General features: G+C 37.2%; 52 protein-coding genes (2 of these 52 running past the window's edge). 17 read left to right on the top strand and 35 right to left on the bottom strand.

Annotated features, from left to right (window positions below; genetic code table 11):
- The 3 genes from IM793_RS09625 to IM793_RS09615 all read right to left on the bottom strand — a co-directional run.
- On the bottom strand, nucleotides 1-1,175 hold the 5' portion of the coding sequence (locus IM793_RS09625; RefSeq protein ID WP_193420800.1) for a PepSY domain-containing protein. It extends 346 nt beyond the left edge of the window; the window shows 1,175 of its 1,521 coding nt (coding positions 1-1,175); the start codon lies at nucleotides 1,173-1,175; its stop codon lies off the left edge, out of view.
- A 75-nt stretch (nucleotides 1,176-1,250) separates the two neighbouring features.
- A complete protein-coding gene (locus IM793_RS09620) occupies nucleotides 1,251-3,578 on the bottom strand; it encodes a TonB-dependent receptor (RefSeq protein ID WP_193420798.1) in 2,328 nt (775 codons plus the stop codon).
- 144 nt (nucleotides 3,579-3,722) lie between these two features.
- Nucleotides 3,723-4,007, bottom strand: a complete 285-nt coding sequence (locus IM793_RS09615) for a hypothetical protein (protein ID WP_193420796.1) — start codon at nucleotides 4,005-4,007, stop codon at nucleotides 3,723-3,725.
- A 450-nt stretch (nucleotides 4,008-4,457) separates the two neighbouring features.
- Here IM793_RS09615 and IM793_RS09610 point away from each other — a divergent pair, with 450 nt between their 5' ends.
- Complete coding sequence (locus tag IM793_RS09610) at nucleotides 4,458-4,712, top strand: hypothetical protein (RefSeq protein ID WP_193420794.1); 255 nt, start codon at nucleotides 4,458-4,460, stop codon at nucleotides 4,710-4,712.
- Nucleotides 4,713-5,131: 419 nt separating this feature from the next.
- On the opposite strand, the gene IM793_RS09605 is transcribed toward IM793_RS09610, so the two are convergent.
- Nucleotides 5,132-6,868, bottom strand: a complete 1,737-nt coding sequence (locus IM793_RS09605) for a phospho-sugar mutase (RefSeq protein ID WP_193420792.1) — start codon at nucleotides 6,866-6,868, stop codon at nucleotides 5,132-5,134.
- Between the two features lie 262 nt (nucleotides 6,869-7,130).
- On the opposite strand from IM793_RS09605, the gene IM793_RS09600 reads away from it, so the two are divergent.
- A complete protein-coding gene (locus tag IM793_RS09600) occupies nucleotides 7,131-8,444 on the top strand; it encodes an aspartate kinase (protein ID WP_193420790.1) in 1,314 nt (437 codons plus the stop codon).
- Here IM793_RS09600 and IM793_RS09595 read toward each other — a convergent pair.
- Complete coding sequence (locus IM793_RS09595) at nucleotides 8,433-8,597, bottom strand: hypothetical protein (protein ID WP_193420788.1); 165 nt, start codon at nucleotides 8,595-8,597, stop codon at nucleotides 8,433-8,435. The genes IM793_RS09600 and IM793_RS09595 overlap by 12 nt on opposite strands.
- A gap of 165 nt (nucleotides 8,598-8,762) precedes the next feature.
- Here IM793_RS09595 and lysA point away from each other — a divergent pair, with 165 nt between their 5' ends.
- Nucleotides 8,763-9,932 (top strand): diaminopimelate decarboxylase, encoded by a 1,170-nt coding sequence (gene lysA / locus IM793_RS09590; protein WP_193420787.1) that lies wholly within the window; start codon nucleotides 8,763-8,765, stop codon nucleotides 9,930-9,932.
- A 69-nt stretch (nucleotides 9,933-10,001) separates the two neighbouring features.
- Here lysA and IM793_RS09585 read toward each other — a convergent pair whose 3' ends face one another.
- From IM793_RS09585 to IM793_RS09575, 3 genes are read right to left on the bottom strand one after another with little or no spacing between them, the layout of a single operon-like run.
- Nucleotides 10,002-12,254 carry a TonB-dependent siderophore receptor gene (locus IM793_RS09585; protein ID WP_193420785.1) on the bottom strand — a complete coding sequence of 751 codons (2,253 nt, stop codon included), beginning with the start codon at nucleotides 12,252-12,254 and terminating at the stop codon, nucleotides 10,002-10,004.
- A gap of 33 nt (nucleotides 12,255-12,287) precedes the next feature.
- Entirely contained in the window at nucleotides 12,288-13,712 is a 1,425-nt protein-coding gene (locus IM793_RS09580) for an ABC transporter permease (protein WP_193420783.1), read from the bottom strand.
- On the bottom strand, nucleotides 13,699-15,144 hold the full coding sequence (locus IM793_RS09575; protein ID WP_193420781.1) for an ABC transporter permease subunit: 1,446 nt from the start codon (nucleotides 15,142-15,144) through the stop codon (nucleotides 13,699-13,701). The genes IM793_RS09580 and IM793_RS09575 overlap by 14 nt, the downstream gene beginning before the upstream one ends.
- An 87-nt stretch (nucleotides 15,145-15,231) precedes the next feature.
- On the opposite strand from IM793_RS09575, the gene IM793_RS09570 reads away from it, so the two are divergent.
- Genes IM793_RS09570 through IM793_RS09555 form a run of 4 tightly spaced genes read left to right on the top strand, consistent with a single transcriptional unit; the run spans nucleotide 15,232 to nucleotide 22,909 of the window.
- Nucleotides 15,232-17,433 carry a peptidase domain-containing ABC transporter gene (locus IM793_RS09570; RefSeq protein WP_193420779.1) on the top strand — a complete coding sequence of 734 codons (2,202 nt, stop codon included), beginning with the start codon at nucleotides 15,232-15,234 and terminating at the stop codon, nucleotides 17,431-17,433.
- A 25-nt stretch (nucleotides 17,434-17,458) separates the two neighbouring features.
- Nucleotides 17,459-20,131 carry a lantibiotic dehydratase gene (locus IM793_RS09565; protein ID WP_193420777.1) on the top strand — a complete coding sequence of 891 codons (2,673 nt, stop codon included), beginning with the start codon at nucleotides 17,459-17,461 and terminating at the stop codon, nucleotides 20,129-20,131.
- Nucleotides 20,124-21,008: a thiopeptide-type bacteriocin biosynthesis protein gene (locus IM793_RS09560; RefSeq protein WP_193420775.1), complete on the top strand. Its 885-nt coding sequence runs from the start codon at nucleotides 20,124-20,126 to the stop codon at nucleotides 21,006-21,008. Before IM793_RS09565 ends, IM793_RS09560 begins: the two co-directional genes overlap by 8 nt.
- Before the next feature lie 5 nt (nucleotides 21,009-21,013).
- Nucleotides 21,014-22,909, top strand: coding sequence for a lanthionine synthetase LanC family protein (locus IM793_RS09555; RefSeq protein WP_193420773.1), 1,896 nt, complete (start codon nucleotides 21,014-21,016; stop codon nucleotides 22,907-22,909).
- Between the two features lie 39 nt (nucleotides 22,910-22,948).
- Here the strand turns inward: IM793_RS09555 and IM793_RS09550 are convergent, their stop codons facing one another.
- The 5 genes from IM793_RS09550 to IM793_RS09530 form a co-directional block, all read right to left on the bottom strand.
- Complete coding sequence (locus IM793_RS09550) at nucleotides 22,949-23,140, bottom strand: pinensin family lanthipeptide (protein WP_088302624.1); 192 nt, start codon at nucleotides 23,138-23,140, stop codon at nucleotides 22,949-22,951.
- Nucleotides 23,141-23,363: 223 nt separating this feature from the next.
- On the bottom strand, nucleotides 23,364-23,579 hold the full coding sequence (locus IM793_RS09545; protein ID WP_121284879.1) for a hypothetical protein: 216 nt from the start codon (nucleotides 23,577-23,579) through the stop codon (nucleotides 23,364-23,366).
- Between the two features lie 46 nt (nucleotides 23,580-23,625).
- Nucleotides 23,626-24,441, bottom strand: coding sequence for a hypothetical protein (locus IM793_RS09540; protein ID WP_193420770.1), 816 nt, complete (start codon nucleotides 24,439-24,441; stop codon nucleotides 23,626-23,628).
- Between the two features lie 6 nt (nucleotides 24,442-24,447).
- Nucleotides 24,448-24,828, bottom strand: a complete 381-nt coding sequence (locus tag IM793_RS09535) for an SRPBCC domain-containing protein (protein WP_132397801.1) — start codon at nucleotides 24,826-24,828, stop codon at nucleotides 24,448-24,450.
- Nucleotides 24,829-24,851: 23 nt separating this feature from the next.
- Nucleotides 24,852-26,042, bottom strand: coding sequence for an acyl-CoA dehydrogenase family protein (locus IM793_RS09530; protein WP_121284875.1), 1,191 nt, complete (start codon nucleotides 26,040-26,042; stop codon nucleotides 24,852-24,854).
- Between the two features lie 113 nt (nucleotides 26,043-26,155).
- On the opposite strand from IM793_RS09530, the gene folB reads away from it, so the two are divergent.
- Together folB and IM793_RS09520 are read left to right on the top strand one after the other, a co-directional pair.
- Nucleotides 26,156-26,524, top strand: a complete 369-nt coding sequence (gene folB / locus IM793_RS09525; protein ID WP_193420768.1) for a dihydroneopterin aldolase — start codon at nucleotides 26,156-26,158, stop codon at nucleotides 26,522-26,524.
- A 1-nt stretch (nucleotide 26,525) separates the two neighbouring features.
- Nucleotides 26,526-27,941 carry an FAD-binding oxidoreductase gene (locus IM793_RS09520; protein ID WP_193420765.1) on the top strand — a complete coding sequence of 472 codons (1,416 nt, stop codon included), beginning with the start codon at nucleotides 26,526-26,528 and terminating at the stop codon, nucleotides 27,939-27,941.
- A gap of 128 nt (nucleotides 27,942-28,069) precedes the next feature.
- Here the strand turns inward: IM793_RS09520 and IM793_RS09515 are convergent, their stop codons facing one another.
- The gene (locus IM793_RS09515) at nucleotides 28,070-28,552 is read right to left on the bottom strand and encodes a thioesterase family protein (RefSeq protein WP_193420763.1); all 483 of its coding nucleotides are present in this window, start codon (nucleotides 28,550-28,552) and stop codon (nucleotides 28,070-28,072) included.
- Between the two features lie 76 nt (nucleotides 28,553-28,628).
- Here IM793_RS09515 and IM793_RS09510 point away from each other — a divergent pair, with 76 nt between their 5' ends.
- Nucleotides 28,629-29,063 (top strand): Hsp20/alpha crystallin family protein, encoded by a 435-nt coding sequence (locus tag IM793_RS09510; RefSeq protein WP_193420761.1) that lies wholly within the window; start codon nucleotides 28,629-28,631, stop codon nucleotides 29,061-29,063.
- A 364-nt stretch (nucleotides 29,064-29,427) separates the two neighbouring features.
- Nucleotides 29,428-30,744: a nicotinamide mononucleotide adenylyltransferase gene (locus IM793_RS09505; protein ID WP_193420759.1), complete on the top strand. Its 1,317-nt coding sequence runs from the start codon at nucleotides 29,428-29,430 to the stop codon at nucleotides 30,742-30,744.
- A gap of 222 nt (nucleotides 30,745-30,966) precedes the next feature.
- Here IM793_RS09505 and IM793_RS09500 read toward each other — a convergent pair whose 3' ends face one another.
- From IM793_RS09500 to IM793_RS09450, 11 genes are all read right to left on the bottom strand, one after another.
- Nucleotides 30,967-31,341 carry a Txe/YoeB family addiction module toxin gene (locus tag IM793_RS09500; protein ID WP_193420757.1) on the bottom strand — a complete coding sequence of 125 codons (375 nt, stop codon included), beginning with the start codon at nucleotides 31,339-31,341 and terminating at the stop codon, nucleotides 30,967-30,969.
- Nucleotides 31,323-31,532 (bottom strand): DUF2683 family protein, encoded by a 210-nt coding sequence (locus IM793_RS09495; RefSeq protein WP_193420755.1) that lies wholly within the window; start codon nucleotides 31,530-31,532, stop codon nucleotides 31,323-31,325. Before IM793_RS09495 ends, IM793_RS09500 begins: the two co-directional genes overlap by 19 nt.
- 107 nt (nucleotides 31,533-31,639) lie before the next feature.
- The gene (locus IM793_RS09490; protein ID WP_193420753.1) at nucleotides 31,640-33,289 is read right to left on the bottom strand and encodes a MutS family DNA mismatch repair protein; all 1,650 of its coding nucleotides are present in this window, start codon (nucleotides 33,287-33,289) and stop codon (nucleotides 31,640-31,642) included.
- A 40-nt stretch (nucleotides 33,290-33,329) separates the two neighbouring features.
- Entirely contained in the window at nucleotides 33,330-34,028 is a 699-nt protein-coding gene (locus IM793_RS09485) for a LytTR family DNA-binding domain-containing protein (RefSeq protein ID WP_193420751.1), read from the bottom strand.
- The gene (locus IM793_RS09480; RefSeq protein WP_193420750.1) at nucleotides 34,025-35,068 is read right to left on the bottom strand and encodes a sensor histidine kinase; all 1,044 of its coding nucleotides are present in this window, start codon (nucleotides 35,066-35,068) and stop codon (nucleotides 34,025-34,027) included. The genes IM793_RS09485 and IM793_RS09480 overlap by 4 nt, the downstream gene beginning before the upstream one ends.
- 152 nt (nucleotides 35,069-35,220) lie before the next feature.
- Complete coding sequence (locus IM793_RS09475; protein ID WP_187594660.1) at nucleotides 35,221-36,444, bottom strand: ABC transporter permease; 1,224 nt, start codon at nucleotides 36,442-36,444, stop codon at nucleotides 35,221-35,223.
- 12 nt (nucleotides 36,445-36,456) lie between these two features.
- Nucleotides 36,457-37,203 carry an ABC transporter ATP-binding protein gene (locus IM793_RS09470; RefSeq protein WP_057933063.1) on the bottom strand — a complete coding sequence of 249 codons (747 nt, stop codon included), beginning with the start codon at nucleotides 37,201-37,203 and terminating at the stop codon, nucleotides 36,457-36,459.
- On the bottom strand, nucleotides 37,203-38,396 hold the full coding sequence (locus IM793_RS09465) for an efflux RND transporter periplasmic adaptor subunit (protein WP_193420748.1): 1,194 nt from the start codon (nucleotides 38,394-38,396) through the stop codon (nucleotides 37,203-37,205). Before IM793_RS09465 ends, IM793_RS09470 begins: the two co-directional genes overlap by 1 nt.
- Nucleotides 38,397-38,441: 45 nt before the next feature.
- Entirely contained in the window at nucleotides 38,442-39,737 is a 1,296-nt protein-coding gene (locus IM793_RS09460) for a TolC family protein (RefSeq protein ID WP_193420747.1), read from the bottom strand.
- A gap of 369 nt (nucleotides 39,738-40,106) precedes the next feature.
- Nucleotides 40,107-41,129, bottom strand: coding sequence for an LD-carboxypeptidase (locus IM793_RS09455; RefSeq protein WP_193420746.1), 1,023 nt, complete (start codon nucleotides 41,127-41,129; stop codon nucleotides 40,107-40,109).
- 653 nt (nucleotides 41,130-41,782) lie between these two features.
- The gene (locus IM793_RS09450; protein WP_193420745.1) at nucleotides 41,783-41,944 is read right to left on the bottom strand and encodes a hypothetical protein; all 162 of its coding nucleotides are present in this window, start codon (nucleotides 41,942-41,944) and stop codon (nucleotides 41,783-41,785) included.
- Nucleotides 41,945-42,248: 304 nt separating this feature from the next.
- Between IM793_RS09450 and IM793_RS09445 the strand changes: the two genes are divergently transcribed.
- On the top strand, nucleotides 42,249-43,547 hold the full coding sequence (locus IM793_RS09445) for a DEAD/DEAH box helicase (RefSeq protein ID WP_193420744.1): 1,299 nt from the start codon (nucleotides 42,249-42,251) through the stop codon (nucleotides 43,545-43,547).
- Nucleotides 43,548-43,705: 158 nt separating this feature from the next.
- On the opposite strand, the gene IM793_RS09440 is transcribed toward IM793_RS09445, so the two are convergent.
- The 3 genes from IM793_RS09440 to IM793_RS09430 all read right to left on the bottom strand — a co-directional run bounded on the left by IM793_RS09440 (nucleotide 43,706) and on the right by IM793_RS09430 (nucleotide 47,113).
- Nucleotides 43,706-45,046 carry an OmpA family protein gene (locus IM793_RS09440; protein ID WP_193420743.1) on the bottom strand — a complete coding sequence of 447 codons (1,341 nt, stop codon included), beginning with the start codon at nucleotides 45,044-45,046 and terminating at the stop codon, nucleotides 43,706-43,708.
- 308 nt (nucleotides 45,047-45,354) lie between these two features.
- Nucleotides 45,355-45,885: an RNA methyltransferase gene (locus IM793_RS09435; RefSeq protein ID WP_193420742.1), complete on the bottom strand. Its 531-nt coding sequence runs from the start codon at nucleotides 45,883-45,885 to the stop codon at nucleotides 45,355-45,357.
- A gap of 76 nt (nucleotides 45,886-45,961) precedes the next feature.
- Nucleotides 45,962-47,113 (bottom strand): galactokinase, encoded by a 1,152-nt coding sequence (locus IM793_RS09430; protein WP_193420741.1) that lies wholly within the window; start codon nucleotides 47,111-47,113, stop codon nucleotides 45,962-45,964.
- 76 nt (nucleotides 47,114-47,189) lie between these two features.
- Between IM793_RS09430 and IM793_RS09425 the strand changes: the two genes are divergently transcribed.
- Nucleotides 47,190-48,239: an aldose epimerase family protein gene (locus IM793_RS09425; protein ID WP_193420740.1), complete on the top strand. Its 1,050-nt coding sequence runs from the start codon at nucleotides 47,190-47,192 to the stop codon at nucleotides 48,237-48,239.
- Between the two features lie 3 nt (nucleotides 48,240-48,242).
- Nucleotides 48,243-48,638 carry a DUF1398 domain-containing protein gene (locus IM793_RS09420; RefSeq protein ID WP_193420739.1) on the top strand — a complete coding sequence of 132 codons (396 nt, stop codon included), beginning with the start codon at nucleotides 48,243-48,245 and terminating at the stop codon, nucleotides 48,636-48,638.
- A 241-nt stretch (nucleotides 48,639-48,879) separates the two neighbouring features.
- Here the strand turns inward: IM793_RS09420 and IM793_RS09415 are convergent, their stop codons facing one another.
- The 4 genes from IM793_RS09415 to ribD all read right to left on the bottom strand — a co-directional run bounded on the left by IM793_RS09415 (nucleotide 48,880) and on the right by ribD (nucleotide 52,421).
- The gene (locus IM793_RS09415) at nucleotides 48,880-49,740 is read right to left on the bottom strand and encodes a nucleoside phosphorylase (RefSeq protein WP_193420738.1); all 861 of its coding nucleotides are present in this window, start codon (nucleotides 49,738-49,740) and stop codon (nucleotides 48,880-48,882) included.
- Nucleotides 49,741-49,897: 157 nt separating this feature from the next.
- Nucleotides 49,898-50,512: a YigZ family protein gene (locus IM793_RS09410; protein ID WP_193420737.1), complete on the bottom strand. Its 615-nt coding sequence runs from the start codon at nucleotides 50,510-50,512 to the stop codon at nucleotides 49,898-49,900.
- The gene (locus tag IM793_RS09405) at nucleotides 50,499-51,368 is read right to left on the bottom strand and encodes a DMT family transporter (protein WP_193420736.1); all 870 of its coding nucleotides are present in this window, start codon (nucleotides 51,366-51,368) and stop codon (nucleotides 50,499-50,501) included. The genes IM793_RS09410 and IM793_RS09405 overlap by 14 nt, the downstream gene beginning before the upstream one ends.
- Nucleotides 51,369-52,421, bottom strand: coding sequence for a bifunctional diaminohydroxyphosphoribosylaminopyrimidine deaminase/5-amino-6-(5-phosphoribosylamino)uracil reductase RibD (gene ribD, locus IM793_RS09400; protein WP_193420735.1), 1,053 nt, complete (start codon nucleotides 52,419-52,421; stop codon nucleotides 51,369-51,371). It abuts the gene before it with no gap.
- A gap of 81 nt (nucleotides 52,422-52,502) precedes the next feature.
- Here ribD and prmC point away from each other — a divergent pair, with 81 nt between their 5' ends.
- Nucleotides 52,503-53,387 (top strand): peptide chain release factor N(5)-glutamine methyltransferase, encoded by an 885-nt coding sequence (gene prmC / locus IM793_RS09395; protein ID WP_193420734.1) that lies wholly within the window; start codon nucleotides 52,503-52,505, stop codon nucleotides 53,385-53,387.
- 278 nt (nucleotides 53,388-53,665) lie between these two features.
- Here prmC and xerD read toward each other — a convergent pair whose 3' ends face one another.
- On the bottom strand, nucleotides 53,666-54,565 hold the full coding sequence (gene xerD, locus IM793_RS09390) for a site-specific tyrosine recombinase XerD (protein ID WP_193420733.1): 900 nt from the start codon (nucleotides 54,563-54,565) through the stop codon (nucleotides 53,666-53,668).
- Nucleotides 54,566-54,614: 49 nt separating this feature from the next.
- On the opposite strand from xerD, the gene aroQ reads away from it, so the two are divergent.
- Nucleotides 54,615-55,031, top strand: a complete 417-nt coding sequence (gene aroQ / locus IM793_RS09385) for a type II 3-dehydroquinate dehydratase (RefSeq protein ID WP_025144771.1) — start codon at nucleotides 54,615-54,617, stop codon at nucleotides 55,029-55,031.
- A 133-nt stretch (nucleotides 55,032-55,164) separates the two neighbouring features.
- On the opposite strand, the gene IM793_RS09380 is transcribed toward aroQ, so the two are convergent.
- Together IM793_RS09380 and IM793_RS09375 are read right to left on the bottom strand one after the other, a co-directional pair.
- Entirely contained in the window at nucleotides 55,165-56,178 is a 1,014-nt protein-coding gene (locus tag IM793_RS09380) for a glycosyltransferase family 2 protein (RefSeq protein WP_193420732.1), read from the bottom strand.
- Nucleotides 56,179-56,183: 5 nt separating this feature from the next.
- Nucleotides 56,184-57,056, bottom strand: a complete 873-nt coding sequence (locus tag IM793_RS09375) for a lysophospholipid acyltransferase family protein (protein ID WP_193420731.1) — start codon at nucleotides 57,054-57,056, stop codon at nucleotides 56,184-56,186.
- Nucleotides 57,057-57,095: 39 nt separating this feature from the next.
- On the opposite strand from IM793_RS09375, the gene IM793_RS09370 reads away from it, so the two are divergent.
- Nucleotides 57,096-57,671, top strand: partial view of a WbqC family protein gene (locus tag IM793_RS09370; RefSeq protein ID WP_193420730.1) — the 5' portion only. Its footprint extends 36 nt past the window's final position; the window shows 576 of its 612 coding nt (coding positions 1-576); the start codon lies at nucleotides 57,096-57,098; the stop codon falls past the right edge of the window.

Genomic DNA, 57,671 nt, shown 5'->3' with positions numbered 1-57,671 from the left:
GAAGTACAACATTCCATTTCGGGCTCGTCTGTATCTTCTGATTTGTTTTCAAACTTATTCGCTAAGAATTTAGCATATTCGAGATTACCGTTGTTGAGTTTCGAACTATCTTTTGCATTGATATAAATCGTTTCTTCCGGCAGATCTTCGGTCTTATTGTAGAATAATTGAAAATATACCTGTTTTTTAAACTTTACAAGGGAAATATTGTTCAGCCGGTCCAAATCTAAATTTAAAATGTTATTGGGTATTTTAAGTTCACTAAGATTGATGTTTGGCTGGTAAATTACATTCTGAACGGTATTTGAGTTAAGCTTATTCATAACATGGTAAGCTCCGCTAAATGCAAAGGTTAATGTTAATAAAGAAATGCAAATTCCAATCTGACGGTGGTAAAGCCTTAAAAAACCAATTTTGCTTCCCTGTTTTGGTTTTTTAAATTTTTTCCAGAGCACACCATAAATTAAAATACCACTTAAAGCAGATAAAGTAATAATGGACAATAAAGCCACCATAACACAGGTTTTAACCGTATTATTACTGATTGCTTCTAAAAATGACCAGCTATGGAAATTATCAAACAGCCATAAAAAGGTTTTTCTTGCGTCAGTATTAAAAGTAGCCAATTGAGAAGAGGCTGTTTCTACATAAACATCCATGGCGTCTTTTCGGTTAAAACTTACTTTCCAAACCGGAAGATATCTGTTTACATATTTATATTGCTGACTAAAACCTGTTTGAACAGTAATTGATTTAATTTTACTCGAACGGTCTGCAATAAAATAACGGGCCAGATATTCAGCATAACGTTCGTCTCCATTGCTTAATGCTATTCCGGTTGTTGTATTAAAGTAGTGTAAATCTCCCTTGATACTTTTAAGCTGATAATAGGTTTGCTGATCGAAATTTACTATCCTGAAGTTTTTAAATTCCTGGATATTATTTTTAAGCAAAACATCCTGAAGTGTGAGTTTAATCTGCCCCTTATTGATGGGTTTTGGTACTAAAATCTGATGGGCAATTTGAGGCTTAAACCAATTGGATAAAAAAGGATGCATCAATCCGGATAATGTCCAGAAAATCACAGGGATAACTGTAATAAGCCCAATAGTACGATGCCATTTGTACATATTACGCTTGATGCTTTGTTTAAAATTTGATGTTTTATTATTCATCTTTAAAATTTTTTATTTTAAATGAAAGAGGTAAAATGAAAACCTGATGCGATCTGATGACATCTTTTGGTACTTCTATTTTTTCCCTGCAAAATTATATTGGATTCCGAACACGAATGTTCTTGGTGCCGCAGGAGTAAAGGTGCTTGTATCTGTTGCATTATTTCCTCTGGTAACATTTGTAGCATAAAGTGTATTTCCTAAATTCATTACATTACTATATACTTCCACACCTTTAATTTTATACCCAATCCGGTAGTTTAGTAGTGTATAACCATCATATTTAACTGTGTTTATCTGATCCTGGTAGTAAGAAGATAAATGTTGCAACTCTATAGACATCCGCAGATTTGGCAATTGTTTTGGATAATAGTTAAACTCTGTATTGTATACCCAGCGTGGAGCAGATGGCATTTCGTAATTGTTCAGATTCTGTAGGGCATCTTTAGGATTATCACTTACCTGAAAACTGATGAATTTGTGTATGGCAACTGTGCCGCCAAAACGGAAAGAAAATTGCGGATCAGGATTAGCGGTAATACCAAATTCAATTCCACGATGTAAAGTTTTTCCTGCCGATTGATAATCGGTTGAATTATCTGGTTGACGGATACTTAGCAATTCATTAGTGCCATTCATTTGGTAAATAGCAATATCAGCATAAACTTTATGGTTAACGAATGTTGCCCAACCACCAAGCTCATAATTCTGGAAAGTTGCAGGCTCCAGGTTATAATAAAACTGGGCAGGACTGGTGTTAGGCTTTGCTCTAAAAATTGCAGTTAAAGCGGTTGGCGAAAAACCTTGTGCGTAATTGGCATATAGTCCTTTCTCCTGATCGATCTGATAAGTTAAACCAATTTTAGGCGTTAACTTACTATATGCTTTTTCTCCGGAACTATTATCTAAGTTATTTATATAGGTAAAACTCATCCTGTCATATCGGAGACCTGTAGAAAATCTTATTTTTTTTACCAGCTCGAAATCATATTGCAGATAACTTGCGGCATTGCGGATTTTGGCATTGTAATCAGACAATTCAATATCCGGACGTTCTTCTTTAAGGCTATATTTTTCAACCGATTTTCCATCAGGACGAAGTTGTGCAATTAAATCAGTTTGATAAGCCCAATAATCGTTTGGAGAATAATCAAACATGGCTCCGGCAATTAATTTTGAATTTAAGAAATTGAAATGTTGACTGTGCTGCGCAATAACACCATAGCTGCTGAAATTGTTAGCATTAATTTGGCCAGTTGCAGTAGTTTGGCCTGTTTTCCATCTGATACCATAGGAAGGATTTTGTCCTAATTTATCGTTCCTGTTAAAAATGGTAACAAATGATTTAGCATTTTCATTCCATTCATGTTCAAGGGTTAACCGTGTTCTGTTCGCGTCCGATTTGCGGTAAGCGAAATCGGATGTGCTCAGGTAATTTCTACTATAAAAAGCAATACTATCTACGCTACCACTCATTTGGGAGTTGTATTTGCCGTAAATAAAATTACCAATTAAGCGTGTTTTAGGAGTGAAATTATATTCTAAACGGGCATTTATTGTTTGTTTATCATAGTCAGAAGTGGTCATCCATGAATTGGTTTGTTTACTGGTTAAGCCTCCAATGTAGAATCCAAATTTTCCAATTGTAGCACCAGTACCAAACTGAAACCGCTTATATCCCCAGTTATCAAATTGAAATCCTGCTTTAGCAGTAGGAACTGTTGTTGGTCTTTGCATGATAAAATTAACTGCACCACCAATAGCTTCTGGTCCGTAGATGGATGAAACCGGACCTTTTACAACTTCGATAGAACTAACCGTATATTGATTAATTTGTAACAGGGCATTGTGATTAAAAACACCCATCGGACGAATAGGAACACCATCTTCCATATATAAATAATACGGGTTGGTTGTAATTGGCTGTCGGATAGACATCATGTGTTGTTCATTGCCTAAATCGACCATCAAAACACCAGGCGTCTTATTTACCACCTCGAATAAAGTGGTAGCTTTCGTTTCGTCGATTAATTTCGCACTAAGTTTCGTTATTGCAATGGGCGTTTCGCTACGTAACGAAGCTTCTCTATTTGCCGTAACCATAACACTCTGCAAAGTTCTGGAATCGGTTGTTAATTCTATATTTTGATTGTTGTAAGCTTTAATTTCTACATTTTTATAACTGATGCAGCTAATTAAAAGATCTGGTGAAGCTTGGCTGCAAGCTAGTTCGAAATAACCTTCGTTGTTGGTTTTTGTAATGTTAACGCTATTTTTTTCCTTAACCAGCGCGGCAACAACAGGTTCTTTTGTTTGCGCATCGTATATTTTTCCTTTGATTGTTTGTGCGTACGCAGCAATATTAAGGCATAACAAAATGCCTGTTAGTATTTTGAATTTCATTCTTTACAAATTGGGTAGTAATTAATTGTTTAAACTAACCAGCGTGATAACATTTGTGTTTAATAGATAAACATGCCAGCATTGACGCCTGATTGGCATAAACTGGTGCTTTCTATTTGATGTTATTTTGGTTATAATTAAAAATTAACCCAATTTTGGAGGATGGAATATGGATATGGAAAGATCTTTAACCGGTTTTTCGATGTAAAGATTTTCTGAAGTGATGATAAAATAAGGAATATGATGGTTTAATGTAACAGTCTGAAATCTGGGTTCAGCCTCTATAACTCTTTTAAGGTTTTCCTGAGCCTGTTTGTTTTTACCATCAAGGTCTTTCAGTTTTTTTGCCAGGAAACACTGTCCATCGCAATGTAATTCAGGATGCTCTTTATTAATACAGAATACACTGGTAATGTATTCTTTGTTCATTTTATAACCAGAATAAATCACCAATTGCATGAAACCGTTGCTAACGGTGCATATAATGATAAGATATATTAAGATTTTTTTGAACATGGTCTTGCGCTGCAAAAGTATTAAAGAAATTGGTTGCAGCAAAGGAAAAATACGAAAGGTACAGATTTCTTATTTTTTCTTTTTTATTCCGAGAATATCTCCGAGCCTTGCCTCGGCGTTCTTTATTTTTAAACTTACATACATTACTTAACTGAAGACAAATTTCAATATAAAATACTAGGCGTATGCTAACAAATTAGCTAAACGTAGTTTTAATGCGATAATAGCTTTAAATATTAGAAGATAAAAGTGATTAGATAACTTTATAGGTTCTTGGTTTTAAAATTATTTTTTTGAGAGTGCTGTGATTAAAAAAAGTATTTTTATATTTAAATAAATTTATTAAACTTATAACTAACTAATATGAAAGACTTTGTAAAATTATCAAGAAAGGAACTGAAAATGATATTTGGAGGCGGTGGATATAGCTTTTCTCCCGCCTTAGGCTCGTGCGTTGAGAATGATACTGGAAAGCTTGTGTCGATGGGATTTTGTTCATCAAACAACTCGGCTCTTATAAATTGTGGTTCTGGTAGTGTAGCCCAGTGCATATATGATGAGAACGCTAATTTAATAGCTGCAGTTCCTCAATCATGCCAACAGTTTTGTCCAAATTAATCTTCCAGAACAGAAAGAAGGCAATAATCTATTTATAAATCACAATACTCATTTAATCGGAATAATTCAATTAGTATTGTGATTTATGAAAAGTTTCAAGACACCTGTCTTTCTAAGCATTATCCTGAGGTTTACTGCATTAATATCATAAATGTCCTAAATCCTTTCATACTGTAATTCTACAGATTAGTTACTTTCTTTAGATCGGTTATCCTTAATTCCGTATCAATATTGCTTGATTTAGAGAAGCCAACGATTCATCACCTTATCCTTTCCACGGAAGCTTGGGAAGATTATGAATAAATTGAAAAGCCTTTAGCAAGACGCTAAGATTATCGAAGATAGTACTAAATAAAAAACACAGATGAAAGGCATTCATCTGTGTTTATCCTTTTTATCTGTGGTATAAATGGTAAAAATTATGCCTGCAAATCGGCCATTACCGCTTTAATTTTTTCTCCAAGCTGTGCATTAACCGAATCAAAATCTTTCCTGTCGGCTAAAGGTGCATTTACACTGCAATAGAATTTAATTTTAGGCTCCGTACCACTCGGACGAGCCGAAACAATACTTCCATCTTCAGTAATAAACTGTAAAACATCCGAACTTGGATAATCCAATTTGGTTACTTTTCCGGTTACTAAATCAGTTTCCTGGCTTAATTCGTAGTCTTTCAGTACCGAAACTTTAGAGCCGCCTAATGTTGCTGGAGGGTTTTCCCTGAATTTAACCATCATGGCTTTAATTTCTTCAGCACCTGATTTACCTTTTTTAGTCAACGAAACCAGATCTTCTTTATAAAGGCCATATTCTACATACATATCCAATAAGGCATTGTATAAACTTGCACCTTTATCTTTGTAATAAGCAGTCATTTCAGAGATAAAAGCTGCAGAAACTACTGCATCTTTATCGCGTACTAAATCGCCTATTAAATAGCCGTAACTCTCTTCGCCTCCTCCAATAAAGTATTTTTTGCCTTCCAGCTCCGTCATTAACTGACCGATGTATTTAAATCCTGTTAAGGTATTGTAATAGGTTACATTTTTCTTTTTGGCAATCTCTTCGATCAGGTTAGAGGTTACAATGGTTTTCACGATAAACTGGTTACCATCTAATTTGCCGCTATCTTGCCAGGCTGATAATAAATAGTTAATTAATAGACTACCTGTTTGGTTACCATTAAGGAGCACCCATTCGCCATCATTATCTTTTACGGCAATCCCCACACGATCCGCATCTGGATCAGTTGCCAAAACTAAATCAGCATCAATCTCTTTTGCTTTGTTCATCGCTAGAGTTAATGCTTCTTTTTCCTCTGGATTTGGATAAACCACAGTTGGGAAATTTCCGTCTGGTGTGCTTTGCTCTTCAACTAAGGTTACGTTGGTAAAACCAAATTGAGCTAGCGCTTTAGGCACCAATGTGATTCCCGTTCCATGGATAGGTGAGTAAACAATTTTTAAATCGTGCTGTCTTTTAATGGCTTCCGGAGAAATTGAAAGTGCTGCAATACCATCCAAATAAAGTTTATCTACATCTTCACCAATTAATTCAATATTTGAATCTACACGATCAAATTTTACTTCATCAATGCTTTTAATCTTGTTTACTTCATCAATTACCAATTTATCATCAGGAGAAGTAAACTGGCCACCGTCTGCACCATAAGCTTTATAACCGTTATATTCTTTAGGATTATGCGATGCGGTTAACATAACTCCACTTTTACAACCAAAATGGCGCACAGCAAAAGAAAGCTCTGGCGTTGGTCTTAATGCAGAGAAGAAATATACATGGATCCCGTTTGCTGAAAAAACGTCAGCTGTAATTTTGGCGAAATAATCAGAGTTGTTGCGACTATCATGCGCAATGGCCACTTTGATTTTCTCGTTCGGATATTTGTTGTTTAAGTAGTTGGCCAATCCCTGTGTAGCGGTTCCAATGGTGTATTTGTTTATCCGGTTGGAACCTGCACCCATTATACCGCGTAAACCGCCTGTTCCAAACTCTAAACTTCTATAAAATGCATCTGTTAATTCGGTAGTCGCATCTTTGTTTACAAGAGCCTGAATTTCTGCCTTTGTATTTTCATCATAATTCCCACTTAACCACTGATTAATTGTGGCTTGCGTTGATTGGTCAATTGCCTGCATTGAGCTGTTTTTTAAATTTAATATCTGGTGTTGAACAAATTTAAATGAATGATGTTTGGTTGAAACCTATTTATTTCAACTCATCCAAATTTTATTTTGTTGAGGTTGTTGCTTTTAAGCTTGTTTTGCTTATTTTCACGCCCCGATACAATAATAAAGAAATTCCGGTATTAAAGTAAAATCATCTTAACTTTTTCACAATCCGAAAGGGATTATGTAAAGTTTTGGCAGTTTTTATCACAGTTAATAATAATTTGAGTAGATGAAAATATTAAAATTTGGGGGTACATCTGTTGGTAGCCCCGAGCGCATGACGAAGTTATTGGATATCATAGATCCAAATGAAGAACAGATTGTAGTGTTATCAGCCGTTTCTGGAACTACAAATAGTTTAGTAGAGATTTCTAATTATTTTTTAGCCGGAGATAAGAAGAACGGAAGTACCGCCGTAGAAAATTTATATCAAAAATATAAGGATTTCGTAATTGAACTTTTGCCCGCTGCTGATTTTCAGGAAATGGGAAATGAAGTGATTGATTACCATTTCAGCTTTTTAGCCGTTTTAACCAATGATATTTTTACTTCAGTTGAGGAAAAAGTAGTATTGGCACAAGGTGAGCTATTATCTACCACTTTATATCACATCTATTTGAAGTCAATTGGAATCGAATCCGTATTGTTACCCGCATTGGATTTCATGAAAACGGATGAAGATAACGAGCCTGATATTCCATTTACCACAAAGCACTTAACACCTTTGTTGGAAGAGCATAAAGACAATAAGTTATTTATTACGCAAGGGTACATCTGTCGCAACAGTTTTGGCGAAGTAGATAACCTGCGTCGTGGTGGTAGTGACTACACGGCCTCATTGTTAGGCGCGGCAATTCTGGCCGAAGAAGTTCAGATCTGGACGGATATAGACGGCATGCATAACAATGATCCACGTATTGTTAAAGGCACCAGGCCAATTGCCCGGTTATCATTTGATGAAGCAGCTGAGTTGGCTTATTTTGGTGCAAAGATTTTGCATCCTCAATCGGTTTTCCCAGCACAGAAATATAAAATTCCGGTTCGTTTATTAAATACGATGGAGCCTTCTGCGGCGGGTACTTTGATTACGCATGATAGCGAAAAAGGAAAGATTAAATCTATCGCTGCTAAAGATGGCATTACTGCAATCCGCATTCAATCTAGCCGCATGTTATTGGCTTATGGTTTCTTACGCCGTGTTTTTGAAGTTTTTGAGCGTTACAAAACACCAATCGATATGATTACTACTTCTGAGGTAGCCGTATCATTAACCATCGATGAAACAGCTCATTTACCACAGATTATCGAAGAACTGGAAAGTTTCGGAACAGTTGAAGTAGATACCAACCACAGTATTGTTTGTGTGGTTGGCGATTTCGGATCAGAGAAACATGGTTTCGCCAGCAGGGTTTTGGAAGGTTTAAAACACATTCCAATCCGTATGATTTCTTACGGAGGAAGCAATTATAACGTATCGCTTTTAATTTTAAGCGAGTATAAAACTGAGGCTTTAAGAAGCTTACACAATAGATTATTCGAATAAGAGAAAAAAGGCGCCAATTACTACCATTAATCCGATAAGGAAGTGAAAAGCCAAAAAGCTTGATGGTAGTAATCCGTTTTTATATTTTTTGTAGGAGTTATACAATCCCGCAGAAAGAATAAGAATGATAAATATGGCAGCTGCTATCTTCATTTTTTGATAAATAAAAGGAACAGTACAATAAAAAGTAACACGATAAAAAATCGGATTTTTCCATTGTATTGTTTCCGGGTAATTCTTCCATGTTTTAAATCCAGGTGGTTACCCAAATAAACTAACCCGAAGAATAAAATTAAAATTATAATAAGGAATTTGAACATGTTCGCCGATAAAGATATATCAAAGTTTAACAATATTGAAACGCCTTTTTACTACTATGATACCGATCTGTTGCAAAAAACCTTGCATATCTGTGCAGATGCAGCGGCTCCATACCATTTCCATATCCATTATGCATTAAAAGCGAACTTCAATAGTGTGCTGTTAAACCAGATCAAAGAAATTGGTTTCGGTGCAGATTGTGTAAGTGCAGGAGAAGTGAGAAGAGCTGTTGAAGTAGGTTTCGATCATAAAAAAATCGTTTTTGCCGGAGTAGGCAAATCGGATAAAGAAATCAACGAAGCTCTTGATCTTGATATTTTCTGCTTTAATGTAGAATCTATCCAGGAATTAGAAGTGCTAAATGAACTTGCCGGTAAAAAAGGTAAAACCGCTCAGGTGGCTATTCGCATCAATCCTAATGTTGATGCCCATACCCACCACAACATTACCACGGGTTTAGATGAAAATAAATTCGGAATTAATTCCTGGGATTTGCCAGAGTGTGCGGATACCTTAAAAGCTTCGCCAAACCTTAAATTTATCGGCATTCATTTCCATATTGGTTCACAAATTACCAATCTGGATGTGTACAAAAACCTTTGCGTGCGTGTAAATGAATTTGCAGCATGGTTTGAAGATAAAGGGTTTAACCTTAAAGTCTTAAATGTTGGTGGCGGCTTGGGGATCGATTATTACAATCCTAATCACCAGATTCCTGACTTTGAATCTTATTTTAAGATTTTTAATGAATTTTTGACTGTTAAACTTGGTCAGGAAGTACATTTTGAATTGGGTAGGGCTTTAGTTGGACAATCAGCTTCATTAATTACAAGAGCACTTTACATTAAAAAAGGAAAGAAGAAAAATTTCGTGGTTTTAGATGCAGGGATGACCGAATTGATGCGCCCGGCTTTATATCAAGCCTACCATAAAATCGAAAATCTTAGTCAGTCCGGAGTCGTAAGTCCGAAGTCGGAAGTGGTTAAATACGATATTGTAGGACCGATTTGCGAAAGTACCGATTGTTTTGGTAAAGAAGTTGAGCAGCCAGAATCTTTCAGAGGTGATATTTTTGCCATCCGTAGTGCAGGTGCTTACGGTGAGGTAATGGCTTCCAAATATAACCTTAGGGATGCCATAAGATCGGTTTACAGTAACGAAATTTAATATCAATCGCCGATACGTGTAGCAAATGCTGCAAACGTATCGGCGATCTTTTTTTTAGGCAATAAGGTGTTAAAACCTGAGGCCAACAGAAAATCTGATATTAAAGGGTTCACCTTCAACAAAGAAATAGTTATTCCCGGCATATGGGAAATCAGTTGTAATATCTCCGGAAGAAATATAACGTTTATTCGCCAGGTTATCTGCGATTACCCTAACCCAATATCTCGGATTTGTAAAGCTCACCCCAGCATCAAACTTGGTGTAATTAGGCAAGAAAACATCCCGCTGACTAATTGCAGAGAGTTTTGCAATGCTGGTTTGGCCGGCACTCAGTGAAATTTTATTATATCCCTTTAATGGAATGCTGTACTGAATCCAGGTATTAAAAATTTGTTGTGGCACATCAGGCATTTTTTGTCCTACAATAGAAGGATTGTCAGGTGTAGGATCAAGGTTATTGTCTTTGGTGATTTTAGCATCTACATAGGTGTAATTCGCCACTAATGAAAGGCGATCGGTGATGTTTCCAATCACATCTACTTCAATCCCGTTACTCACTACTTCGCCCAATTGCAGGTAATAAGCTACAGCGCCTGCAGCAGCTGTGTAACTTCTAAAATCCCTGGCAGATACATTTTGTTTTGCCGAGTGGAAACCATTTATGGTGGTTAGCAACTTGCCATTAAACCATTTTTTCTTAAAACCAAGATCGAAGCTATTTCCGAATTGAGGGTCTATAGGTCTTGTTCCGGTAACTGTCCGCTGTCCTGCCGTTGCACTGGCAGTTGTTTCAGTTACTACCTGACCCGTTTGCGGAACAAATGATTGATCATACAAAAAGTAGATGGAAGAAGTAGAATCCGGAGTAAAAGTTAGGGCTAATCGTGGTGAAAAGGCATGTTGCTTGTATTGATCAGGCGTTCGTGGACCTTTTGTGGTCGTTAAAATATTCTGATTTCTGTATTCCGTATATCGCGCTCCAATAGTCAGTAGAAATTTATCTAAGGCAATGTTATCATAAACGTACGCCGCCGTGTAATGAATTTTATTTTCCTGCCTGATGGATCTTTTGGTTACAGCTACCGTATTTGGATCGACATCATAATTCGGATTGTTGCGATCGAATGCGATGGGATTGGTTCCGTAATAGGTTGAAAGTGAATCTTTTCCTTTAGTATAATCGCCACCAACCAAAAGTGTATGTTTAAACTGCCCGGTGTTAAATTTACCGTTCAGAAATAAATTGGTGTTATAGGTTTCACCTAACAAATTAGAATTACTGGATATACGCTTGGTTTTACCCGCATCATCAAAACTGATCGAAGTTCTGTTATTTGATGAAACCATATACCATTGCGTAGAAGGAGCCTTCACATAATTAGATTGGGAAGCTAACTGCCAGTTCGAATTGAATTTGTGAACGGCTACAATTCTGCCCGTATGTGTTTGTGCAACACTCAACGGAAGGCCAATACCTGCGCTGTAATTTACGCCAATCGGATCCTGCAATACATCTTTATCCTGGCGAAGTTTATTAATTGATGAACCATTTTTTACTTCACCGCGAATGTAATTATATTCGGCAATGACATAAGTCCGCGGGCTGAAGTTATACTGAACTACAGGAGCAATCACATATTTCTCCGTTTTCATGTAGTTCAGGTAAGAATTTTGCCGCTGATATGCTGCGTTGAAACGGTAAGAAAACCCTTTGTCTAAAGCTTTACTGCCAACATCAACTGTAGATCTGAAAAGGTTGTAATTACCTCCCGTAAGCTGCACATTCAGTAGCTTTTCTTTCGGTGTTTTGGTCGAAATGTTTAATGTTCCGCCGGGTTCGCCAACAGCACTGATAAATCCGGCCGGACCTTTAATAAATTCCAGATTTTCAATTAGAGTTTCATCATCAAGTGTTGCACCAAGTACCAGTCGGCTGGGCATTCCGTTAATGGTGGTAGCGGCATTAAACCCTCTGATTTTAATGGAAGCAGAATTGTCAAAAGGCGAACTGTTGTATCCGAAATAAATTCCGCTGGCATTCCTGGCCATGTCTTTTAATTGAAAACTTCCTTGCTGCTGTATTAATGCAGAAGAAATACTAATAATGTTTTGAGGCATCTGAAGTAGTGGAATCTGCATTCTCAAGGCTGCAGATAAGGTGTCTTTTCGTAATTTAACAGCTTTTTTTCCGGCAATACTAATTTCTCTTAACTGCTGCGTTCTGTTAGAATCTAAGGTAGATTTCGTTTTGCTTTGCTGTTGTGCAAATAGCCGGGGAATGTAAATAAGGGTGATTAATAACAAGTAAAGTTTTTTCTTCATTTCTGTGATTTTATTAAATTGATGGTAATTGTGTTATAATGGTAATTTGATTTTTGTACTTAAGAATAGGATAGAGAGGGAGATAATCAGCAACCTAAGGATGTCTGTTAAGATATTTGTGTTCTTTCCAGGAGCTGGTTGCATCTTAAATTCGGGAAGATGATGTAAGTCAGCAAGGCTTAAATTTTTATTATGAATAATATAATCTGTCATGAAATCGACCCAATTTTTTTGAAAGTGATTGACCTGGTTTTGATAAGATAAATAATCCGTCAGGCCACTTTCTGCTATTGAGTTCAGCAAGTATTGTGTTTTCGTAGCCGGATTAATCCAGCTTAATTTAGCTGAAATCAAATTTTGCTTTCGCGGATACTGATTGTAATGTATTATCACCGAAGTCATTTTCCTGCCCAGAAGATCATAATAGGCACTGAAACGAACGGTGCTATTCTCGCTGGTATCCGCAGCGCTTTTTAAGGAATTATATTTTGGATGATTAGCATAAAACGTATCAATAAGTGCTTGTTTAGGCATTGCCCAAATGGCTTCGCTGTTTTCCCGTAAAGCAACGGCTTCATCCGTTTTTAATGGAATAGGATACACCTGGCGAATGAAGGCATTGGTAAGGGCAGGTAATACCAGGAGAAAGAAGCACCATGCAGCCAGTAGGTAAAGTGCATTCACAGCAGAACTTTTGCCGAGTTTGATCAGCATTAAACAGATTGAAAACCAGAATGCCAGATATACTGTAACGGTAAAAAACCATAGTAAGGAAGTAGTCAGGTTAAAGGAACTGAGCTGCGAATCACTTATGATTCCGATTGCACTCAGCAACCAAGCCAGTAATGCCACCACGGTAAAACGAAAGCCAAGTTTATAAACGATGATGCGGTTAGGATGCTCTCCCTGAACAGCCAACAGGCGATCAGTTTGTTGTTCTTTCTCTTTCGACCAGGTATTATATGATAATGCGATAGCCAATAATGGAAAAAGGTAAATGATCACATAGGCGAGATCGAAATTTCCGGCTGCGAGCATTTCCGGATTGGCAATTTCAGCATTTGGCGCATTTACTGCATTTCTTTTTCGGGTAATTACTTCATAATAAGGTAATATATCTCTTTGACCTACAGATAGTGACGACAGTGTTGCAGGTTTGTGTACCGCATTGAGCGGATTCCGGTATTCAATCACAGATGGAATTCCAGCCTGTGCATAGCTGGTTTTTCCTGCAGAAGTGGTGGTATCTGTCGTAAAATTTTTAGCCAGCTCATTAAATTTCTGATCGTAATTTCGTTCCAGACTATCTATAGCCGTAAGTTGCTTTTTGGTTAAATGGTAACCATCATAGATACTGTAAAGGCCTGTTAAAAAGAAGAACGCAATTAAGCACAATACCAATCGCTGTCTGAGAAGCATGCGCAGTTCAAATTTAAATACGATTTTAAGCAGGTTCATAATGGCGGGCTAAAGAACGTGAAGCAATAAACTGGAGCAATGCGGCAAGTAGCAGAATCCATCCGGCTATAGCATATAGTCCAATCTGGTTTAACTGGATCACCTTATGGATAGGTGGAAGCTGATCATCAAAGTTTTGAAGCTGGGCAAAATACTGAGGCCCCAAGGTATACTCACCCTTTACATCTTTACTGTGCATGGCGAGTTGCAGATTCAGCGTTTTAATTAAGTGATTGCGGTAAGTTTGCGCCTGTTTAAAAAAATACTGGTGATGATAATAATCGGTACCAGAAAGCGCCATTGAAATCCGCTTGATGGAGAGAAACGGATTAAAGATTCCTGCTATCGTTAAAAAGTTTTGTTGTTTATCAAACTGTCGCGATACTTTTTCCAGATAATGGTTAAACACCATATTACGATAATCCTCATGGTATTGAAAAGTTAAACCCTCAACATTAAATGGAAGCTCACTAACACTGTCTGCATGGTAATTTTTAAGAATATTTTTAACGAAACGTTCCCCACGTTCTGCATAAGGATCATGGCCGTTAAGCCCCTTTCTGTAGCCCTGTTCAACAAGCTCAGTAAAAGCTGCGCGTGACATAGGCGGATAGCTGCGATCGGCAATTCCGGTGAGTAATTTCGGCGAAATGATGCTCATTAATATCCAGCAGCTCAAAGCAGTTAAAAGTGCCTTTCCAGAATTACCACTCCAGGCTGAAATCAATATGCCCAGCAAGGCAATGAATAAAAAATACAATAGAAATGCTAATATCATCCAAAGTAATCTGGTGAGCAGTACGTCAGATCCTGGAGAAATCAATAGCATCATGATCATCAATAAAAAGACAGGTAGAACCACCGTTATGATAAAAAGGTAACTTGAAATTACCTTAACCCATATTAACCTTGAAGTGCTTAATCCCTGAGCCAGCAGCATTTTTAATGTACCCTGTTCTTTTTCTACGGTAATGCTGGTTGATGTGATGAAAAGGATGAGCAGCGGAATGAGCAATTGCAAAATCAAAGCAAGTGTGAGCCTTCCGAAACGCATGGAACTGTCATTTCCTTCCGCATTTGCTGCATCAGGTTCGTGCTGCACATGGGCTTCAATACGGTAGGTATTCCCGGCATAATCATCTAATCCGGTATCAAATACGTTTAACAGATTGATCGATTTAAAAAGGTAGGTGCCAAAGTGGGCTGCATCATGTGGATTGCGTTGTTGATGCGCCCATTGCTGCCTGAAAATTGTGTTGGCTTCAATTCTTTGTTTGTGTGCCGATTGATAATCTAAGTATGTACAAATGGCAGCCGCAATAAAAAGTGTCCAGATCATTACCGTGGAGATGAGCATCGTCTTGCTCCGGTAAATCACCAGCAACTCTTTTTTTATCAGCATTTGCCAAATGGCAAAGTTGTTTTTTTTCATTAAAAGATTAATTTAATAATGCATCAAAGTTGCATTATATTTTACATATTTGCAACTACATTGCATTTACGGTTTTTAAAAAATATTATGGTTAAAGATTTTATCCGCAGGAGAAAGTACCCGTTTTATAAGCAGCCAGATGCCATGGATTGTGGTCCGGTTTGCCTTAAAATGGTTGCTGGCTATCACGGTAAGAATTTTTCCATGCAGCATTTAAGAAAGCTTTGCAAAATCGGGAAGCAAGGCACCACAATGCTTGATTTAATTGATGCCGCAGAAAACATTGGCTTAAAAACCATGGCTGCGGAATTGGAATATAATAAACTACACAGACTACCCATGCCTTGCATAGTGCACTGGCAAAAAGAACATTATGTGGTGGTTTATGAAGTAAATGAAGAATCAGTCTATCTTGCAGATCCGGCGCTTAACAGTAAAATAAAATTAGATACGGCTGCATTTTTATCGGGCTGGAATATTAATGATGATGCACAGATTGGTCGGGTATTGTTATTAGAGACAACCCGTTCATTTCATGAAATGGATAGCAAGCCGGAGCATAAAACTTCGTTGTGGAACCTGGTTCCTTACCTAAAATTACACCGAAAAGGTTGGTTCCCCATAGCGGTGAGTTTGGCGCTGGCCAGTGGTTTTTCACTCGTGATACCTTTGCTAACCCAAATGATCGTAGACAAGGGCATTCAAGGGAAAAATACCAATTTGTTATTGCTGATTTGTTTAGGGCAGCTGATGCTTTTTTCTGGCCGGATGCTGATGGATTTTGTTCGGGGGAGATTGTTATTTAGAATTGGTGCCCGAACGAGCATCACCATGCTGAAAGATTTTCTGGCGAAACTGATGAAATTGCCCTTTTCATTTTTTGACAACCGGCAGGCGGGAGATAATATGCAGCGCGTAAACGATAATCAACGCATAGAGGAATTTCTGACCAACTCACTCATCAATTTTATTTTATCGGCAATTACCTTAATTGTACTTGGCGGCGTTTTGCTTCATTACAACTGGCAGATTTTTCTGCTATTTATTGTCGGCGCTGGCATCAGTGTAATCTGGTCTAACTCTTTTCAACAGAAGCGAAAAATGATTGATCAGAAGAAGTTCAAGGTACTTTCTGCCAACCAGCAATTGCTCCTGGAAATTTTCTATGCCATGCAGGAAATCAAATTAACTGGGAGTGAAGAAGAAAAAAAACAGCTATGGGAAGGATTACAAGATCAATCTTTCGATCTAAAACTTGAAGCATTACAACTTGATCAGCGAATGCAGGGTGTTGGTGCTTTTATTAATGAGGTGAAGAACGTGCTGATCACTTATGCTGCAGCCATGCTGGTGATCCATGATCAGGTAACATTGGGTGGCATGCTGGCCATTACTTATATCTGTGGACAGTTAAATGCTCCGGTAAACCAGTTAGTGGAATTTTCAAGGGTTTCACAAAATGCAGCATTCAGCTTATTGCGTATAGATGAAGTGCAACAAGAAACTGAAGAGGATTTTGGCGTGGATGAGGAATTGAATGGGGATGGACCGATAGATATTGTGCTGGATAAGGTATCGTTTCAATACGGGGGTAAACACAGTGCACAAGTATTAAAAAATGTCAGTTTGAAAATTCCAGCCGGAAAAGTAACAGCTATTGTGGGGACCAGCGGCAGCGGGAAGACAACATTGATTAAGCTTTTACTTAAATTTTATGCTTCTTCGGCAGGCATTATTGAAATTGGTACGCAAAAAATTGAATCCATTAATGCCAGATCATGGCGAAAACATTGCGGTGTAGTGATGCAGGATGGATATGTTTTCATGGATACCATTGCCAATAATATTTTTGCAGGTGCGGAAGTTAAAGATTTTAATCGTCTTTATGAGGCAGCTAAAATGGCCAATATGCATACTTTCTTCCTGAAAATGCCCTTCGGCTATGAAACCGTGGTCGGTAGAGATGGATTTGGCTTAAGTGAAGGCCAGAAACAGCGCCTGTTAATCGCCCGGATGATTTACCGTAATCCGGATTACATTTTTCTTGATGAGGCCACTAATTCATTAGATGCACAGAATGAACTTTCCATCGTACATAATCTCAATACTTTTTTTCAGGGTAAAACGGTGCTGATCGTGGCCCACAGGCTCAGTACGGTAAAAAATGCAGACCAAATTGTAGTGCTTCAGCAAGGTGAAATTAAAGAAGTTGGTACGCATCAGCAGTTGCTTCAAATCAAAGGGCACTATTACCACCTCATCAAAAATCAACTTGAACTTGGCCAATGATCTTCCATTAACCTATAACCATCTTATGTCAGTCAGAATTTTCCCTTATTCCTTAGTTCGATATGCGAATCTTAACCACGATGTATTCAATCAGCTTACATTTCATCAAGGCGAAAAGCTGATAGAAACACACCATGACTATCTCAAAAGGAGGGAAGAACTAAAAAATACATTATGTGATGCCTTATTTCCGATCATCAGTGAACAAACCGAAGATCAATTGAGGCAACAGTTAATCAATCTTAAAAGAAAAATATTTAATAACAAGCGGGTAGATGCAGAACAATCGACGCTTATCAAAGGCTTGAATGCCATATCATTATCTGAATCTTTTGAAGCTTACCTGTTAAACGAAACCCTGATCAATAATTTTTTTGAGGTAAATAATAAGCTATTTAACCACGAATCAACATTACATCAAAAAATTGTTCAGGAAATGGCATTAAACCCTGCGCTGCAAAATGGCTTAATGTTATCCAGTCCGGTGCTTTACACCCAACTGAAAAGTTTTGTCACAAAAGACCCGGAAAATTTTAAGCAAAAAGAGCTGCGAATGGAATTTAGTTTATTGCGGTATCTCAGCCGGATGGCTTTTAAAACTTCGCCATTTAGCAGCTTTACCTTTACCGGCGTGATGACCACCAGTACTCCTCCGGTAAACCATCCAAATAAAAATCCTAAAGTTCAGAGTAAACTGAAGCTGAACAATATTCTCTTCGAATACTTACGATCCATATTGAGGCAACATCCGGTATTGAATGAATATTTACTGCTGAAAATTAATATCACAGCAGAAATAAAAGGTGATAAAATACAATTCCTGACCAATTTCAATAACATCGAATCCTTTCAACAATTGCCTGCAAATGGTTTGCAACTGTTGATTGTCAATTATTTTCATCAAAACCACCAATCATTTACTTTAGCAGAATTAATAAAATATCTGTCAGATCACGTAGGAAATGCCAGTCACGAAAGCATTAAAACTTATATCATAAAATTGATCAATACCGGTTTGTTCGAGCCAGGCTTTGGCTTTTCCGGGATGGATGAAAACTGGGACGTAAAACTATTGGCGTTTTTTAAAGCTGTACCAGAGAAAAACAACTTAATAAAGCCCTTAATCAGCCTTTTCGAAACATTGCAAATTCAACGTGAAAGCTATGCAGCAGCAGGAACTGATGAACGCTACGTGATTTTACAGCAGGCAGAAAAAGCAGTGAACAGCACTTTTCTTCCATTACAAAAAGAAGCAGGCTTACCTTACTATACGAGTGCTGAGGAGAAAAAAATTATTGTAGAAAAAGAATCTCAAAAACTAGAGTCATTTTTAACCAACAACTTTGTTCCTTACTATTTTTCGGCACGTAATATTTTTTTTGAAGATTGTTTTACGGCTGAAACTGAAGTTTTGCCCGAAAAAGGGATAGCGGAGTTTGCTTCTAAAACGAACGAACTTGCCAAATTTCTGCTGCCGCTAGATGTGATGCGAAAAGAGCGCATCAAGATGCGCGATTTTTATATTAAACACTATCCTGGACATGAAAAGATAAAAATAACCGAGTTTTACCGGGACTACTATTTCTATATTAAAAAGCCCGAAATGGAGCAGGTAAACCAGAATGATCAGGCATTAACAGATTCAATGCCTTGGAAAATAGCTGTTCTTACCAAACTGGAGCAACAAACTACTTTAAATGATACATTAAACCTAACCGCTGATTTTTTTGCAGATTTACCTGTTCAACCTGATCTTGGAGAAATTTCATCGGTAGGCGCTTTTGTACAATTTTATGCGTGCGAGAAACGAGACCAGCTTTATGGGGTAATCAATTCGCTTTTACCCGGAATGGGAAAGGTAAGCGGAAGATTTCTGTCTTTGTTTGATTCAAAAATACAGGAAGATTTTATCACTCAAAACGAGTCACTAAACCCAGAAATAATTAAAGCTGAACTAAATGATGCCTCAACATTTAACGCAAATATTCATCCTCCTTTGCTCAGTCACGAGCTTACGCTTCCCTCTGGAAATAATATCTATCCGGCAGATCAGCAAATTAATGTTGGTGATTTAAGGGTTTGCCTTGATGCGGATACGAACAAACTTAAACTATGGCTAAATGATCATGAACTCTACAGCTATGATTTGAGTTTGGAATCTTTTTATAACCGTTCCAACTTATACCAGTTATTGGCGCACTTTAATCCTGATGCAAGGATTTCATTACAACCTTTTATCCAGTTGATAGATCAGTATGATTCAGGCAGGTTAGCAGATTCAGGGCCCGACGTTTACCTGCTTCCAAGAATCACATTTGAAGAAATAGTAATCATCAGGAGAAAAACATGGAGAATAAAAACTGCCTTAATTCCTGTTCAGCACCCAACTGAGACGGATTTTGAGTATTTTATTCGCTTACATAACTGGTTCGAATTGCAGAAAATACCAATAAAATTCTTTTTGTTTCTAAGGAAACGTGCTTATCAAAACAAAGCTGTAGATGGCGAAATCAACAAAAAAGAAGGCCTGCATGATGACTATAAACCACAATATTTAGCTTTAGATAAGCCGCTGTTTGTGTCTATGTTTAAACGACTTTTAGCAAGAGCAGGAAATAACATCACCATAGAAGAAGTACTTCCGGAACCTGTGGAAGGTGGAGTTAAAGAATATTTAATGCAGTGGTATAATGGATAGAGTAATCAAACCAATCAATTATGGCTGGCTCAGTCTGCATATTTATTATACTGGAAATGCTGATGAGCTTTTGAAACAGGCCATTGCGCCCTTCATCAGTAAATGGAAATTTTGTTTTTTTGCTGATTCGCCCTGGTTCTTTATCCGCTATTGGGAAGGAGGGAGTCATATTCGGTTGAGACTTCATGCCAATTCGTTTTACCATGAACAGATTACCAGTTCTTTAAGTAATGATCTTTGTCAATTTCAAAGCACCTCTTTCCGGGTGGAAAAAGTTCTGTCGGTTAAGTACGATCCGGAGATTAGCCGTTATGGGAATGTGGAAAGTATCGCCTGGGCAGAACAGCATTTTGCAGCTTCATCTACCTATGTTTTAAACTGGTTGCTGATTGGAGAAAATAGCAGTCAGGTTACTTTACAGGCGGTAAAGCTTCACCTGGTTCTGTTATTCTGTGTTGGATTAAAGCCTGAAAAAATCATCATATTATGTGATTTTTTTATAAACGGTTGGTTACCTGAACTTTATCGTTCAGGTTTTTCCGGGGACCATGAAAAGGTATTTTGGCTCAATCAATTTGAACAGGCATTTTTATCCAAAAAAGAAATAGTTTGCCTGGCAGCTGCCTCTTTCTGGGAAGAACTTGCCGCAAAAAACAATCTTCATGATGATTTAGCAAAGTATATGACGTGTAGCAAGAAAGTTATGGATCAGTATCAAACAGCAGAATTTGATGAATTTAAATTCCAGGAAATCATTTCAAGCCTGATGCACATGACTAATAACCGCCTGGGCATTGCCAATCAGGAAGAAGCCTATCTAATGTATGTGATCAAAACCTGCATCGAATATATTTTTCAAATGCATCATTCCAATTAAAATCTATGTTTACAGCCGCTCAGATTGAAATTTTTACCAATCATCTTCATGAAATAAAGAACGATTTGCTCTTGAATAAAAGGGAAACCGCAGATGAAGCCTGGTGGCCAACGCCTTATTACATCAATCCGGATGAATATGCCTTTCAGGAAAGCTATGATATTTTTAATGGCAATTGCGGCATTGCCTTATTCTTTCTTGAACTTTATCGTTTTGATCAAAGCAAAGCGCACATCAGGTTAATTGATAAAATGATGCGCAGAATGATGAAATCTGAAGCCATTCTCAAACCCAAATTCTTTGCATTCTACACTGGCCTTGGTGGAGTAATTTATACAAATTTAAAGCTTTACGAAGCAACCGGAATCCAGAAATACCTGGAGAATGCATTGTTTTTAACATTATCCAACCAAACTCAGCTTAGTACGGAATTACTGAAAGCAGATTTATTAAGTGGCTATACAGGTAATTTGCTGGTATTTACTCTACTTTATCACCACAGCCAAAATGAAGAAATTTTACGATTGATTCATTTGCTCTTAGACCGGTTAATTCAGGAAGCACGGGTATCAGAGATGGGGTTGAAATGGGATTATCATCAATCTAAAAAGGCATACGATAGCATGACCGGGTTTTCTCATGGGGCATCAGGTATTGCATATTGTCTCATGCAATTGAGTATGTATTTCGGTGAACCAGGTTTGTTGTATCTGGCGGAAGAAGCATTGACTTATGAAATGCAATATTATCATGCCCCCGCCAATAACTGGCTTGATTTGCGGATAGGCAATTATGAACTTTCAAAACCAGGCGCACATCTCTGGCAACTGGAAACTTTTATTTCGGATATGGCAGGGGCAAATGCCTGGGCGCATGGCGCGGCGGGAGTGGGTTTATCAAGGAGTTTTGCACTTGAGCTGACTCAAAAAGAGATTTATTCGAAGCAGTGTTACAACGTATTGGAAAAATGTTTATCAGATCTTCAAAACAAAACCCGTCCAGATTTCACTTTGGTAAGCGGCTATACCGGAATGATTCCGTTTTTGATGTGCAATAAAGACAGGGAGGGGATAGCTGATCATATTTGTGATGCGATTGACGGAGCCATTGAACAATATCGAAAAACAAACAGCTATAGCGAATACCTATCATGTGGAGCAGATGATGATGGTCTTTTCTCCGGAAAAGCCGGCGTAGGTTATGTGCTTTTACAGCTGATAGCTGGAGATCAATCTGATTCAGTGGCAAAACCAGCTTTACCCAAACCTGCAAAAATAATTAATCTGGAAGGACGATTCTCAATGGTTGATATTAAACGGAAGATTTTTTCGTCATACTTCAAAAGAACTATTGGAAAACTTGATCTGTTAGCTGTCAGCATTGGCGCATTGTATGAAGTAAAGAATATTGATGAGTTTAGGGATGTATTATTTGTCAGGATCAGCCAGATAGAAGGAGCGCATGAAGCAATTATGCAATCATTCCGGTTGGAATCAGAACTATTGAAGCTATGGAAACTTCATAAAGGTTATTTTAGTTATCAGCAACAAAACATTTACCTTAAGAAAAATGCAGAAAGTGCCAATCAAAAATCAGATTCCGATTTCATTGCGCAAAGTTTAAAACTAAATGATCATGTAAAATATTTCGGAGAAGATGAAAACGGTAATAGGCTTCTTTTATATAACCATGAAAGTGGTGTGGAAGAAATTAAACTCGGAACCTTTTCAGCCATCATCGTTGAATCTTTGGTTAATAGGAAAATGAAAACATCCCAATTAATTGATGAAATTACCAACGAATATTTTAAACCAGCTACGGAAAAGGAACAAATCAGTCAAAAAATTGTATTACAAATCCGCCTGTTGTTAAAGAGTGGTTTTTTATGTGTAGAGGAATAAACAAGGCGCCAAATGGCGCCTTGAAATTGAATTAATTAACTAGCAGATTACCGTGGTGCATCTTACCGGTGGGGTATGATGGTCATCTGTTTGTTCAGTGTGCGTAGGTTCTGATACATTACCTAAACCACCCGATAAACGCATTGCAACTTCACTGTCAATACTGGTTACAAAACTTTCTAACTGAAGGTCTTCTAAGCTCAATGTGATTTTTTCTGATTGATTTTTCATAAAATAAGTGATTAAATATGATGCCTACTGGTGGTTACGGGGTTTCGGCTTATCCCCGGTTGCAACAGTACTAAGATAGTCAATTGCAACTATGTTGCAAAATAAAACATGTATTTATCGCTACATTGTTGCAATAAATTTAATCCAACCAGATTTATTACAAATTTAAGGCATTTGCTTAATAGGAGACAGGAAGAAATGAAGAGATAAAAAGACAGCTGAGTTATTTTCGCTTTCCAGATGCGATGAATACAATTACACCCGCCACTAAAATAATACCACCTGCGTAAGGAGGCCAATTCACAGACTTTTCTTTATCGGCAGAAATTTGAATGGGGCCAGCATCAACCAGCTTTTCTTTTTTGGTATAGGTAAAGCCTGTCCAGATCAGCATAGCAATGCCTACAACGATTAATATAATTCCTAATGTTCTGTTCATAATATTCTATTTCTATCAGAACAGTAATCGCTTCGATAAGTTTTTATTAGAATTTATAACCTAATGAAATCTTGCTTGCCAGATTTATATTTTCGGCTATTTCAAGTGAAAGCGTAATTTTTTTTACATTTAAGAAGTAGCTAAGGTTCCAAGCTCCAGAGCCTTTAATTATTTTATTAATATCTGCGAGATCACCGTATTTAAAACTGTTAGCTAGTCCTGGTGTTCCACCGATGAAAAGCCTGAAAGCATGTCTAATATCGTGATTACTTCTTCCTCTAAAGATCACTTCTGTCGATAAACCTGTGGTCCAAAATCTGTTTCTATTTGAAACACCTGCATAATTGTAAACTTTACCATTATAAATTTCTTCCCTGAAATCAGCGTACGCTCCACTTTCGGCGCTTAAAGAGTTTTCCCAATTGATAAATCTGAAATCTGTATTTCCATTAGCAGACATGTTATGGAAGCCTATAGAAGTTCTCAGGCCAAAGCCATACATGGTTTTGTTAAAAGCAGGAGGGTAATCTGATTTAGTATCTTTAAGATTATCTGGATAAGTATTTTTTGCACTCCCCATATAACCAAATACGCCATAAGCAATATTAAATCCTTTAAAAGTATGGGCACGATTGATATTCAGGATACCCAATTCAAATGAAATCATACCATTTCCCGGAGAAGACGCCCCGGCAAAACTTGCTGATGCGTGTGTTAAAGATTTAACACTGTCGGCTTCCATCGGACGAGGCAGATAGCCCATATTATTTCCAGGTAAAGCAGGGCTAAGGTATGTTCTGCAAGAACTTGATAAAATGATTAAAAGCAGAGAAAAAAGGAGAGTATTAATTTTAGTTTTCATTTTTCTTTATTCGTCAAAAAAATCAACCAACCCACCCAGGAAATATTCCTGAATTCCTGAGGTAAAATCTTCATAATCTTCATCAGGGATATTGGTTTGTTTAAACTCCAGTGAAGTTCCTTTTTTATCTTCGTGAAGTTTGATGGTAACAATAGAAGGTTCGTTTTCTTCTCCAAAGTACCATTGCTGCACAATCTGTTTACCGTAAGTAAATTCGATGTTTTTGCCGGTAATATCGCCATCCCAGAAAGAAAATTCTGTTTCTGGAACTTCTTCAAATTCCACTTCAGCACCTGTCCATAATTTTATACTGGTTTCTTTGGTGAGCGCTAAATAAACTTCTTCGGGTGGTGCAGGTATGTAGGTGTATTTTTTAAAATCTTTCATTAACTTAATTTTTAAATCTTTTGTTATTTAAACGCATTTAATCCGGTCACATCCATTCCCGTAATCAATAAATGTATATCATGTGTGCCTTCGTAGGTAACCACCGATTCTAAGTTCATCATGTGTCGCATAATCGAGTATTCCCCCGTAATACCCATTCCACCAAGCATTTGGCGGGCATTACGCGCAATATCCAGTGCAATTTCTACACTGTTTCTTTTGGCCATTGATATTTGTTCGGCCGACGCCCTGTTTTCACTTTTCAATACGCCCAGACGCCAAACCAATAACTGACCTTTAGTAATTTCAGTCACCATTTCGGCCAGTTTCTTTTGTTGAAGCTGAAAACCGCCAATTGGTTTTCCGAACTGAACACGTTCCTTTGAGTAACGCAAAGCGGTGTCGTAACAGTCCATTGCTGCACCTAAAGCGCCCCATGCAATCCCATAACGCGCCTGATTTAAGCAACCCAATGGTCCTTTTAATCCGCTGATTTCGGGAAAAATATTTTCTTTTGGAACTTTAACATTGTCAAATACAAGCTCACCGGTTGCCGATGCACGTAGGCTCCATTTGTTGTGCGTTTCGGGTGTAGAAAATCCCTCCATTCCCCGCTCTACAATCAAGCCCCTGATTTTTCCAGCTTCATCTTTTGCCCAAACCACAGCAATATCCGCAAATGGTGCATTGCTGATCCACATCTTTGCTCCATTTAGAATATAATGACTACCGGCATCTTTAATGTTGGTTACCATGCCCCCCGGATTGGAGCCATGATCAGGTTCTGTTAAACCGAAACAGCCCATCATTTCGCCGCTGGCTAATTTAGGGAGGTATTTTTTACGCTGTTCCTCAGTTCCATAAGCATAAATCGGATACATCACCAAGGAGCCCTGAACGGAGGCTGTAGAACGGATACCTGAATCGCCACGTTCTATTTCCTGCATCAAAATTCCATAAGCCGTATAATCTAAACCTGCTCCACCATACTCAACCGGAATGGTAGGGCCAAAAGCACCAATATCGGCCAGGCCTTTTATTAAATGTTTCGGAAATTCTGCTTTTTGTGCGTAATCTTCAATAATTGGGCTTACTTCTTTTTTTACCCAATCTCTGGCCGTGGCACGGATTAATTTGTGCTCATCGGTTAATAATTCATCTAATAAATAATAGTCTGGCGCCTCGTACAGGTCTTTTTTTACTGATTTGCTCATGTAATTTCGTATTATCTGGTTAAGAAACCGCGTTCATTTCAAAGGTAACAATTTACGGCAAGGGGCATTATATTCATGAATAAAAATTTAATTTTGCAGCTTACAGAACATTCATGAACCATTTCAAACAAACAGTAGCTTTAAAAGATGTAAAATGTTTCGCCCTGCATGGTTATTATCCGGAAGAGCAACTGGTTGGAAATCATTTTGTTGTAGATTTAGAAACAGAATTTACACCACAGGGTTTTGATGATGAACTGGCCCAGACGGTTAATTACGAGGATTTGAACTCAATCATTCTCGAAGAAATGAAACATACACAAAAGCTTTTAGAAAGCGTTTTGAAGAATATCATTTCGAAAGTGATTGAATTGTATCCCTTTGTTGAAACTGTACAGGTGAGTATGAAGAAATTAAACCCACCAATGCCTGGCCAGATCGGGCATTCCTTTGTTAAACTTACTTACACATCAGCCAATTAAAATGAATTTTACGAAGATCAATGCTGAAATTTTAGCAGAAATTAAAGCTGCCATTGGAGCAGATAAAGTTTTTACTGATGCGGAAAGTTTAGAAAATTATAGTCATGACGAAACGGAGGATTTGCGTTACCAACCAGAGTTGGTGGTAAAGCCAACTTCGCCTGAAGAAGTTTCTGCTGTATTGAAAATCTGTAATGCCCACCATGTTCCGGTAACGCCGCGCGGTGGTGGTACAGGTTTAAGTGGTGCCGCTTTGCCTATTTATGGTGGTGTTTCCCTATCAATGGAAAAATTTAAATCTATCATCGATATTGATACCGAAAACTTACAGGCAACTGTTGAACCAGGGGTGATTACTGAAGAGTTTATTGATGCAGTAGCCGGGAAAGGTCTTTTGTATCCGGTTGATCCAAGCAGTAAAGGCTCTTGTTTTATTGGTGGTAATGTGGCTCATGGTTCAGGTGGACCAAGAGTAGTAAAATATGGCACCATACGCGAGTATATCTTAAATCTTGAAGTGGTTTTGCCTAACGGCGATATCATCTGGACAGGCGCTAATACTTTGAAGTATGCATCAGGCTATAATTTAACGCAGCTGATGATCGGTTCTGAAGGTACTTTGGGAGTGGTAACAAAAATTGTAACCAAATTATTGCCAAAACCTACCCAGTCGGTTTTAATGATGGGCGCTTTCAGTACAAATGAAGATGCCTGTGCGGCGGTTTCGGCAATTTTCAGAGCTGGTGTTACGCCATCGGCTTTGGAATTTATGGAACGGAAAGGAGTGGAGTGGGTGATCAAGTTTGACGACATCAAATTTGATTTAAAAGATGGCGTGGCCGCTCTATTAATGATTGAGTTTGATGGTGATGATTTAGATGATATTTTCAAAAACTGCGAGAAAACAAATGTGGTTTTAGAAGAACACAACTGTACAGAAGTATTATTTGCAGATACTGCAGCTCAAAAGGAAGAATTGTGGCGGATGAGAAGGACCATGGCCGAATCGGTAAAATCCAATTCCGTATACAAAGAGGAAGATACTGTTGTGCCGCGGGCGGCTTTACCTCAACTCATTAATGGAATAAAAGAAATTGGCGCAAAATACGGTTTCGAAAGTGTTTGTTATGGTCACGCCGGTGATGGAAATCTACATGTAAACATCATTAAAGCCGGAATGAGTGATGAAGACTGGAAAAACAAACTCAAATCCGGTATTGCTGAAATATTCGAATTAACCACGGCTTTAGGTGGAACTTTATCCGGGGAACATGGAATTGGCCTGGTACAAAAAGAATTTATGCCAATAAAGTATTCAGAAATCCACCTTAATTTAATGCGGGGAATTAAATCTGTTTTCGATCCGAATGGAATATTAAATCCCGGGAAGATTATGCCAGATGTTTCTAACTCTTAGGAAACAGTAAAAAAGTGTCGTCATTTCGAGCGGAGTGCAACGTAGTCGAGAAATCTGTCTCAGGAATATTTTTAGTTTAGATCTCTCCATTCCGCTGCGCTTCAGTCGAGATGACGTTCTGCATTTTTTTACAGCTGCTCAAAAGCCAGCATTTTCTGCTTTTCTTCATCCGGTATAGCGGTAGGTTTACCTGTAACATAATCAACCGCAATGCATACGGTTTTACCTTTACTGCAAATTATTTCTTCAGTTCCTTTTAGTTTCACAATCTGGTAATCCAGGTCAAAACTGGTATTACCAATCCTCGATGTTTTTACATGTATGGCGATTTTATCATTCATTACAATCGGTAAAATGTAATCCAGTTCTGCATGGGCAATCACGATTCCGGTTTTCTTCCAGTTCCATTTTATAATTTCTTCCCAATATTTGGATCTGGCAATTTCGAGATAGGTAAAATAGATAGAATTATTTACATGCCCCATCATATCGAAATCAATAAAGCGCAAATGTATATTGGTTTTATAGTTGAATTTGTCTGAAAAAGCCTTGATATCTGTCAATTTGTCTTTTGATTTGGATTTATTTTGCCAAAATGTCTTAAAAATCATAAATGTTTGGTTTGGTATATAAGTTGAATATGGTGTATTATCAATTTAAAAATTAAAAAAATAAAGAATAAGCGATATGACACTAGTAAATTTTAACAACAGAACCCGTAACACAGCTCCTTACTTTAACAATGTTTTTGATTCATTGTTTAGCGATGCAGTAAGTAAAAACAAATTGGTTGATAAATCACCAAATGTAAACATTCATGAAAATGAAACTGCTTATGTAATTGAGCTGGCTGCTCCAGGTTTGAAGAAAGAAGATTTTCAGATCAATTTAAAAAAAGATACGCTTTCTGTTTGGGCAGAAGTTAAAAAAGACGAAACCCAGGTAAGTAAAGACTTTACGCGTAAAGAATTTGATTACAGCTCATTTGCAAGATCATTTAATTTACCAGACAGTGCTGATGGTGATAATATTACTGCTGAATATAAAGACGGGATCTTATCAATTAACATCAGCAAAAAAGACGATGCTAAATTACAGCACAAAGAAATTATAGTATCGTAATAAAAATATTCTCGAAAGAGGGTTTTTCATAATAGTTTAGTTTTTTCAAAGCTTATGAAGCTTGCATCAGGTGAATTTGATACAGATGCGATGGATAGCTGATGCAGGTTTCATAATAGGTTTAAGTTTAGGTTTATAAGGTTAATGCCGGATGGTATTAACCTTATTTTTTTTAAGACGGGTCGTCATTTCGACCGAAGTGGAGAAATCTATCTAATTGAATAAAGGCATTAGATTTCTCCATTCCGCTACATTTCAGTCGAAATGACGCTACCTGGAGGTCGTGGATTCGTTTAAGTATTTAGATTGATTTTAAGTTACATTCTTAAAATCACGTTAATCTCATTTTTCGTACTTTTGCGGCATGGAGAGAGAAATTCTGGATACAAAGCGTAAAGCACTAAAAATAAATCTTGACCCACGAATTTACGGTACCTTTGCCGAGATAGGAGCTGGACAGGAAGTTTCACGAAACTTTTTTAATGCTGGCGCAGCATCTGGAACAGTTGCCAAAACCATGTCGGCTTACGATATGACTTTTAGCGATGCCATTTACGGAGCAGAAACCAATGGCCGTTATGTAAGTCAGAACCGGCTTTTACAGATGCTTGATCATGAATTTGGCTTACTCAATGAGCGTTTATCAGGCGAGAAATACGAAAGCCGTACTTTTTTTGCCTTTGCTGATACCGTAACAACGCTAAATTACAAACGAACCAATGAACCACATGGTTGGGTTGGAATCCGTTTCCAAAATGAACCGGGTAGTTTACCAAATGAAATATTCTTTCACGTCCGTTTGTTGGATACTGACGTAAATATGCAACAGCGTGTGCTCGGTATTATAGGCGTAAACTTACTTTACGCAGCTTTTTATTATTATCAGGATCCTAAAATGATGGTAGAATCACTGGCTGATAACTTAACCATCGGATCAGTAGAAATCGATTTAATTTCGGTTAAAGGTCCGGCTTTTCCAGGCGTAGATAATATCCTGCTTAATCTGTATATGATCATGAAAGATTTTTCTGCCGCAGCCATTTTCGACGCAGATGCGCATCCTCGTCAGGCTAAAGATCTTTTGTACAAGAAAGATATTATGATCTTACGTACCAAATATGGTCAGAAATCATTGCCTAACTTTAATTTATTCAATAAAGCTACCGATCAGTTTAAACGTACCAATAAAGTAGAAGAGGGGAACTTAGCGGTAATGATTGAGGTTTTGTTAACCAACGTTTTAACGGATGGAGAAGAAACGCCTGATGATATTGACCTGGAAACAGTGGCTAAAAGAGCACAGGAAATGTGCGATACGGGTAATATCGTGATCGTATCTAACTTTACGCGCCACAACCGGTTGGCAAAATATTTGGCAAGGTGCAAGCCTAAAAGCGTTGGATTGGCAACAAACATCAATAACTTAAAATTTGTATTCAATTCTAAAAACTTCACCGGAGAAAACTACTCTGGCCAGTTATTGAGTTACGTAAACGATATGTTTAATACTAATGTGCGGTTATTTGCTTACCCTTTCCTGGATAAAAAGACCAATCAGGTAATTACCACAGCCAATATGCCAATAACACCAGAAGCTAAACCCTTGTTCGATTTCCTTTTGATAAACGGATATATTACTGATATTAAGGATTATAGTGAGGACGAGGTGAAAACGGTGTAAATATTAATCTAATAAGCTTCGGCATCTCGACCGAAGTGCAACGTAGTGGAGAGATCTAATCAACGCAAATTTTCATCGTTAGAAAATTAAAGTCTGCATAATTATTGAAGATTCTTCACTGCATTCAGAATGACAAGAAGAGTTTAGTTTATTTATCGCCGTAATGACCAAGTGCTGAAACTATAGTAACGGTTACGATGTTGTCTTCGATTAACTAAACCACTATGCACTGAAAGTGCATAGGTTTGGTAAAGAAAGAATGAAATTCTTTCCTCCAGACGGAAAAAGCATAATTTTAATCTGTGGAGAACAAGTAATAAAATTTTTAGAAACTGAAAGTCTTGCACTAAAGTGCATAGTTTTAACTAACGATTGTGACCAATAAACAAGCCTGTCTTTTCTATTAATTTGTCTCGACCAAAATCCAGTTAAATCATATTTTAGTTTTTCTGGATTTCCAATTCCATTTTCAGGATGTTCATAAAGTTCTAGAATAATTTGGTTCACTTTTTTGATGGAACCTTTATCTCCTGATTTCTCAATGGCAAGTAAATTCTTTTGAGCTTTCTCTGATACAATTACTTTAAATTTTCCCATAATGATTTACCAGGGTCTAAAGTGATGTAATTACCATTCTTAACTTCCGCCAAGCTCTTTTTTATTTTCGCCACAAATTCTGGATTGTAAGGACTTTCCTTTTCTTTTTGAAAAGAAATATCTAAAGCTTTTAAAACAGCTTCAATTGCAGCCTCTTGTTTTTTATTTTTAGGATGTGCGATTATAGTCATAACAATTGTTGTATAATCAAAAATACGAAATTATTTAATCAACTGTCAATAATAGATTACTGTTGAAAGGATAGACTCTAAATATTGGTTCTGTACGAGAATCAAATTCAAGAACTCAAATCCTTGCTAATCTGCAATGCTTCCTGAATAATTTCCTTTGGATAATTAGACATTTCTAAAATTTTGATTGCATTTTTAGTTTTAAGCGGACCTTCTTTTAGTTTATGATCAAAAATAAGCTCATTATCGGTTATCGTTTCGGTAAAATGATAAAGTTCATATTCTTTTGCAAGCATGTTGGACAATTCGATATCGTGCGTAGCCACAAAAGTGAGGTTTTGCTCACGGTTTAAATGCGATAATATGGCCTTTGCTGCTGCAATCCTTTCTATGGTGTTGGTACCTTTAAATACTTCATCCAGAATAAAAAGATTCTGATCAGGATTTTTAACTGCTTCAATCAGTGTAGACATTACATCAACTTCCTCTAAAAAATAGCTTTTACCCTGAAATAAGTTATCGTCGATTCTTATTGATGTGTGCAATTTAAAAAATGGTGCTTTATATGCTTCAGCAAAACAAACATAAATGCTTTGAGCCAATAATGAATTGATGGCTACAGTACGGAGAAAAGTTGATTTGCCCGACATATTTGAGCCGGTAATCAGCATGCTTTTCTGATCTAATTTTACTTCATTTTCGATACAATCTTTAATCAGCGGGTGCCTGATACCTTTAATTTCAATTCCTTTATATGGTTCAGTAAATTCAGGTTCGCAGATCTGTTCACTTTCTTTTAATGAGGCTACGGCAATTGCCATATCTATCGACCCCACATATTGGTAGAGGTTTAAAATATTATCCTGATTATTTTCGATCAGCTTGATCAACTTAAAAAAAGTAAAGATTTCGATTAAGAAAATTGCTTTAATGATTTCGAACAGGTAAAGTGGTACCTGACTTAAATCGCCTTGACTATTTTGACTGAAATCCTGATAAAGAATACCTATTCTTCGCTGAAATTTCCTGAACATCGGAATGGCATTTTTTATTTTATCAGCCTCGAATGGTATTTTTTCTTTTACCAGTTTTCTCGAAACATTAATCAAAATATTAAGCTGCGAGAGTGATTTGGTAAAAATTAGCAGGTGTTTTTTATTCCAATAGTTTAAATAAGTGGCATTAAATGTAATCAGCAGCAGTGCAAATATTAAACAGACTGAAACTTTAATGGATAAAATCAATAAGACTGCTAAAATGAGCAGATCTAAAGAAAGCCATTTAAACCAGGATGGTTTTTCAACCAATTTATTATTGAACAATAATACCACAGAATAGCTTTCATTGCTGTTCAATTTTACAAGTTCTGCGCGAACTTTTTCTCTTATTTCATGATTTGCGGCAAAGAAATCAGCCTGATTTTTTAGTTTTTTAAGTTCTTCTAAGTTATTAGTTGGGTTTGCAAGTTTATTATAAAGGAATTGTTGCCCGATTTTACTTGTTGTACGATCAATTTTTGCAAATAGCTGATCGAAATCGATATCGGCCATGGTTTGGTGTGAAAGCGTATGAAATACTTTTTCCTTTACATAATTAGCGTACCAACTTGCTTTATCGAAATTGATAGGTTCTGTTTTTTCCTTTCCCCAGCTGTCTTCGAGCTCTTTTAAAATCTGCTTTTTCTTTTTTCTCGAATCAAAAAAAGCAAATATCATTAAAAGTATTATGGCTGCAATGCCGAATAAAATATAGTTCATGTAAGGTGCTAAACGCACACAATATACAGGATAAATGCTTTTATTTTAATAACTTTTCAATTACCTCTTTATAACTATCGCTTACCGGCAATTCCTTATCATCAATAAATAAAGCGTTTTTTCTAATGGATGTAATTTTATTGATATTTACGATAAATGATTTGTGGATCCTTTCGAAATAAGCGGGCAGTTGTTCCTCTATACTTTTCATACTCATACGCACAACCGCCGCTTTTGGACTTGTGGAGGTATGGATCTGGATATAATCTTTGAGCCCTTCTATGTAGGTAATCTCATTAAAACTAATCTTCATTAAACTGTAGCCCACATTTACAAACATATAATCCTGTTTGGGTAAGTTGTTATGTTCTGCCGATTGTTTGAGTTCGTACAGGTCTTTAGCTTTATTGCAGGCTTTCATAAAACGATCGAGCGATACCGGTTTCATTAAATAATCCACCACATCGAGTGCAAAGCCATCCAAAGCATATTGTTTATAGGCCGTAACAATAATTACCATTGGTTTTTTAACCAAACTCTGAATAAATTGTAAACCCGTAATGCCCGGCATCTGGATATCGATAAAAATAAGGTCTATCGATTGTTCCTGCATGATTTTATTGGCAGAAAAAGCATCATCACAACTGGCCACTAATTCTAAAAAAGGAATACGGCTAATGTTGTCAGCCAGTAATTGCAGGGCTAAAGGCTCATCATCAATGGCTAAACATTTAATCATACTGTTAATTTTAAAGTAAGGTAAACATTAAACCAGCCATTTTTTTTCTCAATTTCCAGCTGATGCTCTTTACCATAAAGTAAATTTAGCCTTCTGCTTACATTCGCAAGGCCAATACCAGATGCAGCATCTTTTACCTCATTTTCATCTTCGCTAAATTTATTCCGGACCGTAAACGTCAAAAGTTCGTTTTCTGTTTTTAAATCGATAAAAATTTGTGGTTTTTCGATCATTCCAACACCATGTTTAAAAGCATTCTCAATAAACGGGATCAGTAACATGGGTTCAATCTCATCAAACTCACTTTCAATATTAATGTTCGTTTCTATAGCTACCTTTTTACCGAAACGTTGTTTTTGCAGATCAATATAAGCTTGCAGATATTCGGTTTCCGTTTTGATGGATACTTTTTCTTCATCGGTTTCATATAACATATATTGCATCAAACCGGATAATTTCATTACCGTTGGCTCTAATTCATTGCTTTTAAGCCTTACCAGTGCCACAATGTTGTTTAAAACATTAAAAATAAAGTGCGGACTGATCTGCGAACGTAAAAATGAAAGTTCGGTTTTCATGTTCTCTTGTTCGCTCTGCAAAGTTCTTTTCTCTTCATTAATCCGGTCAGAAATCATTGTAAAAGCCGTACTGGCCGCAATGGTCAATAAAAATGTCGGTGTATTAAACCAAAGTGTGCGGCCAAGGTTGAAATCAAAATAGGGCAGTAAAATCCTGAATAATATAGAGTGAATGGTAATGGCCAAAAGTAAACAGCCAACAAACGATAAGCCATACCACAAATATTTCTTTCTATAAAAAAATGATGGAATTAAAACCTTATTATTTAAATAAAATATAGCAATCCAGTAAAAGTAACTGATGAAATTTAAGCGCAGGAACTGGTTTTCTTCATAACTGCTTAGCGGGTGAGGGGGACGGCTTCGGTTAACATTAATTATATAAGGTAAAGTGATCAAAACCACCCATACCAGAATATGGAGGGTAATTTTTATCCACTTTTTGGAGAAATTAATTGTCATTATTTTTTCTTTGGCGCTTTGCATCGCTAAGTTATTATTTATTATGTTTTTACGCTTTGTCACGCTGAATTTATTTCAGGGATCATGTTAAAATGCTTTAAGATCCCTGCCTGCGCGGGGATGACGCGAGCGCTTAGCACTAGTGCTGATCGCTATTCGTATCTTAATGCATCAATCGGATCTAAATTAGAGGCTTTTTTAGCTGGATAATAGCCGAAGAAAACACCTGTAATGGCACATACAACAAAGGAAATGATGATTGAAGATTCTGCAATTAAAATTGGCCAGTTTAAGAAATAGGAGATGAGGTATGCTGAACTTACCCCCAATATCACGCCGATAATTCCACCGGTGATACTAATTAATATGGCCTCTATTAAAAATTGCATCAAAACATCTTGTCCACGAGCCCCGATAGACATACGCAGACCGATTTCGCGGGTACGTTCGGTAACCGAAACATACATAATATTCATAATTCCAATACCACCGATAAACAGTGAAATACCTGCAATAGCGGTTAAAAGAACGGTAAGCATGCTGCTGGTTGAACTGATGGTGCTAATTAACTCGGCCTGTGTACGAACCTGAAAATCGTCGGTTTCTGCCGCAGTTAACCTGTGGCTTTCTCTTATAGCATCCGAAATTTCGGTTGTAGCAGCTGCGCTCGAAGCTTCGGTAGTGGCAGAAGCATAAATACTCTGTAGGTAATTGGTTGCCGTAATTCTCTTTTGTACAGTAGTAAAAGGGGCAAGGATAATATCATCCTGATCCTGGCCAAAATTACTCTGTCCTTTAGGTTCTAAAATACCAATTACCTGAAAAGGAATATTTTTAAACCTGATGATCTGCCCGATTGGGTTGCTTCCGTCAGGAAATAGGTTATCGATTACGGTTTTACCCAACAGGCAAACCTTGGCAAAGCTTTTCACATCATTTTCAGAAAAAAGAATACCATCCTGAAGTTTTAATTGGCGGATGTTCAGATAATCCGGACTCACCCCTGTAATGGTGGTTGGCCAGTTATAACCACCTTTAATGGCCTGTCCGCTGGTAGAAACCACAGGCGATAAACCATTTATATTTTTAGATTGTAATTTTTGAATCGCTGTAATATCTTCCAGTTTTAAAGTCTGGATGCTGCTTCCCTGCAAACGTACACCACCAGGTTCATTGCTTTGGGGCATGATGGTAATCATGTTCGAACCCATTCCTGATAACGAAGACCTGATACTTTGTTTCGAACCTTCACCAATGGCCATCATGGCAATTACCGCGGCCACACCGATAATGATGCCAAGCATGGTTAAAAAAGCACGTAGCTTATTTCTTTTTAATGCCCTAAAGGCAATCTTTAATAAATTTATAATGCTCATGATCTTCTCAAATTAGTAATCATCCGATTCTGGTAAATTGGCAAGTGCCTCTTTGGCCGAACGTTGATTTTGGTTAATGCTGTCCTTTTGGATTTTTCCGTCGCGAAGCATAATGGTCCTGGTACTAAAAGCAGCAATATCAGGCTCGTGTGTTACAAAAACGATGGTTTTCCCTTCTGCATTCAGCTCCTGCATCAAAGCCATAATTTCATAAGAGGTACGCGTATCCAGGTTTCCTGTAGCTTCATCGGCCAAAATCATCACCGGGTGATTAACTAAAGCCCTGGCAATGGCCACACGCTGCTGCTGACCGCCAGAAAGCTGACTTGGGGTATGATCAAAACGCTCGGCAAGTTTTACCGATTCGAGTGATTTAATGGCCCTTTCTTTCCTTTCTTCAGCCGTGATAGTTTTGTTGTAAAATAGGGGCAACTCAACATTCTCCAGTGCCGATGTTCTGGGCAACAGGTTATAAGCCTGGAAAACAAAGCCGATCTTGGTATTACGCAAACCAGCCAGTTCGTCACGGTTTAAGCTTTTCACATCCACACCATCAAGCAGATAACTGCCTTCAGTAGGCTTGTCTAAACAACCCAGAATGTTTAAAAGTGTCGTTTTACCCGATCCACTACTGCCCATAATGGTTACAAATTCACCGGCCTTGATATCAAAAGTGATGCCTTTCAAAGCCCTAACGGTTTGATCGCCCATTACAAACTCACGTTTTAAATCGTGTATATCTAATATCTTCTGTTCCATTATTTCCTTCTGTTACCGCCTGGGCGTTTTGGCATAAAAGGACTAGATTGACCTTGTGCTGCCGCCTGACTTTTACCCATGCGCTGTGAACCTGTAATCACTACATCTGCTGCTGCTAATCCTGATAAAACTTCAACATGTGTATTGTCGTTTATACCGGTTTTAATTTTCTTCTGCACCAGTTCTTTAGGACTTTTTTGTACCCAAACATAAGCCTCATCTGCTCCGGCAGGTTTCCTGTCTGGATTAACCCAGGTCATTTGATATTTACCCGCTAAAGTTGAATCCGGAGCAAATTTTATAGCCTTGGTAGGGATAAGCAGCGCATTATTCACCTCTTTAGTGAAGATGGTGATGTTTGCTGTCATACCGGGTTTTAACTTATTCGCATCATTTGAAGTATTAATGATGGTTTTATAAGTAACCACATTAGAGGAAATGGACGGACTTAACCTGATTTCCTGTATGGTGCCTTTAAAGGTATCGTTTAAAAAGGCATCAACGGTAAACGTTGCTCTTTCTCCCTTTGAGATGTCGCCTACATCTGCCTCATCTACAGAGGCTTCTACCTGCATTTTGGTCAGGTCTTTCGCAATACTGAAAATGGTTGGTGTACTAAAGCTGGCCGCTACTGTTGTTCCTTCACTAACACTTCTTGAAAGCACCGTTCCATCAATGGGAGAATAAATGCTGGCCAGTGACAGATTCTTTTGAGCAGAAGCAAGTTGAGCCTTAATGCTATTAACTGATGCTTTTGAAGCATTATAGGTATATAGTGCATTATCATAATCGGCTTTGCTCACCGCACCAACCTTATATAGGTTACTTTGCCGGCTGAAATTGCCCTGCTGATAAACCAATGCACTTTGAGCACTTACCAGATTGGCCTGATATTGATTTACAGTAGCTTCGAACAGGGTTTTATCCAATTCGGCCAATAACTGTCCTTTTTTAACTTTCGAGTTAAAATCGGCATAAAGTGTTTTAATAGTTCCCGAAACCTGTGTACCTACAGCTACGGTATCTACCGGTTGCACCTTTCCTGTGGCTGTAACATTTTCTGAAATATAACCCATTTTAGGTTTTTCGGTTTCGAGAACAACCACCTGTTCTTTTTTGCGCAGCGCGAAGTACCAAACAGCAAATAATGCAACTGTGATACCGATGATAATAAATATTGTTTTCTTTTTCATGATTCAAATATTAAGTAGACTAGGCGGTAGCCATCATCATGTATTTTAGTTAGTAATAGGAACTCCTGTATAAAAGTTATAGATCTTGGTGTAAAGACTTGCTGTATATTTTGCCTGAACAAAGGCCTGTAATGCCTGCACATATAAATTTTTCTGTTGCAGGTTTTCTACAATGTTATTGGTACCTTCTTTTAAAGCTGCGTTAGAAATCCTTAACGCCTCGCTTGTATATTTAAACTGCTCTTGCGCAGCGGCATATTGGCTGTTTGCATTTTGTACGTTAATGTAAGCGCGTTCTACATTTTGAGTCAACGTTGTTTTAGCATCTAATAGTGATAAACGGGCCTGCTCAATACCAATATTTGCTTTCGCCACATTTGTTTTGGTTACTTTTCTATCAAAAATCGGAATGGAAAGTGTTAAACCTAAGTTTTGATAAAAACTATTATTTAACTGGTATCCATAACCACCGATATTATTATTGTTATAGCCTGTATTTAGCGATCCTCCTAAACTCAGCGTTGGGCGTAAGGTTGATTTTGCTTTGGCCAGTTCGGTGCTTTGAAGCTGGATATTCAATTCTCCGCTTTTAATTTCCGGACGGGTACGCAAGGCTTGATCTTGTGCCGAGGCTAAATTATCCAATGCTGGAGCAACGGCAACGGTATCGGTTGTACTTACTTCGAAAGGTGTCGTTGTAGGGATTTGCAACAGTTGCTTTAAGGTTAAAATATTTTGCTGTAAAGTATTTTGTGCAGTAACCAACGTATATTTATCGTTGGCATAAGTGGCCTGCAACTGCAATAAATCTTTTTTGGCTATGGTTCCAAATTTAAATTGCTGTTCTGATTGTTTAACCTGGGCCTCGCTGGTGGTCAACAGATCTTTTAAATAAGTGATATTTTCTCTGGCCAATAAAATATTCAGATAGGCCTGGGTGATGGAGATGGTAATATCGTTTTTAGCTGCTTCTACCGATAAATTTGCGGTTTGCAGACTGAGTTCTTTCGACTTGATATCGTTTTTTAAATAACTTCCATTGTAAAGCGTCATATCTGAACTTAAGCCAAAACCACTTGTATTTTGCAAACCGGATTTATAATTGGTAATGGCTTGTGAAACATTTCCCGATAAATTTGGGAGTACAGCGGCTTTTGAAGCAATTAAATTTTGCTCAGCAGTTTGCGAACTCAGCTTTAAGGTATTGATGCTGATGTTTTTTTCTTTGGCATACTCGATAGCAGTTTTCAGATCCCAAACCTGTGGGATATCCTGAGCTCTGGTTTTGTAGCCCGCACCAAGCAAAATGAGTGCGACAATATATTTAATGTATCTGCTCATGGCGAATAAATTTTGTGTCTATGAACTATTGATCACAAAAATATATCCGGTTAAGACCGCATTTTAACAATTGAGACCAATGCAGAAAATACTGCGACGAAAGGTTAAAACTTTGAGATCACTCAAAATTTATGATTTAATATAAAGTTTAGTTTGTCTGTTTTTTGGATCAGTTAGGCATCATAAGTTTAACTGAATTTCATATCAGAGACATCGTCATGCTGATCCGATAGCTATAGGGTTTATTTTACAAGTAGAAATAGTGTTTTCAATTGTCTTGTAGCTACTACATGGTCAGCATCTTTTCTGCAATAAAGACCCCGAAATAAATTCGGGGTGACGATCGGATATATAAAATATTGATGTGTGTTAAACCGTTCGTAATACCGACCCGGTTTCATTTACTATAAAAGCATGTCGTACACCACATTTCAATGCAAAATTATTACGTTGGTGACCAACCGGAAAATCGAATGCGATAGGATAGGCGTATTCTTTTACCTTTTCGAGTACAATATCATAAATGGTTTTGCCAAATTCTTCGCCTGCATCATCAGGTTTGATTTTAAAACCACCAACGATTAATCCCTTTAGGTTTTTCAGTTTGCTGCTGCGTTTTAGGTTCCATAACATTCTGTCAATGCTGTAGAGGTATTCGCCAGTATCTTCGATGAAAAGGATTTTACCTTTTGTATCTAAATCAGAATCGCTATCCGCCAGTGTTTCGATGATACTCAGGTTTCCGCCTACTAAAATGCCATCAACTTTTCCTTGTCGGTTATTTATGTTAAGAGGGGCGGTGTAACCCATTTGCTCACCAATTAAAGCATTTTTTACAGATAAAATTGTTTCAATCTGTATGGGTTCGGCTTTACTCCAATCATTAGGAAAACTATTGCACATTTTGGAGTGGATAGAGGCAATGCCATAATTCTTGGCCAAATGGCAATGTAAAACAGTGATATCACTAAAGCCAATAATCCATTTTGGCTTTCTCTTGAACAAAGAGAAATCAAGTTTATCGATTATCCGTACAAAACCATAACCCCCACGGGCACACATAATGGCATTTATATTTGGATCATTGAGCATTTGCTGAAAATCCGCTAACCTTTCATCATCGGTACCGCCATAAGTAAAATCGCGTTTGCCAATGGTATCGCCTACTTTTATGGTAAAACCCCAACTTTGCATTTGTAAAACAGAAGGCTGAATCTGTTCCAGGGTAATGTATCCCGCCGGACTTGTTATTCCAATAGTATCGCCAGGTTTCAAGTATGGTGGGATTTTAAACGATGAACTTTCATTGTCTACGGTATTTGCCAAGGTTTTAAAAGCAGGAAATACAGTTGCAGCTGCTATAAATGAAGAAAGGAAATGTTTTCTGTTCATCTAAAATAGGGTAGTGGAATTGATATGGCTAAATATATGATTTAAAATTCTTGCATAAAAGAAAAGGGATTTATATCCATAAATCCCTTTTTTAAACCAAACAAATTAATCTGTAAAAGATTAGTATAATGTGAATTATATAAATAACCACGAATGAAATAAAATGTTTTGAGATTTTGAAAAAAGATTAAAGCACCTAATATTCATTTGTTCATGAAAGAACTTTCTGTGAGATCATTTACTTTTCTGAATCACTGTATTTGCTAAATAGCCCTGATGGAAACGGAAATACTTTTTGGCTACACAATATTGTATTTGCGAATACATTTCCAAAAAGATTGCAGTGAACAGCAGGACCAACCCCTGACCATAGGCACTGAAACTGCGCTTCTAAATAATCAAAAAGTCAGGATATTTAATGGAGATCCTTCGCAGTGCTCAGGATCACAGCATTTACGTAAAAGGTAAAGGCTACCCATCGCGGATAGCCTTTGCTAACAACAAAACAAATATAAGATAACCAAATCTTGCCTGATTGAGCAGAATCAGGATAAAGTGTTATGAGATACACTTTGCGGCCTAGTAATGGATTCGAACCATTATAAAGAGTTTATGAAACTCCAACCTTCCCATCGGTCAACTGGCCGTTTTTTTTATAATTGCTTTAATGCCAAATAATCTCTTATTTCTAAAATTTGTTCTTTATTTAAACTATCTTCATCCGTTACAATCATCGGTTTTTCAGTTTCTGTTTGCAACGGATAAATGAGTTTCGGATATTCAACTATGGCTGGGTACTGAAAATAAATCGACATGATTTTATTGTTTAATTGTTCAACATATTTTTTGTTAATGATTAATGATGAGCAAATATAAAAATAAGTATATAAAATCTATAGATTTAGTAGTTTTTATACTGAATAATATTTTAACTAGCTCATTTTCAGTATAATAATTTTTATTTCATGTCAATTTTATTGAAATATTGGGCTGAAGTTGATAACCCTATCATGAATAGTTCAATTTTTCCTTCTGATCTATTTTCAAGCCTTTAAATTCAATTTCAGAAAAGCTAATTATTTTAAGGATATTTGCAGTTCAAACATTAAAATAGTAATTGTGTCTTTAGATAAATTAAAACTTAGCAAACCACTTGTAACGGCCATGACTGATGCAGGATTTTTAACTCCAAAAGAAATCCAGTCCAGAACAATGTCGCGTATTTTAGGTGGACAAGATGTTATAGCGGTGGGGCCAGAGGGTTCGGGAAAAACTACAACTTATGTTTTAGCTACTTTAATGAAGTTGAAGTACGCTTTTGAGGAAGCACCAAGGGCTTTAATTTTAGTACCAGATGCAGAGCATGTAGATCATGTTTTGGAACAATTTAAATTATTAAACCGTAATAGTACATTTAGAATTTTAGGAATTGATAGCCGTGGTGCTGTTGATACCCAAATGAATGAAATAACAGATGGCTGCGATATTATTGTAGCAGTACCAGACCGTGCCCGTGCCTTGTACCTTAAATTGGCACTAAACACGAACAAAATTCAGTTGTTTATAGTAGATAATGCAGAGCTTATTGTTAAAAAAGGCCTGCAATTACCAGTTGTAGAATTAGCTAATAGTGCTTATAAATCTCAGCATGTGGTGTTTACCGAGGTAATGCACGAAAAATTGAACCACATGATTTCGCCATTCATGAAAGATTCTACCACAACCATTGAGGTTGATGAAATAGGCGAAAAGCAGGCGGAAGTTTATCAGCAGATGCTTTATCTGGTACCGAATTTCAGAACAAAGCTAAATCTGTTAACCTTATTATTGGGCGATACTGAAATTTTTGATAAAGTTGTGGTTTTTGTAAATACACGTTTAACTGCACAAACAGTTTATAAAAACTTTAATCAGCATAAAGAAGGTGAGATCAGTATCTATCGCTCGCTGTTTTTTGATGATAAAGGTTATGATGATATTGAAGACTTTAAAGATAATCCTGAAGCCAGAGTTTTAATCGTAGCTAACGAGAATTTAGGCGAACTTAATATTGAAGGGATTCCTTTTATCGTGCACTTTGAATTGCCAGAGCAGAAAGAAACTCTAATTCAGCGCATTGTTAAACATGGCGATGAAGATGTAGTGGCCATTACTTTTTCTACCGATATTGAATTGATTGAGGTGAAAAAAATTGAGCAGGCTATAGGCCAGAAATTGGAGGTAATGGAATTACCTGAAGATTTGAAAGTGGTTGATGCTGCTGATAAGCCGAAGAAAAAGAAGGGTGCCGAAGAAGATGAATCTTCTGAGCGCGGCGCTGCATTTCATGAAAAGAAAGCCAGCAACCTAAAAAACTACAATTATAGTGCAGGCACTAAAGCCAAAATGACTTATAAGAATAAAAAGGGATTGTCTTAACAACGGGGCGTCACGCTGATCCGATAGCTATCGGATTTATTTCAGGGTCTATTCTGCCAATAAAGATCCTGAAACAAGTTCAGTATGACGATTCTACTATATAAAAAAGCTCCTCAGAAATTAATCTGAGGAGCTTTTTCGTTAACCGTTATTTACGATTAGTATAAAGTAAACTCTACACGACGGTTTTGTTGACGGCCAGCTGCAGTTTTGTTTGTTGCAATTGGTTGGTCAGGTCCGTAACCTGTAGCTTCAATTCGTGATGCATTTGCACCTTGAGATACTAAGTAAGCTTTCACTGATTCAGCTCTGTCTTTAGATAAACGTAAGTTTAACTCTCTACCACCAGTATTATCAGTATGACCAGCTAATTTTAAGCTAAAGTTTTTATCTACCAATAAACCAGCTACACGGTTTAAAGTAGCATAAGATTTAGAACGGATAGTTGATTTACCCAAGTCGAATTCTAAGTTAGAAATCGCATCTTTAACCACTTTACGATCTTCTTCAGTAATTACTCTGGTTTCTTTAATTACTTCACGTTTAACTTTGATTGGGCAACCAGAACCATCAACAACTGTACCTGAAGCAGTGCCAGGACATTTATCGAATTTGTTAGCTACACCATCATTATCGTCATCGCCAAGGTCTTTAGCATACTGCTCTCTATCGCGTTGTGCATTTTGCTCAGCAGTAGATAATGCTCTTCTTAATTCAGCACTTTCTTCAGCACTTTGCTGACGTAAGTTAGCCAATGAACTGTAGTTTTGTAATTGAGGTTTTTCTTTACTGCCTAAAGCAAATTCTAAACCTGCGTGTGCATAAGCAAATCTGTCGTTAGCACCAGTGTTAACTCCATCAAATTTAGCAGATTTAACAAAATTTACATCGTAACCTAAATCTACATTAATACCTTTGGCAACACCCAATTTAAAACCAGCACCTACTGGTACAAACCAGCCTTCTCTGTAATAACCAGCATCTTGTGTATTCGCTGGCATAGTAGTAGCACCAGATGACATATAACCAGCACCGGCTTTCAAGTAAGGGATTATTACTGCATTTTCGTTATTGATGTTAATGTTGGCAACGTTCCAAACTGCTGATAAAGCTCCAGACCATTGGATGTTAGTTTTGTAACCTGTGTTTGCGGCGTAAGTAGTATTTCCTGCAGCATCAACACCATTTGCCATTCTTAATTCTTCAACTTTACCAGCAAGGAAATCTGCCTGGATGCCTAATTGAGGTAAAATTTGTTTTTTAATGTAACCACCGTAACCGATGTGTTCTACTGGAGTTTGAAATTGGTGATTAGAGTTGCCAAAAATAGTTCTTGGGGTTAGCAAACCTCCATGTACACCTATTGACCAGGTACGGAACTCTTTAGGAGAGAAACGTCCAGTGGTGCTCGTAGTCGTTGGTGTATCCTGGGCAAACAATTGTGATGATAAACCCAATAATGCAACCAACATTGTTGATTTTGTAATTCTCGTATTCATGTTATTCTATTTTTTAATATTAGTGTGTTAACAGTTTTTTTATCGTACTGTTTTGCATGGTCTAAGAAAAAATCTTGCCAAACACCATATATCTTACACAAATAGCATGTTATCAGAAGATTACGAGTGTAAATTAATTTCACAAAAATGTTACTATGTAACTGAAATATGTTAGTTTTTGTATAGTATTCTGAACAAAAACTAAAAAAGGTCGTTTATGAAGTCATTAAAATTCTACTTTTCTTTTGGGGTTTTCTTATTGCTCAATAACATCTCTTTATTTTTCGTTGTGAAAAAATTTGGATAAATTACAACCTCAGTTTAGCAAAGAAATCCCAAAACACTATCCCGGCAGAAATTACGATGTTAAAAGAATGTTTGGTGCCAAATTGCGGAATTTCGATGCACTCATCAATTTTAGCCATTACCTCATCGTTCACACCATCAACTTCATTCCCGAAAATAAGCGCATATTTTTTATTGGGATCGGGTGTAAAAGTATTTAGCATCGTGCTATTCTCTGCCTGTTCAATGGCAATAATTTCATATCCTAAATCCCTAAGGGCATCAACAGCCTGTAAAGTGTCTGTATAGTGAATCCAATCTACAGATTGAGTAGCACCCAGAGCCGTTTTTTCAATTTCGCGATGTGGTGGTTGTGCAGTTATGCCACAAAGAATCACTTTTTCTAAAGCAAATCCATCAGCAGTACGGAATATTGAACCTACATTGTGCATGCTGCGCACATTATCCAAAACCACTACAACAGGCAATTTTTCCTGTGCTTTAAACGCTTCAATATCCGGACGGTTTAACTCGTCTAATTTTAATTTTCTCATTATTTTTAAAAGTGATTACACCGATGAGGCATAATGCCGAATCTGTGTTTATTTGTGCACATCCGTTGTTAATATATTACAACTTAATTGGACCATTACCAATTTCGCTAATATAAATTGCAGCAGGATAGCCGATATTAGCTACGTAATAATCTGTTAAGTGTTTTGCAAAGTCTTCTTCGTAACCTTTCTCCAGCAATGCAATTGCACAACCACCAAAGCCAGCGCCGGTCATTCGTGCACCGATTACATGGTCATAGCCGGTACAGAAATCTACTACAGCATCCAGCTCTTTTCCGCTTACTTCATATAGTGTTCTTAACGATTCGTGTGAGGCATACATCAAGCGGCCAAATTCTTCCAGGTTTCCGCCGTTTAATGCTTTAGCAGCCAAATGAACCCGATCATTTTCTTTAACTACATGCGTTGCACGGTTTAAAATAGTTTCATCTGTTATTAAATGGCTGTGTAAAGCAAACTTTTCAGCATTAAGCTCACAAAGATAGTGAAGTGTAATTTCTTCGTTTAATAGCTTTAAGGCTGTTTGACATTCAGCAACACGTTCATTATATTTAGAATCTGCCAGTTCGCGCGGTTTATTGGTATTGATGATGGCCAGCACATAATTGCCTAGATCAATATCAACCATTTTATATTTTAAAGTCTCGCAGTCTAAAACAATCGCTTTGTTTTTTTCGCCGAAAGTAACCGCAAACTGATCCATTATGCCTGAGTTTAGGCCAATAAAATCATTTTCTACCCGTTTGGCAATCTTAACAAGATCTAATCGGTCGTAAGCCAGGTTAAAATAACTGTTTAAAGCATAAGCCGTAGCGATTTCAATCGATGCAGAAGAAGAAAGCCCTGATCCGATGGGGATATTTCCATAAAAAAGAAAATCCAGTCCGGTGATCTCTTTTCCATCTTTGATCATTTCATTAATTACACCTATAGGATAATTGGTCCAATGGCTACCATCTTTTCCATTAAAAACATTGCTTTCAACAGTCGTTTCCATCTCGAAATTCAGGCTCTTAAACCTAAATTTGTTTTCATTATTAGGCGCAATGGCCAACCAGGTTCCCAGGGTAATGGCACAAGGCATTACTAAACCGCCATTGTAATCAATATGCTCGCCAATGAGGTTAACGCGACCGGGTGTAAAATATAGGGCATCGGCTTTTTTATGGTATTGCGCTGCAAATTTTTCCTCAAGGTTAATATTCATTTGGCTAAAATATATTTATTAAAAGCATTAATAGTAGTATGTTTGTTTAGGATACAAAAGCCCTAAGTTACAATTTATGAGCGTTCAGCAAATACCTACCGGAAAAATTATTGATGGCGAAGAAGTTATCGCAATCGAACTAACCAATAGTAAAGGCACTTATGTTAAAATATTCAATTATGGTGCGATCATTAATAAATTCATCGTTAAAAACGTCAAAGGCGAAATGCAGGATATTGTATTGGGCTTTGATTATTTCGACGAATACCTTAATCCGGATTACCTAACCCAGTATCCATATTTGGGTGCTATTGTGGGGCGTTATGCCAACCGCATCAAAAATGGCCGGTTTTCCATTGATGGAGAAGACTATCAACTGGCACAAAATGCTGGTACTGATACGCTACACGGCGGTATAGAAGGCTTTGATAAAAAAGTTTGGGATATTGTTGAAGTGGGCGAAGGGCAACAATCGTCGGTTACCTTACAATATGAAAGTGTGGATGGTGAAGAGAATTTCCCAGGCAACCTAATCATCGACCTTACTTTCGAACTTACCGAAAATGATGAGTTGATTTTAAGTTATGAAGCAGAGACTGATCAGGCTACTGCAATCAATTTAACACACCATGGTTATTTTAACCTGGCTCCTGAAGGTGGAAACGTCAAAAACCATAAGCAACAGATTTTCGCTTCAAATTACCTTGAGCAGGACAGTAATTATTCTGTAACGGGCAAATTGATCCCTGTTGAAGGTACGCACATGGATTTTACAAAATCTAAAGCGATTGGGCAGGATTGGGATGAGGAAGAAGGTTACGACCAAACTTACGTTCTGGATAAAATCTATGGCGATTTATCGCTGGCAACCAAAACAATTGAAGAAGAAAGTGGTTTAGTTTTAAGCGTATATACAACAGAACCGGTAGCACATCTTTATACCTCAAAATATTTGGATGTAAAAAATGGTAAAGGCGGAAGGGATTACGACAGTTTCGGTGCTTTTTGTGTGGAAACACAGCATCACCCCAATGCAATAAACATCCCTGAATTTCCAAGTACCATATTAAGACCAGAAGATTTGTACACGCAAACAACCATTTACAAAGTTTCATTAAACAAATAAATTATGTTCACCATCGAAAACATCCGGGCAGCAGAATCAAAAATTAAAACTGGTGCAGATTTCCCGCAGTTTATAAAAGAAATTAAGGAATTGGGTGTTAAACGGAACGATGTTTATGTGAGCAATGGTTTATCGATCTATTTTGATGACGAAGATAATGCACAACAGGTGAGTCCTGATGAATATCCAACTTTGATTATCAATGAAGAATCTTCTACAGGAAAATTGGAACACGCTTTAGAAGTACATCAACAAGGTGAAACAGATTATATTACCTTTTGTAAACAGGCGGCAGATGCGGGAGTGGAAAAATGGGTTACTGATCTTGATGAGATGACCTGCACTTATCTGGATACAGAAGGAAATGAACTGGTAAAAGAGAAGATACGAATAGTATAAACATGGAGGCCCGAAATTTCGGGCCTTTTTATTTCTCCAAAATCATCTCGACCGAAATATAACACAGTGGAGAGATCTTTTAAGAAGATTTATTTAAGTGGAGTCAGATGTTACCATCTGACTTTCAGTTTTTCGGATAAGTTGTTAATTTTAGTGCTTTATAGGTTATTAATGGTTTATTTTAACCACCTGAGACTTCTTAGTGCACTTGAGGTTATACTGGTTGATTGATCAGCCTTAATTAAATCCTTTCCAACACCGTTTTAATGGCCTGTTCTACAATTTTATCAGGCTCATTACTGAATTCGAATTTCACGCGACTGGCCAAAATAGCATTTACAGAAAGTGCTTTATGCCCCAAAACTTTTGCTAAAGCGTAAATCCCTGCTGTTTCCATTTCTAAATTGGTAATGCGATACTGGTTGCTCTGGAAACTATTAATAAGTCCGATGAAATTGGGAACTGCATTTTTTGCCCTTACTATCCTGCCTTGTGGAGCGTAAAAACCCGGAGCAGTAATGGTGATGCCATGAACCATATCTTTGCCAATGGTATTTAACAGACCTTCATCCGCAGCTGTTAAGTAGGGGTTGATATTTTTTAAATGACCAAAATGTATCTTGATGTCATCCATTAAAAGTTGCTCATCGCCAGATAGTTGCTGCAGGTAATAATTCATTAAAGCATCCATACCCAAACCATGGGAGGAGGCTAAAATGGTTCCCATGGGGATATCTGGCTGAACGGCTCCTGATGTGCCTACACGGATAATATTCAGTGAGGTCAATTCTTTTTTTACCTCGCGGGTTTCGAAATCGACGTTTACCAGTGCATCCAGTTCATTAAAAACGATATCAATGTTATCTGTACCGATACCTGTTGAAAGTACAGTTACCCTTTTTTTACCTATATAACCGGTGTGGGTAATAAATTCCCGCTTTCCTTTTTTAAATTCTATCTGGTCGAAATATTTACTCACTTCGCCAACACGGTCTGGGTCGCCAACGGTAATTACGGTATCTGCAATATCTCCGGGCAGAAGATTTAAGTGGTAGATGCTGCCATCAGGATTAATGATTAAGTCGCTTTCGGATATTTTCATGTTTGGTTTGGTTTTGCCCGCAGATCTCGCTCATGGAAACAGATTTATCTGTGCTGATCCCTTTTATCTGTGGTTACTAATTATTTCTAGTTCCTTTATACATTTTTTTTGTTCTTGCAGATTTCGCTGATCAACGCAGAACTAATGTTTGTGGCTATTAAATTGTGTGTAGATATTTTAGTTTAACACCTTCAATTTTATCAAATTTACTCAAAACCTGATTGAGTTGAGCCTTTCTTACCTCAAATTTCAAGATACAATTGGTATCAAACTGTTGCGCTAAAATCTGTAAATTTTCCTCTTTGCTCAACTTCATTACATCATTCATCTGTAGGTATTCGAAATGAGCTTCATACACATCATTAACCGTTTTCGCAATAATTTTTGAAGCTTTAATGGCTTCTATACTAGCATTTTTGTATGCGTTAATTAAACCCGGAACTCCTAGTAAGGTGCCACCAAAATACCGTACGACTACAATTAATACATTGGTAATATCTTCTGATAATAAACAATTAAGGATTGGCCTGCCGGCGGTACCAGAAGGTTCTCCATCATCATTCGTTCTATAAACAGACCGATCTGGCGTTAAACGGTAAGCATAACAAAAATGATTGGCCTTTGCATTAGTAGCACGCAGGTTCATAATGATTGGCTTTACTTCTTCTTCACTGCGGATTGGATAGGCATAAGCAATAAATTTGCTGCCTTTATCACGAAATATACCTTCTGAGGCACTTTCGATGGTTTTATAGGTATCATCGAACAGCATTTTGCGATAATGTTATAAAGATAACAGCAGCGATAGCCAAAACTATCCCTACATAATTCAGTTTAGTTAATTTTTCTTTAAAAGCAATTATGCCAATTAAGGTACCTGCAATAATTACCCCTAAATTCATGGCTGCAAAAACGGTAGATGGATTTTCAGCCAATGCCTTATGAGCCTTCATGTAAAAAAGAATGTTGCCAAAGTTAAAAAAGCCCAAAATCAGTCCACAAACAACATTAACCAATTGTAATTTTATTTTTCCCGAAATAACCATGGTGATCACAATGAGCAGCGATACGACGAATGAAAGGAAGAAAATGGTGAAAAGCGAAGTTGTATAAGGCAGTTCTTTATATAATGCAATTTGTTTAAAAAGGACATCGATTACGCCAAAACCGACAAAAACCATAATAGGGAAAAGCAGGCTTCCTTTGCTGCCTTTTTCCTGATCGGATTTTCGTAAAAAAGTTAAGAAAATAGCAACGAAACCTATCAAAAGGCCAATAATTTTAAGATTATTAAAATCTTCTTTAAAAATAAAATAAGCCGCCAGTATCGGAATAAATAGCGACAAGCGTTGTGCAATGTCGGTTTTAACAATGCCAAGATTCTTTACTGATGCAGCAAGGAATAAAAATATCGACGGCAATAAAATAGCCAGTGCAACATAAATAGGCCATGGTGCGGTAGAGGTGATCAGTTTGACATCGGGTTTAAAAAAAAGAAAACATAAGCTTAGTGCAGCAAGATAATTAATGGTAACGGCTTGAATAATACTGATTTGGTACCGTTTTGCCAGCTTTAATAATACAGCTACGGTAACACTACAGCAAATGCTTAAAATAATGTAGATCATTTATTTGATGTCGTTTAGATAGATAGAGAGTTTGTCATTTTCAATTTGTATGGTTTCCTGGAGACTTCCATTAATGTTTGGAGAAGAAACCCCATCACTCCAGCTGGTAGATGAAGTAAAAATACGTGCTTCATCCCATAGGTTAGTATTTAAAAATTGATTTAAAATATTGGCGCCCCCTTCAATAATTACAGATTGTATATCCATCAGGTAAAGTTGAAAAGCGATTTTTTGTGCTAAATAAAAGTGCATGTCTTCCATCTGGATATAATGGATATTGTCAACAACATCTGTTTTAACCTCATTAAAGATAATGGTTTTGGCCGCTGCATTAAAGATATGATTGCTTAGTGGCACCTGAAGGTTTTTATCGATGACGAGACGTATGGGGTTTTTACCGGGCCACTCACGGGAAGTTAACTGTGGGTTATCCATAATCGCAGTCTGTTTGCCAATCAGGATTGCATCTTCTTCGCTACGCCATTGGTGTGCCAAACGTTTGGCTAAAGCTCCGCTGATCCACTTCTGGTGACCATCTTTCGTCGCGAAATAACCATTCGCAGTTTCTGCCCATTTTAAAATGATATATGGCCTTTGTTTTTCGATCCTGGTAAAAAACCTTCTGTTGAAATAACGGCAATCATCGTCCAGAATTCCACTTACTACTTCAATTCCAGCATTTTTTAGTTTTTCGATACCTTTACCATCAACCCCTGAAAAAGGGTCTCTATTGCCAATAACCACCTTCTTTAGCTGGTGTTTTACCAATAAATCTGCACATGGAGGCGTTTTACCAAAATGTGCACAGGGCTCCAGGTTAACGTAAGCAGTAGCTTGTTCTAATAAATTTTCAGCCTGATCCCCGTATTTATCAAATACAGCTTTAACGGCATTGGGTTCTGCGTGCGATTTTCCATATTCCTGATGATATCCTTCTCCAATAATTTTGCCGTCTACAACAATCACACAACCAACCATTGGGTTCGGACTAACGTTCCCCAAAGCTAAGGCCGCCAGGTCAAGACAACGTCTTATATAAAATTCATCGCTCATTAGCGCAAAAGTAGTAAAAAAAGAGTCATGGCTCTTATCAAAAGAGCGCTGTTATCATCTCAATTAAGTAATTTTGTATGTATGAAGGTAAGAGAATTAGCCGAACATTATGAACTGGAACTTGGCGCTTTATATGATCGTAATGAAGCAAAAGCATTATTTACTATTGCAGCCGAGAAGGTTTTAGCGCTATCTTCAGGTAAACTGATCATGCAAAAGGATATCGACATCAGCTTTATCAATATGCAAAAACTATTGAGTATCCTTAACGACCTGCAGATAGGAAAACCCATTCAGCATATTCTGGAGGAAGCACATTTTTACGGTTCTGTTTTTAAGGTTAACGAACAGGTGCTTATTCCAAGGCCTGAAACAGAAGAATTGGTAGATTGGATCATTTCAGTTTGCAATACTCAGTTTTCAGTTAACAGTTTTGAGTCACCAAAAAAGCTAAGTATGCTTGATATTGGAACTGGATCTGGTTGTATACCAATAACCCTTAAAAAACACTTACCAAAAATTCAGGTAACCACATTGGATGTATCTGCTGATGCTATCGAAGTTGCAAAACAGAATGCCCGGCAAATTGGTGTTGAAATCAATTTTATTACAGCAGATATTTTAACATTTCAATCTGAAGAAAAATTTGATGTTATCGTAAGTAATCCGCCGTATATCAGAAATTTAGAAAAAATAGAGATGCATAACAACGTATTAGTATATGAACCACATCTAGCTTTATTTGTAAGCGACGAAAACCCTTTAATTTTTTATAAAGCAATCGCTGATTTTGCAAAAACCAATCTAAAACTTAATGGACAACTTTTCTTTGAAATTAATGAATATTTAGGTAAAGAAACAGTAGAAATGTTATCTGGTAAAGGCTTTAATAATATTGAGTTAAGGAAGGATATGCAAGGGAAGGATAGGATGGTGAAAGCAGGGGTTTTGATGGAAGAGGTGTAATGGAAAATGGATGATGGAATCGAAACCAATAATCAACTTCAATTATCAATTTCTACCACTATGGGACTTATCGATGAATGCTTAATGTCCTTAACTTCTTAATGGTGAGGAAAATGTTATTGAGTCAGGTGTCCGAAAGTCAGGAGATATAGCGCAGGGAAAAACCATTTCGGCAAACTTTGTGCCTTTGTGGTTAAAAAAAATGCCATGGATACACCGAAAATTACTCATTTGGGTAGACAGCTTAGCCATCACCATGATCTAAAAACCATCAACACCTAAGACCTCGGATGAAACTGCGTAATTACCTCTCTCAAATAATCTCTATCAATGTGCGTATAAATTTCTGTAGTGGTAATGCTCGAATGGCCCAGCATTTCCTGTACCGCACGCAAATCAGCACCACCTTCAATTAAATGTGTCGCGAATGAATGCCTTAACGTATGTGGACTGATTGTTTTCTTTAATCCAGTAGAAATTGCCAGGCTTTTAATCAGGTTAAAAATAGAAATCCGTGAAAGCTTAGCGCCAAAACGGTTTAAAAAGATAAAATCTTCATGTCCTTTTTTAATATTTGCATGTACCCTGACTTCATTAATGTAAATATCGAGCAGTTTTAAGGCTACACCTCCAATGGGTACCAAACGCTCTTTATTTCCCTTTCCAATTACTTTAATAAATTCGATCTGCGGAAAAAGACTGGAAATTCTAAGTTCTGTTAGTTCGGTAACACGTAAGCCACAGCCATATAATACTTCCATGATGGCTTTGTTCCGCATCCCTTCGGGTTTTGAAGCATCTATTGCAGCGATCAGCTCATTAATTTCGTGGATATTAAGCGTGTCGGGTAATTTTCGGCTCAGTTTGGGCGCTTCCAATAATGCAGTAGGATCATTACTGATTATATCTTCGAGCATTAGATAAGAGAAAAAAGCTTTTAGTCCTGATATTACCCTTGCCTGTGTACTTGCAAGCATGCCAAGCTCATTTAACCATGAAATGAAAGATTTTAGGTTGATTATGGTAATGTCGCTTAATTTGGGTTCTTCATTTAAAGATTGGAAATACTGGATCAACTTATCAATATCATTGAGGTAAGCTGCTATAGAATTGCCAGATAGCGACCGCTCTAACTTCAGGTATGACTTAAATCCTTTAATATATGATGACCAAAGCATGCTTTTATTTGAGATTTTTTATAACATTGCAACGTTACAACATTATATTATGAAAATACAAATTATTAATGGCCCAAACTTAAATCTATTGGGCGTTCGTGAGCCATCTATCTACGGAAATACCAGTATTGAAGATTACATTAAAGAATTAAAATCAGTTTATCCGGAGATCGAAATTGAATACTACCAAAGTAATGTGGAGGGCGAAATTATTAATAAACTACATGAAGTAGGTTTCAGTTATGATGGGGTAGTGCTTAATGCTGGTGGTTATACGCATACTTCTGTAGCCATTGCAGATGCTATAGCTGCCATTAAAACGCCTGTTGTTGAGGTACATATTTCAAATATCTATGCACGCGAAGAATACCGCCATGTTTCGTTGACGGGGAAAAACTGTCAGGGTGTTTTAACAGGATTTGGAATGAAAGGATACCGGCTGGCGATCGAAAGTTTATTGGTTTAATCTATTCTGATATTAAACTGTCAGATGGTAACATCAGATGGCACTCAAATTTAAATCGTCATTTTCGCGCGGGTAGGAATCTTAATGCAATATGCTTTAAAAATTCAATGGAGTTTAGAATGACGAATCTGTTTTAAGTTAATTTTGAAAAATATTTAACTTTCTTAATAAAAAATGCCCATACAACACTGTTATTGTACACCCCCGTATGTTTCGTGTATTCTTTTTGAACGGCTTTACGTTTTTTATTGGTTTTTGATAAAGACTTAAGAAAATGCCAATGGCCTTTGGTCACTGCCATTGTAAATTTAGGTTTCCCCGTTAGCAGAAAATGCCACCAGGCAATAAAATCAATAAACATGCGAATAGTAATCCTGAAAATGGCATCACCTGCAGGAAGGTTTTTCTGCATGATAATGAGGTTATTCCTGAAATTGAGGTAAGTTTTAAATGGATTTTCTGTCTGTAAAGTTCCGCCACCAACATGGTACACTTCAGCATCCGGACAATACATAATTTTGTAGTCCAGGTTTTTTAAGCGCCAGCACAGGTCTATTTCCTCCATGTGGGCGAAAAGATCGGCATCCAATCCACCGGCTTCTCTCCAGCATTTACTTTTGATAAAAAAGGCTGCTCCACTGGCCCAAAAAACTTCTTTTTGTTCATCATATTGACCGTTATCAAACTCATAAACATTAAAAAGTCTTCCGCGACAGAAAGGAAAGGCATAAATATCCAGGTAACCTCCGGCAGCGCCTGCGTATTCGAACTGTTTTTTATTTAGTTGCCATTTAATTTTGGGCTGTGCTGCTGCAATCTGAGCATCACTTTCCATTAGGCTGATGATAGGTTTGATCCAGTTTGGAACAACTTCTACATCCGAGTTGAGCAAAATAAAGTAATCGGCTTCTACACGTTCTAAAACCTTATTATAGCCTCCTGCAAATCCACAGTTTTGATCGTTTTGGATAATTTTAACAGTTGGGAAGTTTTCTTGTAAAAATGAAACTGAATCATCTGTTGAAGCGTTATCGCCTACAACAATTTGCAGGTTATCATACTCAGAAAGCAAAATTCCGGGTAAAAATTGCTTTAAATATGCTTTTCCATTCCAGTTTAAAATTACAACGGCTACTGATGGCTTCATTCTTTTTATTCGGGTTTAAATTTCCAGCGCTTATGGCTCCAGAGCCAGTATTGAGGCTGTTCTTTTATAATGTTCTCTAAAAATTTAAAGTGCAGGTCAGTAATCTCAAATTCTTCCATTTTTTCAGGTTCGAGGCACATGGGCAACACTTCTACATGGTAATAACCTTTTTTAACCACACTTACCTTAAAGTAATATATCGGTCTTTTGGTCGATTTTGCAATTTTTTCTACACCTAAAAGTGCAGCAGTAGGCTGATTTAAAAAATCTGCAAAATATTTGGTTTCTTCTCTGGTGGGAGATTGATCACTTGCAAAACACAAAAGCGTAGGTTCATTTTTATAAGCGGCCATGCCACGTAGCGTTTGTCGCATAGCAATGAAAACATTGCCATACTTGGTGCGCATACAATCAAACCAGGTTTCGAAAATTTTATTTTTGATGGGTTTAAAAATGACCATGGTTTTGGCCGATATGCTCAATCCAAGTGCTAAAGTACCTAATTCCCAATTGCCATAGTGCCCTGTACAGGCCAGTACACTTTCACCTCTTTTAAAATGAACTTCCAATTGTTCCAATCCGGTAAATTTTACCCTTTTTAAGGTTTCGGTTTTCGAAATACTGGTCATTTTGATGATTTCAAAAATAAGTTCGGCCAGGTACAAGAAAAACTTTTTCTCTATGACCTTTATTTCAGCAGCAGATTTTTCGGGAAAAGAATGGGTTAAATTTTGTCTGACAACTTTTTTTCGATAGCCTATTACGTAATAAAGCAGATAATATAGTAATCTTGCAAAAAAAAACAACAAAGGCAGGGGGAGCAGCGATAACAGGTACAAAAAAAATACGCCAACATGCGCAATCCCTCTTTTAATCATTATTTTTAAAACGTTTCAGCTACAAACATAAATTTTCAAATGCAGAATACAGCTATACTTCCATTATTTTATCTTCCGCCAGTAGGTTATTTTAGTTTATTGCAAAAACTGGGAGAGGATTTTTTAATTGAAAAACATGAACATTTAGCCAAGCAGACTTACCGTAACAGGGCCAGTATTTATTCGCCCAATGGCAAACTTGATATTACCGTTCCAGTGGTTAAAGGTGCTAAAACACATACGAAAATGAAAGATGTACGGATCAGTTACGATTTTAATTGGCAACGTTTGCATTGGTTGAGTTTAGAAAGCTGTTACCGGAGTTCTGCTTATTTCGAGTTTTACGAAGATGAACTCTCGCGTTTTTATACCAACAAATTTGAATTTTTGTTCGATTATAACTTCGAACTTTTAGAGTGGCTGAACAAAAAGCTAAAATTGAATAAGAGCTTTGGGGTAACGGGCGAATATTTTGATGACATTAAACCAGAATTGGATTTCCGTTCGATCATGAACCCTAAAAAACAGGAAGATATTGTAAACAATAAGTCCTATTATCAGGTTTTTGAAGATAAACATCAATTTTTACCCAACTTAAGCATTGTTGATCTGTTA

This window comes from Pedobacter sp. MR2016-19 (genome assembly GCF_014947265.1).
In the GTDB taxonomy this organism is placed as follows: Bacteria; Bacteroidota; Bacteroidia; order Sphingobacteriales; family Sphingobacteriaceae; genus Pedobacter.
The sequence above is the reverse complement of the archived record's forward strand: the minus strand, read 5'-3'. Positions and strand labels throughout refer to the sequence as shown.

Excerpts from the sequence above, each read along its gene's own strand:
- IM793_RS09620 (WP_193420798.1), bottom strand. The coding sequence starts at position 3,578 with ATGAAATTCAAAATACTAACAGGCATTTTGTTATGCCTTAATATTGCT.
- IM793_RS09615 (WP_193420796.1), bottom strand. The coding sequence starts at position 4,007 with ATGAACAAAGAATACATTACCAGTGTATTCTGTATTAATAAAGAGCAT.
- IM793_RS09610 (WP_193420794.1), top strand. The coding sequence starts at position 4,458 with ATGAAAGACTTTGTAAAATTATCAAGAAAGGAACTGAAAATGATATTT.
- IM793_RS09605 (WP_193420792.1), bottom strand. The coding sequence starts at position 6,868 with ATGCAGGCAATTGACCAATCAACGCAAGCCACAATTAATCAGTGGTTA.
- IM793_RS09600 (WP_193420790.1), top strand. The coding sequence starts at position 7,131 with ATGAAAATATTAAAATTTGGGGGTACATCTGTTGGTAGCCCCGAGCGC.
- IM793_RS09595 (WP_193420788.1), bottom strand. The coding sequence starts at position 8,597 with ATGAAGATAGCAGCTGCCATATTTATCATTCTTATTCTTTCTGCGGGA.
- lysA (WP_193420787.1), top strand. The coding sequence starts at position 8,763 with ATGTTCGCCGATAAAGATATATCAAAGTTTAACAATATTGAAACGCCT.
- IM793_RS09585 (WP_193420785.1), bottom strand. The coding sequence starts at position 12,254 with ATGAAGAAAAAACTTTACTTGTTATTAATCACCCTTATTTACATTCCC.
- IM793_RS09580 (WP_193420783.1), bottom strand. The coding sequence starts at position 13,712 with ATGAACCTGCTTAAAATCGTATTTAAATTTGAACTGCGCATGCTTCTC.
- IM793_RS09575 (WP_193420781.1), bottom strand. The coding sequence starts at position 15,144 with ATGAAAAAAAACAACTTTGCCATTTGGCAAATGCTGATAAAAAAAGAG.
- IM793_RS09570 (WP_193420779.1), top strand. The coding sequence starts at position 15,232 with ATGGTTAAAGATTTTATCCGCAGGAGAAAGTACCCGTTTTATAAGCAG.
- IM793_RS09565 (WP_193420777.1), top strand. The coding sequence starts at position 17,459 with ATGTCAGTCAGAATTTTCCCTTATTCCTTAGTTCGATATGCGAATCTT.
- IM793_RS09560 (WP_193420775.1), top strand. The coding sequence starts at position 20,124 with ATGGATAGAGTAATCAAACCAATCAATTATGGCTGGCTCAGTCTGCAT.
- IM793_RS09555 (WP_193420773.1), top strand. The coding sequence starts at position 21,014 with ATGTTTACAGCCGCTCAGATTGAAATTTTTACCAATCATCTTCATGAA.
- IM793_RS09550 (WP_088302624.1), bottom strand. The coding sequence starts at position 23,140 with ATGAAAAATCAATCAGAAAAAATCACATTGAGCTTAGAAGACCTTCAG.
- IM793_RS09545 (WP_121284879.1), bottom strand. The coding sequence starts at position 23,579 with ATGAACAGAACATTAGGAATTATATTAATCGTTGTAGGCATTGCTATG.
- IM793_RS09540 (WP_193420770.1), bottom strand. The coding sequence starts at position 24,441 with ATGAAAACTAAAATTAATACTCTCCTTTTTTCTCTGCTTTTAATCATT.
- IM793_RS09535 (WP_132397801.1), bottom strand. The coding sequence starts at position 24,828 with ATGAAAGATTTTAAAAAATACACCTACATACCTGCACCACCCGAAGAA.
- IM793_RS09530 (WP_121284875.1), bottom strand. The coding sequence starts at position 26,042 with ATGAGCAAATCAGTAAAAAAAGACCTGTACGAGGCGCCAGACTATTAT.
- folB (WP_193420768.1), top strand. The coding sequence starts at position 26,156 with ATGAACCATTTCAAACAAACAGTAGCTTTAAAAGATGTAAAATGTTTC.
- IM793_RS09520 (WP_193420765.1), top strand. The coding sequence starts at position 26,526 with ATGAATTTTACGAAGATCAATGCTGAAATTTTAGCAGAAATTAAAGCT.
- IM793_RS09515 (WP_193420763.1), bottom strand. The coding sequence starts at position 28,552 with ATGATTTTTAAGACATTTTGGCAAAATAAATCCAAATCAAAAGACAAA.
- IM793_RS09510 (WP_193420761.1), top strand. The coding sequence starts at position 28,629 with ATGACACTAGTAAATTTTAACAACAGAACCCGTAACACAGCTCCTTAC.
- IM793_RS09505 (WP_193420759.1), top strand. The coding sequence starts at position 29,428 with ATGGAGAGAGAAATTCTGGATACAAAGCGTAAAGCACTAAAAATAAAT.
- IM793_RS09500 (WP_193420757.1), bottom strand. The coding sequence starts at position 31,341 with ATGGGAAAATTTAAAGTAATTGTATCAGAGAAAGCTCAAAAGAATTTA.
- IM793_RS09495 (WP_193420755.1), bottom strand. The coding sequence starts at position 31,532 with ATGACTATAATCGCACATCCTAAAAATAAAAAACAAGAGGCTGCAATT.
- IM793_RS09490 (WP_193420753.1), bottom strand. The coding sequence starts at position 33,289 with ATGAACTATATTTTATTCGGCATTGCAGCCATAATACTTTTAATGATA.
- IM793_RS09485 (WP_193420751.1), bottom strand. The coding sequence starts at position 34,028 with ATGATTAAATGTTTAGCCATTGATGATGAGCCTTTAGCCCTGCAATTA.
- IM793_RS09480 (WP_193420750.1), bottom strand. The coding sequence starts at position 35,068 with ATGACAATTAATTTCTCCAAAAAGTGGATAAAAATTACCCTCCATATT.
- IM793_RS09475 (WP_187594660.1), bottom strand. The coding sequence starts at position 36,444 with ATGAGCATTATAAATTTATTAAAGATTGCCTTTAGGGCATTAAAAAGA.
- IM793_RS09470 (WP_057933063.1), bottom strand. The coding sequence starts at position 37,203 with ATGGAACAGAAGATATTAGATATACACGATTTAAAACGTGAGTTTGTA.
- IM793_RS09465 (WP_193420748.1), bottom strand. The coding sequence starts at position 38,396 with ATGAAAAAGAAAACAATATTTATTATCATCGGTATCACAGTTGCATTA.
- IM793_RS09460 (WP_193420747.1), bottom strand. The coding sequence starts at position 39,737 with ATGAGCAGATACATTAAATATATTGTCGCACTCATTTTGCTTGGTGCG.
- IM793_RS09455 (WP_193420746.1), bottom strand. The coding sequence starts at position 41,129 with ATGAACAGAAAACATTTCCTTTCTTCATTTATAGCAGCTGCAACTGTA.
- IM793_RS09450 (WP_193420745.1), bottom strand. The coding sequence starts at position 41,944 with ATGTCGATTTATTTTCAGTACCCAGCCATAGTTGAATATCCGAAACTC.
- IM793_RS09440 (WP_193420743.1), bottom strand. The coding sequence starts at position 45,046 with ATGAATACGAGAATTACAAAATCAACAATGTTGGTTGCATTATTGGGT.
- IM793_RS09435 (WP_193420742.1), bottom strand. The coding sequence starts at position 45,885 with ATGAGAAAATTAAAATTAGACGAGTTAAACCGTCCGGATATTGAAGCG.
- IM793_RS09430 (WP_193420741.1), bottom strand. The coding sequence starts at position 47,113 with ATGAATATTAACCTTGAGGAAAAATTTGCAGCGCAATACCATAAAAAA.
- IM793_RS09425 (WP_193420740.1), top strand. The coding sequence starts at position 47,190 with ATGAGCGTTCAGCAAATACCTACCGGAAAAATTATTGATGGCGAAGAA.
- IM793_RS09420 (WP_193420739.1), top strand. The coding sequence starts at position 48,243 with ATGTTCACCATCGAAAACATCCGGGCAGCAGAATCAAAAATTAAAACT.
- IM793_RS09415 (WP_193420738.1), bottom strand. The coding sequence starts at position 49,740 with ATGAAAATATCCGAAAGCGACTTAATCATTAATCCTGATGGCAGCATC.
- IM793_RS09410 (WP_193420737.1), bottom strand. The coding sequence starts at position 50,512 with ATGCTGTTCGATGATACCTATAAAACCATCGAAAGTGCCTCAGAAGGT.
- IM793_RS09405 (WP_193420736.1), bottom strand. The coding sequence starts at position 51,368 with ATGATCTACATTATTTTAAGCATTTGCTGTAGTGTTACCGTAGCTGTA.
- ribD (WP_193420735.1), bottom strand. The coding sequence starts at position 52,421 with ATGAGCGATGAATTTTATATAAGACGTTGTCTTGACCTGGCGGCCTTA.
- prmC (WP_193420734.1), top strand. The coding sequence starts at position 52,503 with ATGAAGGTAAGAGAATTAGCCGAACATTATGAACTGGAACTTGGCGCT.
- xerD (WP_193420733.1), bottom strand. The coding sequence starts at position 54,565 with ATGCTTTGGTCATCATATATTAAAGGATTTAAGTCATACCTGAAGTTA.
- aroQ (WP_025144771.1), top strand. The coding sequence starts at position 54,615 with ATGAAAATACAAATTATTAATGGCCCAAACTTAAATCTATTGGGCGTT.
- IM793_RS09380 (WP_193420732.1), bottom strand. The coding sequence starts at position 56,178 with ATGAAGCCATCAGTAGCCGTTGTAATTTTAAACTGGAATGGAAAAGCA.
- IM793_RS09375 (WP_193420731.1), bottom strand. The coding sequence starts at position 57,056 with ATGATTAAAAGAGGGATTGCGCATGTTGGCGTATTTTTTTTGTACCTG.